The organism is Kordiimonas pumila (assembly GCF_015240255.1).
GTDB lineage: Bacteria > Pseudomonadota > Alphaproteobacteria > Sphingomonadales > Kordiimonadaceae > Kordiimonas > Kordiimonas pumila.
This window is the reverse complement of the sequence record NZ_CP061205.1, coordinates 3,941,593-3,998,206: the sequence shown is the minus strand read 5'-3', so window position 1 is coordinate 3,998,206 and position 56,614 is coordinate 3,941,593. Positions and strand designations below refer to the sequence as shown.

Sequence of the window (56,614 nt, the reverse complement as noted above, 5' to 3'; positions counted from 1 at the left end):
TAAGCCTTTCAGAAGTGTTGTTATTGCCTGCAGGGCACTGCTGTCACTTAAGGGGTTCATCTGGTATTGTTCAGGTTGCAGAAATTAGTGGATCTATCTTTAAAGACGTAAAGAATATTAGGGTGTTGCGGGCATCAAACTTGATCAAATCCTTAATTACGGAAGTGGTCGGGGTTGGTGATAGCCCGCTGGATGTCTCGTACGAAAATGCGATCATTTCCATGCTGAACCACAATCTAACGCAGCGTAATGTTGTATCAGACCAAATTCCATTAACAATGCCCAAGGATCGGCGCCTTTTGCGTGTATGTGAGGAGCTTTTATTGGAGCCGTCTTTGCCGGAAAGAATGGGGGAATGGTGTTTGAAGGCTGCCATGAGCCGGCGCAGTTTTACGCGTACATTCAAGCAAGAAACAGGCATGACTTTTGGCGCATGGCGGCGAGAGGTTCGCCTTGTAATGGCGATTCCCAGAATTGTGCGCGGTGAGCAGGTTTCTTCCGTGGCCTATGATGTGGGGTATGGCAATGTCAGTGCCTTTACGGTTGCCTTCAAACGCAGGTTTGGTGTGCCACCCTGCCATTATAAACCAAAAGCAGGTAAGTCCTTGCTGCTGAAAATTCATTCTGGTTTCAAGGCTGATACGTTCCATAGGGCACTTCAATAGATCGGGTTACCCTGCTGCAAGGGGGCCTCATTTGGCGAATAAGGGAACAGGTTTTAGATAGAGTATGTGTGTTTTTTCAAGGGCCACATAGGTATCTGCCAAAATTGACTATGGCCCAATTCGCCAAAAATATGAGCGCAAAAGGCCGCTTAATCTATTCAATTCTTAAAAGGATACATACATGGGTAAAGATACTTCAGGCAAGGAAGCACATGTGATCAATATTGCGTCAATGATTGATGCTCTTCCTGTTAGCGCCTATCAGATTTATATCGTCATCCTTTGTGGTTTTGTTGTAGCCCTTGATGGGTTTGATACACAAGCAATGGCCATTGCGGCTCCAGAACTGGCGGCTATATGGGGCGTACCACTTGCGAATTTTGGGAGTGTTTTATCAGCTAGTCTTGTGGGGCTTATGGTAGGGGCACTTTTATTGGGACCTATGGGTGATAAGCTAGGCCGAAAGAACATGATGCTTCTCTCCTTCGCGGCCGTTGGTTTGTTTAGTTTGGCAACAGCTTTTTCGGAATCTCTTTTAGAATTGTGGATATATAGGTTTTTGACCGGTGTTGGGCTAGGTGGGACGCTGCCAAATGCTCTGGCTCTTACCGCAGAGTATGTACCCTCTAAGCATCGCACTGCCTTTGTAACTATCATGCTGTGTGGGTTTCCTGCAGGTGCTGCAATTGGCGGGTTTATATCTGACCATGTTATTGAAGTTTATTCATGGAAAGCTATTTTCTGGATCGGAGGTGCTCTACCCATAATCGTAAGTGGCCTCTTATGCTTTTTGCTTCCCGAATCTGTTTATTTCTTGGTGAGAAAGAAACGGGACCTCTCTGTCATTAGTAAAATCTTACAACGTATTGCAGGTGCTGAAACTCTACCCGAACACAAGGGCTTTTGTATCGATACGGAAGGCGCAGTGCAGGAAAAAGTATCGATTTGGGCTCTGTTAAAAGAGGGTAGGCTTATTGGAACATTACTCATTTGGAGTTTGTTCTTTTTAAACCTCCTTATACTTTATTTTATGCTGAGCTGGCTTCCTGGCTTGTTATCAGAGTTCGGCCTCTCCAGGAATGCTGCCTTTAAGATTGTCGGTGTATTTAATATGGGCGGCGTTATTGGGGGAATTACACTTAGTTTTGCATGTGACAAGTGGGGCGTGATACCTATTTTAAAAGTGGTTTTAAGTGTTGCTGCAATTGCAATGGTCGTGATTGCGCACTTTTTTACGAACCCAACCATTTTATATATTTCTGTATTCTTTGCAGGGGCGGGTATTTTAGGAGCTCAATTTTTCCTTGCTGTGGTTGCCGCTATATATTACCCAACGGCCATTCGTTCTACCGGGCTTGGTGGTGCTCTTGGTGTTGGGCGGATTGGCGCAATTGTAGCCCCACTTCTTGGCAGTTTATTAATCAATTTAGGCTGGTCAGCGCAAAGCATTTTCATGTTGCTGGGAGCTGTGGCCCTGATGTGTGTCTGGGTGCTGGTTTATCTGCAAAAAAGGGTGGAAAAATAGCTTTTTATCGAATTGCCGGTAAAGCGTAAGTTTATAAGCTTGGGCGTTGTCAGGCAAAAGCCAACTAATCTCAGGTATTGCTAGATTAAGCAGACTTCAAGCTATGGGTCTTTGCCATTCCGGAAGGGCTTCAGGGTGGAAATGAGCTGATGTTATATCAGCTCATAGCCTGATTAAATTGTGGTGCAAATTTTCTTCTGACAACACCCCTCGTTTCATAATTTATTTTGCTGATTCTCGCTTCAATGTCCTGACGATCAGGGCAAGGCCTGCGGCTAGAAGCAAGAACACGACATCAGCTATAATAACAGCATGGGAGCCTGTGGAAAGAAGGGCGGAGATGCCGTCCCCGTACACTAGATAATTCAGGACGGGTAACCCGGCAAGAATAAGAGCAGTTAAGGCCAAAAGACCACGTAGCGCCGCAGCTGTTTTTTTCATCAGGAACGAAAACATCATAGCGCTTACCCAAATACTAAACACGGACGTACCAATGGCAAATGCGCGTTCAGCGGGTGCTACGGTGATAAATTGCTCAATGTACAGGGTGGTGACGACAGCTAGAGGAAAGCCTGCACAAACACCAACTGATAGTTTGCTCATAACATTTAACAGGCGTTCATCCTTTTTCGCCCCGTCCAAAGCATTGGCTCGTTCTAACCACATCATGACGCCTGTAATGATAATTAAACTGAGTGATGTTGCGAGTACGCCGTAAACCACTTTTAACCAAATACCCCCGTAGGAAGCTGTATGGAGCGGAAGAACTGAGGCATATGTTCTGGCTGCAAAATTGGCAGGGGCTTCACCTTGGCTCAATATCACACCGTTGCTTGCTTGAATGTCAATGACCCCAAAGCGTACCATGTTTTTCTCAACTTCATGATAAACACGGTAGATACCGCTATCCTTGCCATAGTTAATAGCGATAAGAATTGCAGGGGTAACGCCTGTCGCTTCTTTAACAATATGACTAACTTCATCGGGTGTTATGGAAGGGGATACCACGCCTTGTGCTTCAAATTCAGGAAGCGGGAATGGCTCTAGTTCAGCATGGTTTCCGTCGCTATATGCAAGGACCGTAAAAATGGCACCTACCAGGGAAGATAAACCAAGTACGGCACCAGTAAAAGCTGTTACAAAGTGAAATAAAAGCCCCCAAAGACCAAGTGAGCTATGGCTATCAAGAAGCAGGGTCATTAGGTTTTTGTTAGGCCGCCACTTAAAGCTATCCTTTATTGGTTGTCTGTGCATAAAAAAACCTGTGACAACAATAAGAAGCAATAATATGCCAGTAATGCCAACGATTGACCGTCCAAACGGGTAAGGCAACCACAGGTCTGTGTGAAAAAAGGCTAGCCATTCTGGCAAAGTGTTTCCGTGCATGTCTAGGGTACTTGCGTCACTTCCAGACCAGCGGCCTTTCATTTGCTTTGGTGGTCCACTTGCTGCGGCAAGGGCCATCATGTCATAATAAGGTGTATTTTCTGTCGGGAAGTTCAAAACAATTAACGGAAACTCAGCACCTTCTGGGGCATCTTTTAAAAAGCCGGTAAACCTTTCATCAAGGGATGGCAGGTTTTCCGACAGCTTTATGCGAACATCGCCGTCTACCCAGCGAGCTAGTTCATGCGAAAATAGGGAAAAAGTTCCTGAAAAACACACAACAAAAAGGAAAAACGCAATAAAAACACCAACAAGCGAATGAAGTCTCAAAAGGCGGTTTCTTTGTTCTCTAAACTTACTAGCCATTATATATTCTCTTTATATGCTTGTCGTTATAAGGAAGCAGTGAAAAGCAGAACCAAGGCGGATGCGCCCGCTAGCCCGGTGAAACACTTCAGCATTCCACTAAAAGGCCAGCCTTTAAACACGCCTACAATAATAGTGGTGCTTATTACAGGGAACAGGAACCCAGCAATAAGCAGGTTACTCATTTCACTGAAAGGTAATATTTTTAACAGAGCTGCTGCCGTAAGAGTGGATGTGATAAGGCCGCCGAACAAAGCAATGATGGTTTGGGCTTTACTCATCATAGCAGGTCTCCCAGTGTAGAAAGCACACCTGCTATCAAAGCCAGAGCAGCCATAAGTTTAATAGACTGCTCCCATTTATCTTTCAGAAAATATTCTAGCAACAATGCAGCGGGGCCCGTAAGTGACACAGTCATAAGAAATGCCGGTATACCTCTTTCCAGACCCATTGATGCAATGACGCCAATAAAAGCCCATGCCAAGAGAGCGTATCCGAGCCAGACTGACAGTTGCCCCGGCATAACAAGACTAGTAGAGACCCGCTTATAGTACAGGCTTGCAGTCACATAGCCGCCAAGCAGTGTAAAAAGATACCACATAAAATTATCCCCTTTTGACCCTATACGGATAGCTTAAGAGGATTCCTTTAAAAAAAATAATATAATTTCGAAATTATTGTGATTTTTTGTATTTATGTGACATAAAATCTATGATTTTTTCTTATAATTTATAATATTTAGCTTAATTCGTGCAGGGCAGTGAAGTGTAAAAGGTGCTTTCTGAAAAGCATGGGCGCAGATCAAAAACAAGATGCAGGGGAGGTTAGTTCAATTTATAAGAGAGGGTCGTCCGACGTGCCCGTTGGCTTTTCAGAGACACGAGAGCCAGAGTTTTCTGCGAATTTTTTTAACACCAAGTCTGGCCCGGCTAAGATCATCAAACCAAGTTGTTTTGACCCCTGCCATTTTATTTCCGCGGCAAATTCGCCGAGACCGTCAATTTCTAGCAAAATACGGTCACCCAGTTCAAGAGGGGCTTCACAGCTTATCAAGGTGCCCGCCAGAGATATATCCCGTACTTCACAAGAATAAGCTTGGTCATTCTCCGTGGTTAGCGTACCTCGCCATAAAACTGGCAGTCGATCATCTTGGCGCTTATTGGGCATGAGTGTTTCAACTTTCCGTCTTTGTTTGATATGCTATATGTAAAGGTATCCGATTTTTTCCTTGAGTTAAAGCTACTTAAAATGGCACTTGGCATAAGTGTGTTACTATTAACCTGTTATTGTTTTCTAAGGCTGAACTATGATGCGCTGGCTTGACCCCATAAGATCTGTTTTTTTTAATATAGTCTTTTATAGCTTCACCATTCTTTTTTTGGGGCTGGCTGTATTACCGTTATGCTATTTTAAGTCCGAAAAACGTGTACGCCGTATGGTGGGTGTTTATTGCAGTTCATCGCTTTGGATTGCCCGTTGGATTATGGGCATTAAAGCAGAATACCGCGGTTTGGAAAACTACCCTAAAGAGGGCGGGTTTATTCTGGCAGCTGCCCATCAGAGTAATGCAGATGCAATTATGACCTTCTGTCTTCGAAGTGATGTAACAGCACTCGCTAAAAAAGAACTATTCTCAACCCCTATCGTTGGCCGTATTCTTGCAAAAATGCAGGTTATACGTATCGACCGGGAAGCTCGCCATGCACATAAAGGCATGACAGAAGTGGGTAACAGCGTTGTAGAAATGGGTAGGCCTTTGATCGTATACCCGCAAGCAACCCGTATTCGGATTGGTCAGCAGGCGAAAAAGCTAAAAAGTGGCGCTTATTTTTTACAGCAGGAAACGGGCTTGCGTGTTGTGCCTGTTGCCACCAACACCGGGCTTTTTTGGCGTAAAAGCTTTTGGCACCGGTCTGGTACCATGGTTTTTGATATTGGGGCGCCTATACCGGAAGGCCTTGATAAAGACGCTTTTATGGCCCAACTTGAGACATGGATTGTAGACCGTAGTAATATGCTTGTTATTGAGCAGGGTTTTGGGCACTTGTTAGAAGCAAAACATGAACAGGCGGAAGAATAGCTTTTGTCGCGGTACGATGAAGAAATTCTCGTCTAACGAGGGCTTGTAGATATTCCCTCGGCTTATAATGTAAATGGATATATAATCAGGGCCGGTTAGCGGAGAGCGAGATGAAAAAAGTACCTGAGATATCGGTTAGCGCAAATACAATTGCTGCTCAACTTAGAAAGCATCATGAAAAATATGGTGATCTTTCAGGGCTGTCTTTGAAGAAAATTGGCGACGTGCTTAAAAAAACAATGTCTGTTATGTTTCCGCATTATGCGGTGGCGTCTGACGAAAGCTTGTCTCTTGAGGAGCATATCAAGCTTTTGGAAGAAGCTTTTTATGGTATCGTTGAGCCACTATGCAGAGACAAAGATGTTGGATGCTCGCGGCTGCTGGTTCAACGCTTTTTGTCAGACTTGCCTGAAATTGCAGACAAGTGCCACATGGATGCAGCCGCCCTTGTAGAAGGTGACCCAGCAGCGACTTCAGTGGAAGAGGTTATCCTGTGTTATCCCGGTTTTTATGCTGTAGCAGCCTATAGGGTTGCAAACCGCTTGTACCAGAGAGGTGTGCCATTACTGCCGCGTATGATTACCGAATATGCACACCAGAAAACCGGTATTGATATTCACCCCGGCGCGACCATTGGGCATTCGATGTTTATTGATCACGGCACAGGTGTTGTGATTGGTGAAACGGCGGTCATTGGTAATAATGTCAAAATTTACCAAGGTGTTACACTTGGCGCTCTGCGTGTTGACAGAGAAGCGCGGAAAAAGAAAAGGCACCCAACCATTGAAGATAATGTTGTGATTTATTCGGGCGCTACCATTCTTGGGGGCAGTACAGTTGTTGGCAAAAACTCTGTCATTGGCGGTAATGTCTGGATAACACGCTCTGTGCCTGAGGCATCACGGGTTATGTTCAAGCCCACTGACAACGATGAAATTGTTTCAATACAGGCTCGCACAGGGTCTGCCAGTAAAAGTAATTAAGGGGACGATAATGAAAGCTGCAACAATACTTGAAACAATAGGCAAGACGCCGCACGTCAGAGTATTGCGGCTGTTTCCTGATCATGAAGTTTGGCTAAAACTTGAGCGGGCAAACCCGGGTGCGTCTATTAAGGACAGGATTGCCCTTGCCATGATAGAGGCAGCTGAAAAAGCTGGCACCTTAAAGGCTGGTGGTACAATTATTGAGCCGACATCCGGTAATACAGGCATTGGCCTTGCTATGGTGGCAGCGGTTAAAGGTTACCGCCTTATTCTGGTCATGCCTGAATCTATGTCTATTGAGCGGCGGCGCATAATGCTGGCATACGGTGCAGAATTTGTGCTTACCCCCAAAGAAAAGGGTATGAAAGGCGCGATCGCAAAAGCGACTGAGCTTCTTGCTGAAACAGAAGGTGCATGGATGCCGCAACAGTTTATGAACCCTGCTAATGTGGAGGTGCATAAACAAACGACGGCCCTTGAAATATTTGACGATTTTGACGCGACCGGCGGCCTTGATTATATGATAACAGGTGTTGGTACTGGTGGGCACATAACGGGGTGTGCTGAGGTACTAAAAGACAAGTGGCCATCACTTGCTGTTTACGCAGTGGAGCCAACTTTATCACCGGTTTTATCGGGTGGGGCCCCGGGGCCACACTCTATTCAGGGTATTGGGGCAGGTTTTGTGCCCGATGTTTTAAATACCGATATTCTGGACGGTGTACTTCAGGTTGAACCGGAAAAAGCCAAAGAAATGGCCCGGCGCGCGGCTCGGGAAGAAGGTATCCTTATGGGTATTTCCTCTGGTGCGACCCTTGCTGCGATTGCGCAAAAACTTGAAGAAATACCAAAAGGATCAAAAGTACTGGGGTTCTGTTACGATTCTGGCGAAAGGTACTTTTCAGTGCCGGATTTTCTGCCGGAATAAAGTTCACCTGAAGGTGTTTCCTATGAAAGGCGGCGGGGTTTACTCGTCGCCTTCATCAATTTCAGGGCTAGCAGCACCCGTTTCCAGCCTAACAATAAGAGCAATGTGGTTCCCTCTGATCGCAAGCTCTTTGTAAGAACCTCGGGGCAAGGGAATGCCCTGTTCAATACAGTGGTTAAGGACCGCAGCGCCAACTTCGCGGCTGCTAAAGTCAACTGGGTCTTTATCAGTGATAGTAACAGTGACAGAAACTTCGCCGTCAGTGTCAAGTTTGTTATCAACACCTGTGACATTGTTATCAGCTACAAGCCCCCTGCTTTCTATAAGCGGGCGAAGTGCTAATACCAATTCTTCATCGGAAAAGATAATGCTACGAGATTCGAGTATCATAAAGTGACTGGCCTTGTCATTTGCACGATTGTCCTATTGTAGGCAGAAATCGGGTCTTTTGAAAAGTTTTTTGCATTAAGCTGCCGTAGAATTCCGAATATGTTCGGTTCGTTCACGCCAAGCCCTGATGATGGCATTGGCGACTGTTGCAAGAGGGATGGCAAAAAACACCCCCCATAGCCCCCAAATTCCGCCAAAAACCAGAATGGCAATGATAATAGCATTAGGGTGTAGCTTCACAACTTCAGAGAATAAAAGCGGCGCGAGTAAATTGCCATCAAGAGCCTGCAAGATCAGGTATGCAATGATCGCTCCCAATGTTTCACCGCTCATCCCCCACTGAAAATATGCAACAAGCGCAACAGGGAAGGTGACTGCTGCTGCACCAAAATACGGAATAACAACGCTAAGCCCTGTCGCAACTGCAAGGAGGGTAGCATAGCGCAGGCCAATGAATTGGTATGTGATGAAGGCAACAACAGCAACGATCAGAATTTCATACACTTTGCCTCGGGCATAATCACCAGCGCGCTCGTTAATTTCTCGCCACACTTGCTCAAGCAGGGGCTTGTCTGACGGGAAAAATGTCCCCATCCAGTTTAAAATCTGGCGTTTGTCCTTTAGGAAAAAGAACACCATAACAGGGACAAGAACCATATAAACCACGAAAGCCACAACACCTGTTAGCCCAGTGAGAGAATATTGCAAAAGACGCGGGCCAAGATTAGTCATTTCATTACCAATCTGCGATAGCCATGTATCTACCTGGTGGTCAGAAACAATGTTGGGGAAATGCTGGTGCAGTGTAATGAAAGCCTCTCTAAGGCTCGCCACCATCGCAGGGCTGTCTTTTATGAATTGCCCAACCTGCTTTATCAATGGTGGTATAACAGCAAGAAGCGTGACCAGAGCAAGCAGGATAAAGCCCAAAAACACCACGGTTAAGGCAACAGATGGTCTTGCGCCCCTTCGTTTTAGCCATTCAATTGGACCGTCCAGCAAAAAGGCAAGAACAATAGCTGCAATAGCAGGCGCCAGCATATTTGCAAAAAGAGATACCAGAAGAAGCGTGATTAAAATCACAAGAACCAGCATTACAACTTGGCTGTCTGCAAAAGTTTTGCGGAACCAAGCGCTAACCATGTTCATTTTGGATGTCTCCTGTGCGGCGGGCCTAGCTAGTGCTAGCGGCCATTCATACTCGCTGATTATTATGGCAGGTTCAAGGCGACCTGTATGGGGTGTGTCTAACCGCTTGATACGCCGCCGTCTACAACAATATTTGCGCCTGTTGTATAGCCAGCCTCAGAACTTGCGAGATACAGGATTGTCTGCGCAACTTCTTCAGGCTTTGCCGGTCCACTTTTTGGGAAGCCACCCGCATATTTGCTCATGTCGCCGCCGATATCTTCTATTGCACGGTCCAGCATGGGTGTTTGCATCGGACCGGGCGATACAGCATTGATACGAATACCGTTCGCTACATAATCGAGGGCGGCACTTTTGGTAAGGCCAATCACAGCATGTTTGCTGGCACCATAAGCGGCCATCCATTCTGCCCCAGATTTTGAAAGGATAGAGGCGATGTTAATAATTGCACCGCTGTTTGCAGCCTTCATGGCGAGAATCTCATGGCGCATAGCAAACCATACACCCATAAGATTTGTTTGCATGACATCTGCCACAATACTGGTGTCCTGGTCAGCAAAACGGGCGGCCGGGTGGCTAATGCCGGCATTGTTAACTGCAATGTCAAGCTTGCCAGTTTTCTTTACGACAGCGGCAACCATTTCTTTCATATGGCTCTCGATACGCACATCAGCGTTATAATATGTTGCACTGCCTGCAAGCGTTTGTGTGCTTTGTTCTACTCGTTCGCCTTCTTGGTCAATTAGGCCGCAAAAATGCACAGAAGCCCCTTCACAAGCAAAGGCTTTCACCACTGCCTCACCAAGGCCAGATGTACCACCTGTTACAATGACTGTTTTACCTTGGAAACGCATAGTTTGGGCCTTTAGTGGCTGTGATTGTGCTTATGGGTATTGATACTGGGCATCAATACCGAGAAAAAGTTTCTGGCACCGCTATGCACCAAAATGCAACACATAATCCCAAGCCAAAGATAAAAAGCAACCATGCCGCCGCCGATAATGGGAAATTCATACATCGGGAAAAGAGCCATTTTAATGGTAAAGGCTAGCCAGATAACAAGTGTCCACGGCGTTGCGCGCTGAAGGGAGGCGTAAAGGTCCTCAGTTTTTTTCGCCCGTAGTCGCTGATAAAGCAGATACGTTATCAAAAACAGTAAATTTAGCGGTGCAGCAATGAGTGCAGCTCTGCCCAAATAGCCCATTTCATGATGTAGGCGCATGGTTTCTGTTTCTGCAATAATGGTGGCACTTTCATGCAAATGCTGGAGATAGTAAGACCCAACTAGCAAAAACACAAAAACGACACCAAGCGCAGTGCCCAGCCTGTGTGCCTGCGTCACAGGCTTACCCGTGTGGCTGTGTTCGTGGCCTGCAATAGGATGCATCACAATATGAAACAGCGACCCAGCGGCAAACGCCTGCCAATAGCCTACAAGGGGCAAGTTGTACCAGTCCTGTGCAAAGAGAACGATATAATAGCCAATAATGGTCATGGCTGCGAGCGCGGCCAGAATTGCAAGGCCTGACCGTACAGAAAAAATTGGTCGCAGTAACCACCATATGGTGATGGCTTCGCCCATCCTGTGCAAAAGAACGCCTGTCGCGATAAACGAGCCACTATTAGCACTGTGGGCAAACGCAAGAATAGCACCGTCACTGGCAGCATGAACCACAACAGCAAGTACAGAGATAAGAATAATAACCCGGTGGGTCATTTCCTCTGATTTATGAAATATAATCTCGGCAAGATACGGCAGAATAAAACCCGTTACAGCGATCAAAAAACTTGGAATACCGCCATATTGCAAAGCTTCAGGCAACAGGTTCAGAGTAATAAGGCCAATAACGGCGACCAGCACAAAACCATCCAGCCCACTTTTAATGCGCTGGCTGTCTTTAAAAAAACGGCTCAGCACAGGGGCTGTTAGAATAATTAAAACCGAAACTATAAGTACAATATCCAAACTAAATATCCAGTCTGTGTGCGCAGAAATGTATAGTTATAATATTACACTTTGGAACGCCAGACAAAACAGAGAAAGATTCAGGGATTTATTTAAATATAGGTGCCCGCCAAGCTTGTAGGGGCTGTGCCTAGGCCCAGCTTGAAACGTGCAATACCGGCAAGGTCTGCAGTATTCAGGCCACCAAGATCGAGAAAACTAATATTTGCTTCTTTCAAGGCACAAATGCCTTCCCACAGTACGCGGTTCTGGGCATTTTTTTGCCGGCCTTCTTCCCCAACCCAGCCTATGTGGTATGTAGCGCTATTCCCGTGCAGCAGGAAAACCGCTCCGGCGATTTTATTTCTGTCTGACAGAGCCGTAACAGAAAGAATGCCTGCCCTGTTTTTTGCTGTTCCTGCCTCGCTGTAGGCCGTTACCAGACCAACAGGCACACCTTGGTACTGCCTTTCTCTGCGCTGGAGTGCTTCTTTTTCCAAGAGCCAGCTATATTGGTGGGGTTTTTTGCCGCCGATGCTGATGTCGATGGTGTTTTTTTCGGCAGTCTTCAATTGGTTGCGCCATTTACCTTTTAGCGCTTTTCTAAGCGTGGCAACAGGCGGGCGGATATCCATCCAAACTGTTGAAAACCCTGTTACAACCTGTCGGTACCCAATAGACCGCATAGACGATTTAAAGGAATCGCTTGCTGGTTCCTCAGGCATAACAGACAGGAAGTTCCAGCGAAATGGATTAAATTGGCTTTTTAGTGCCTTCAGGACGGCCAGTTTTTTCTCTGGGGCTAGGGTATGGTCGCACCATGCAGGCCCTCTAAAAATGGACGAAAAATCTATCATTCTTAAGAAGCGTCGCTGCATCACAAGGGCACGGCCAATGAGGGCCTCATTTTCATATATATTTAGTTGTAGGGGATTTGCGCCGTATTTTTTTAAGGCGAGCCCATAGCAGGGGTGTTGTTGCAAAGGGAAGGGGGATTCAGAAGATATATCTGTCCATTCCACCGGGTTTAGGACACCAATCTTAAAGGTGATGTGGCTATTTACCATTTTCATTCATGTCAGTGCCTGTTACCATTTCCTCATGTTTACACGAGGTCACAAAGCTAACACTATAATGGGATGGCGTCTTACGCCACCCCGATTGACCGCTTGGGCCTTTTTTATTGCCATGAAATATGTTGGTGTACCGTTTTTATTGGCACTCGCCTTTCTGGATCTGGTTTTATATTTCTTTTTTACAGAAGTGTTAGGCCGCTGTTACGGCCTTTTATGTCTTCTGTAAGGCTTAACCGCCGATTGAAATAAGCTCGACTGTAAAGATAAGTGTCGCAAAGGGCGGAATGCTGCGTCCAGAACCGCGTTCCCCATAACCGAGCGTGTATGGGATAAAGAATTCATACTTATCGCCCTCATGCATCAATTGCAGGCCTTCTGTCCAGCCGGGGATAACACCGTCAAGTGGGAAACTTGCTGGTTCGCCGCGCTTGTAGCTGCTGTCGAACTCTGTACCGTCTATTAGCTTGCCAGCATAATGAACAGTAACCATAGAAGTTGATTCTGGTGACACGGTACCTGTGCCTTGTTCAATAACCCGGTATTGAAGGCCGGAGTCGGTTACTTTTACATTGTCGTTTTTCGCGTTTTCTTCAAGAAATTCGCGCTCTGGTGCTTTCATGGCGTCTATAATTTGCTCTTCTGTTTGCACATTAAGAAGCTCAACATCAAACACCAGTGTTGCATTGCCGGGGATAACGCCGCCAGCGCCATTTTCGCCGTAAGCAAGTTCAGATGGGATAGTAAGCTGCCATTTATCGCCAACACTCATCATGGTTAGGGCTTCTGTCCAGCCTTTGATCAAACGACCAGCAGGGAATGTTGCCGGTTCGCCGCGCTTATAGCTGCTATCAAATTCAGTGCCGTCAATCAGGCGGCCAGCATAATGTACAGTTACGAAGTCAGTGGCTGTAGGCGTAGCGCCATCGCCTTTTTCAATAACTTTATACTGAAGGCCGGATTCCGTAATCTGAACGCCTTCTTTTGCTTTATTATCGTTGAGGTAGGCTAGGTTGTCTTCCATGAAGGTATCTTCACTCATATCTGAGGGTGCTTCCTGTGTGTCTGGGTGAGTGGCAGTTGTTTCTGTAGGGTCAGCATCCTGATTATCTTTCTTTTCAGGGGCTTCACTGCTACAGGCTGCAAGAGCAGCTGCCAAAAGAAGGGCTGTCGTATTGGCGAGTAAACGCATTTGCACTATCCTTATTGTCAATTTTGGGCGGGACACTAGCCGTTTAGCGTCAGCAGGTAAAAGAAAAAAGCGCCCAAGCGGTTAATAATTGGGCCAAAAGGATATTATAAACATGGCAATTTCTAGTCAGGCAATACGCGATGAAATTATTGCACAGATCGAAAAGAACAAATCCGTAGCCCCCAGAGATATAGCTCAGGCCTTGGTACAGGACGGGGAATGGCAGAAAATTTTGCCTTATATTAAGCAGGAAGCACTTGCGCTTCATAAGGCGGGGCAGCTCGATTTTATCCGGAAAAAGAAAATTGTTTCCCCTGAGGGGTTGAAGGGGGTTTATCGCTTTGCAAAGCCTGTTGCATGCGAATCAGTATAGGTAGATGAGGTATCAGCAGTTTGATTCTAGGCCAAAGACGCATACTATCGTTACTGAGGGGAATATAGATGGCAGATATACCCAAAAAAATTGCGGTCGTGGATACTACGGCAATAGAGCGTTTACGCATTGATATTGGTCAGGAGGCGACCGAACGGCTTCTTGAAAGTTTGCGGTTGGAAATTCTGAACAGTCATATAAAAATTCAAGCCTATAGGGCTGAGGGTAATATGCGACTGCTCGAGAATCAGGGCCATGCGCTTAAAAGTGCGGCTCGCAGTTTTGGGGCACTTTATCTTGGTGAAGTTTGCCGCCAGCTAGAGCTGGCCGCGCGCAGCGAGGCTTCGGAAGAAACCTTACATCTTCTGATGCAATCACTGGATACCTGTATTGCAGAAACACTCAAGGCTTACAGCGAAAAAGGGCTGATGAAAAATTAATAGCGAGTTAGCTGTACAATCTCGGTACGGGCATCCTGTATACCCCAGCCTTTTTCGCTGCTGGTTGCAAGCACGACAGGGTGACACGCAATGAATTTTTTGGCGTCATCTTGGGTTTTTTTCAGAATTTTTTCGCGGTCTTCCACCTTCAACTTGTCAAGCTTGGTAAGTACGATTTGGTAGTTTACTGCTGCTTCATCCAGCATGGTCATAATTTCGCGGTCATTTTCCTTGATACCGTGGCGGCTATCGATCAGCAGCATAATGCGTCTTAAATTGGGTCGCCCGCGTAGGTAGTCTTTTACAAGGCGGGTCCATGCATGCACTTTTTTACGTTCAATTTTAGCATAGCCATAGCCGGGCAGGTCAACCAGATAGGCTGGTTGCTGCATCTCGTTGCCTAGGGTAAAAAAGTTTAATTCTTGTGTGCGTCCGGGGGTGTTGGAGGTACGTGCCAGTGTTTTTCTGCCGGTGAGCGCGTTCACAAGGCTGGATTTACCAACGTTGGAGCGGCCAGCAAAGGCAACCTCAGGCCTATCAGCTGTGGGCAGGGTATCGAGCGATACAGCCCCCATAACAAAGTCTACAGGGCCGGCAAATAATAGCCGGCCTGTTTCGATATCTTCTTCTGTGTACGGGGTTTCCAGCATGATTATTTATTACGCGCTTCTTCGCGGCGCATAATCACCCACTGCTGTGTAATCGACAGAATGTTATTCCATGTCCAGTAAAGTACAAGGCCGGAACTAAACCCTGCCATCACAAAGGTGAAAATGATGGGCAGCATGCTCATGATTTTTTGCTGGGCTGGGTCCATTGATGTTTGGGGGTTCAGTTTTTGCTGTAACCACATGGAAATGCCCATAAGAATAGGCAGAATACCTACTGCAATCATCGTTGGCGGGTCCCATGGGATGAGGCCAAACAAATTCAGCGGTGTTAAATGGTCAGGCGCTGAGAGATCCTGAATCCAGCCAAAGAAAGGCTGATGCCGCATTTCAATGGTGACATATAGAGTTTTATAAAGCGCAAAGAAAATAAACATCTGCGGAATCATGGGCAGGCAACCTGCCATAGGGTTGATCTTCTCTTTTTTATAGAGCGCCATCATTTCCTGCTGCATGCGCTGCTTGTCGTCTTTGTAGCGTTCCTGCAAAGCCTTGATTTTTGGTTGCGCTTTTTTCATATGGCTCATAGAGACATAAGATTTGTTGGCGAGCGGGAACAAAATCAGCTTCAGGATAACGGTCATCAATAGAATAGCGATACCGTAGTTACCTGTTAGCTTAAAGAGCAAGTGCAGGCCTTTGAAAATAGGCTGTGTCAGAAACCAGAACCAGCCCCAATCAATAGCACGGTTAAACAACGTAATATTATATTGTTCTTCATACTTGTCGATTGTTTCCACGATCTTGGCACCAGCATAAAAACGATTTGTTGTCTCCAGTGTGCCGCCGGGCTGAATAATTTGCCAGTTCTGCATATAGTCTGCGCCGTATGCTTCCTGACCACCAGCGTCTGAGTGTGAAAGGCGTGCGCGCAGTAACGGAGTTTTAGAGTCTGGTACCAGTGTTGTCATCCAAAATTTGTCTGTAATCCCAAACCAGCCGCCTGTCGTTGGCTTTTCAAAATCACCGTCTTCCTTGAGGTCTTTGTATTTCTTTTCTTCCAGAATGCCATCAAACACGCCGATCAGGCCTTCATGCAAGATATATAGGCCCGCAGTTTCAGGCTTACCACTACGGCGGATATAACCGTAAGGTGCTACTGTGATGGTGTGATCAGACGAGTTCAGTACGCTTTGTGTCACTGTGAACATGAACTTTTCGTCAACAGCAACCTGTATCATATAGCGCATACCTGCACCGTTATCCCATGACAGGGTTACAGGTTTCTCTGGTGTTAATGTATCGGCATCGGCAGACCATGCGGTTTCTGCCGTTGGGGCGTTGTCGGCTTGTTGTGCAAACCAGTTAAAGTTCACAAAATAGGCATGTTCGCTACCATAAGGGACCAAAAGTTGAATATTTTCACCGTTCGGGCCTTTTTCGGTTTTATGATGCTTAAGCGACAGGTTATCAAACCGTGCGCCGCGAAGAGAAATAGACCCTTCCAGTTCAGGGGTGTTAATTTTGACCTGTCCGGCATCCTGTAAGGCGAGCGGTGTACCGGTGCTTTCTGGGCGGGACATTGTTTCTTGTAAAGGCGCTGCTGTGGCGGGTGTTATATCCGCGCTTGCCTTTTCCCGTTCAATCTGCTGCTGGTATTCTTGAATGGCAGCTTCTTTTTTTGGCCCTGCCACAAGGAAGTTATATCCAAATAAAATCGCCATTGCGATAACCGCGAACAGGATAAAGTTTTTGTTTTCGCCCATCAGACTTTACACCCAAACTATCACCGGCTGTGCCGGGAGTGATCTACATTATTCACTAAATTTTCAGTTGCACATGTGCCGGTGTGCCGACCATGTGCATTTGTGCTGCCGCTTTGTGGCACAGGATCATATCCAAATCCACCCCAAGGATGACACTTTCCAATTCGTCGCAGGCCCAGCCAGCCGCCTTTAAAGGCACCGTGTAAGCGAATCGCTTCAAGAGTATAGGCGCTGCATGTTGGCTGAAACCGGCAGCGTGGGCCAATTAGGGGGGATATGAAAAGCTGGTAAAACCGGACAAAGGCCAGAAAAACATAAGCAAGAATCGAGGGGTTTTCCCTTGAGGATTCTGTCGGTTTATTCATCGTTGGCCTTTGTTCATTTGGGGCTTGTCTGCGGTTTTGGCCGCATTTGCCTTTTGTAAGTCGGCATTTGAAGCAAGTTTTGCAAGGGCCCATTTGATATCGGCCTTCATTTTTTCAAACGGATAATCAAAAGCGGCTTGTCTGCCAACAAAAACATATTCCCAGCCCGGTTGGCCGTTTGCAGCCATAATAGTGCGGCTTGCCTCTTTCAGGCGCCTGCGTGCTTTGCTACGAATAACGGCATTTCCCACCTTTTTAGATACAGTATAGCCGGTTCTTGGCTGCGAATCGGATGCTGCGGGTTTAGCTTGTAGGATAAACGAAGGTGTAACCCACTTGCGGCGTGTTGCTGCAACAGCCAAATATTCAGGCCGTTTTGTTAGGCGCGTGAGTGTTTTATCCTTCTGGACCATGGGAAATCTTAAGGTGCCTTATAAACCCGAAAAGCCGACCGGATAACTTCACGGTCGGCTTTTCTGAGGTGTGTGGTTGGCGCTATTAGCGCCGCAGCCTTACGCTGACAGACGCTTACGGCCTCTGGCACGACGAGCGTTTATCACTTTACGCCCACCAACAGTTGCCATCCGTGAACGGAAACCATGACGACGCTTACGTACGAGCACACTTGGTTGGAATGTACGTTTCACTTCATTTACTCCAGCTATGCGTCAGGCTCTAGGCCTAGCGCTTGAATTTCGAGCGGGCTATATAGCGGCGCAAGAAGCCCAAGTCAACTGCTTGTGCCACCAAACAACCGCAAAATATTAGGTATAAGATCGCAATCATGCCTGATTTATGCTGTAAATGATATAATCAGGCCGGTAATAATGACCAAATACACATAGTGCTTCATACAAAATTTTCTATAGAATAGCTATTAATACGTTTGTTTGCTTGCATTTCGTCGGTGGATGGGATTCAAAACAGTTTATGCCAGAACACTATAGACCGATAACATCTAGCCTCAGGTCACGCCTGCTTGTTCTCACCTTCCTGTTTGTGATGGTGGTCTCTAGCTTTGTGTACCTTCCGTCGATTGCCACATTTCGGCAGGATTTCCTCGAAAAACGGCTCGAAAATGCCCAAATAGCAACGATTGCGCTAGAGGCAGCCCCTAATAATTCTGTCAGCCCCGATCATGAACATAGGCTTTTGGAAACGTCCGGTGTTATTTCGGTGATTATGCGGCGTGAAGATAAAAGCTATTTGCTGGGTCTTGATACCATGCCGGAAGAGGTGCAAGCGGTTTATGACATGCGTGAACCATCGCTCGGCATGTTGATTAAAGGCGCTTTTGATACACTTGAGGCAGGCGGTAATAGGGTGATTCGGGTGGTGGGTGACCCTATGGTACCTGGCACCAGGCTTTTTGAAGTGACGCTGGATGAAGAAGCTCTCTATAAAGCGCTCACGAATTACTCGAATAATATTCTGGTGTTATCAGCCATTATTTCGCTGTTTACCGGCATTTTGGTTTATCTGGCTCTGCACTGGATGCTGGTGCGGCCCATGCGGCGAGTGAAAGCCAGCATTGTATCTTTCCGCCGTCACCCGGAAGCTGCCCAAAAACTGAAAGCCAGCTCAAGACGCCCAGATGAAATTGGCCTTGTGGAGCGAGAACTGTGCCGCATGCAGGACGAACTGCGCCAAAGCCTCAAGCAGAAAAACAGGCTTGCGGCGCTTGGCGAAGCTGTCGCGAAGATCAACCACGATCTAAGAAATATCTTGGCAACAGCGCAGTTAGCCTCAGATGCGCTGCAAAATGTGCAAGACCCCCATGTGAAAAAAGTATCCAACCGGCTTATGTCTGCTGTTAGCCGTGCGATTGCACTTTGTGAAAGCACAATGCGCCACGGTAAGGTAACGGAACCTGAGCCTGAACAGAAACAGTTAAACCTGAAAGATATTCTGGTTGATGTCGGTGCATCTCTTGGGCTTTTGAATGCGCCGGACTTTTCTTTCGAGATGGAATTTGAGGAAACGTTTTGTATTTATGCTGATCCGGACCAGATCCACCGTGTCTTTTTAAACCTTTGTCGCAATGCATATGAAGTGCAGGGGGTGGACGGCCGAATCACCATCACCGCAGTAGCTGATACAGATACCACAGCGCATATAAAGATAGCGGATTGCGGCCCCGGTATTCCTGATGAAGCACGACCAACGCTTTTTAAGGCTTTCATGTCAACGCGCGCGGGTGGTACTGGCCTTGGTCTCGCCACAGCGCGTGATATAATTCTTGCGCACGGTGGGCGCATTGATCTGATCGAGTCCACACCACAAGGTACAATCTTTGGTATTTGCCTGCCGGGGGAGGAAACCAGTGGTGCAGATTAAGGCCGTTCTGGGCAAGCATGATAGCTTTACGGATGTTGCTGGCCTCTGTGTTGGGCAAGCGCATGATACAACGATCCTAACCGGTACAACAGTTATTATACCGGACGCCCCTATTACAATGGGTGTGGATGTGCGCGGTGGTGGCCCCGGTACACGTGATACAGAGGCGCTTGACCCAACTTGTCTTGTTGAGAAGGTACACGGATTGGTGCTTTCCGGTGGTAGTGTGTTTGGGTTAGCTGCGGCAGATGCTGTTACGGCAGAGCTTTCAGAAAAAGGCATTGGCCTACCCTTTGGGCCGCGAGCGGTGCCTGTGGTGCCCTCTGCCATATTGTTTGACCTGATGAACGGCGGCAATAAGGATTGGGGCACCGAGCCCCCATACAGGCGGCTGGGCACAGAAGCCCATGCGGCTTTATCTACCACGGTAGACGAAGGCGCTTTTGGTGCTGGCTACGGCGCCCGTGCAGGCGGTGTGCGCGGCGGTATAGCGGGCGCAAGCCTTGTATCACATGAGGGCTGGATAGTAAGCGCGCTGGTGGCTGTAAATTCATTTGGTAGTGTGTATAGAGGTAGCCCCACCCACGGTGTAATAGACCTGCCAAAGGTGGGCTTTGTGGGCACCAACACCACAATTGGGGCAGTGGCAACCAATGTTAAGCTTGATAAAGCGGGGTGTACGCGGCTTGCCATAATGGCACAGGACGGCCTTGCCCGAAGTATTCGCCCAATTCATACACCGTTTGACGGCGATACGTTGTTTGCCATGTCAACGGGCCATATGGAGGTGGATAGCAACCTTGCTTTAACGTTGACCATACTAGGCGGTCTAGCGGCAGACTGTGTTGCCCATGCGGTGCAAAAAGCAGTTAAGGCTTCATAGAGGCCAGTTTTTGCCGCTCATCTGCAATATAGGCTTCTTGCTCGCTGTAAAGCGTAGCAGCATTGTCCCGTACCGGTTTCCCCTTTAATTGAGCGGAGTAAATAATCGCATCTAATTTATTCAGGGTGGTACTGAGGCGGGTGAGCATAAGCTGTGCTTCACGCCATGCTATTTCTTTGTCTTCAGCGGGTGCTGCGGTAGCAATCGCGCTGCGGGCAGATTGGTATGTTGTATCGGCTTTAGCGAGGTCAGCCCGTATGGCAGTGAGCTGTTTTATCGCTGTTGAAACGGTTAAGGGTGTCTCTGTTTCCATGCCTATAGGCTCCACCGGGGTTGAAGGGGCAGCCGATTCGTGCGCGCGTACTTCGCCGTTTGTATTTTCGCTGGCACCGGGTATGGGGTCAGACAAGCTTGGCCAGTTGCCGCTATAACTGCTGCACCCATAAAGGATAAGGCAGGCAACAAGGGTTGTAAAACCGCAAAAGTGTTTGATCATAGACGGAACCAGTGCTGGATATTCAAGGTTAAACAGGGGCGCTTTTTTACTAACTTAGCTGTGAATTTTCCCGCGAACAAGAAAAAGAGAATTCCTGCTTGCATTTCGAAAACATTCTTATTAGGTTCCGCCGCACATCGAATCGTTATGCGGTCGATTTTGTTTTGAGTATCTTTGCACCGGTAGCTCAGCTGGATAGAGCACCAGACTACGAATCTGGGGGCCGAGGGTTCGAATCCTTCCCGGTGCACCACTTTCCCCCCCAGATACAAGCCATTCTTTGACTTTTGACAATCTAAAAACTACTCTTACACAGTCTTTACACATTTTCAGACTTTTGGGGTATTATGGCTAAACACACCATCATGGGCGGAAAAGTCCATCTTTATAAGCGAGAAAACAGTTCTGTTTGGCAGTGCTCAGCTTATGTAAAAGGTAAGAATCGGCGTGTTACTACCAAAGAAGAAAGCTTGTCTGTTGCAAAAGATTTTGCGGAAGACTGGTATCTTGATTTGCGCGGTAAAAACAAACGCGGTGAACTGAGCAGCGAAAAAACTTTCAAACAGGCATCAGATCAATTTGTCCGTGAATATGAAGTTTTAACTGAAGGTCAGCGCAGTGCAAAATATGTGGAGGGGCACCATATTAGACTGCGGGTCCACCTTCTTCCATATTTTGGGCATATGGAGCTTTCCAAAATTACTTCTGGTGTCGTTCAGGAATATCGCATTCACCGCTTGAGTGGTGATAGTGGTCACAAGATACCAGCTCGTAGCACCTTGTATCATGAAACTGTCACTTTGCGGCAGGTTCTTAAAACTGCGGTACGTCATGGCTGGCTTTCTCATGTTCCGGATATTGCCCAACCTTACAGGTCTTCCAGTAAAGTTTCTCATAGAGCATGGTTTTCAGCAGATGATTACAAAACACTTTATGAAACTACCCGTAAAAAAGCTAGAGAAGCAAAGGGTAAACATTGGCAATGGGCTGCCGAGCAGTTGCATGATTATGTTTTGTTTATGGCAAACACCGGACTTCGCCCTGATGAAGCTAACTGCCTTGAATACCGAGATGTTACAATTGTGGACGACGAATCCACTAGTGAACGCATCCTTGAAATTGAAGTGCGCGGTAAACGTGGTGTTGGCTATTGCAAAAGCACTATTGGTGCAGTGAAACCGTTTGAGCGCTTGGTTGTACGAAACAATCCTGCAAAAACGGATTTACTTTTCCCAGCAAACCACAAAAAGCAATTTAATAAAATTCTGGAAGAACAGGATTTGAAGTTTGACCGTGAAGGTAATAGACGCACCGCCTATAGCTTGCGGCATACCTATATTTGTCTACGTTTGTTAGAAGGTGCTGATATTTACCAAATCGCCAAGAATTGTAGGACTTCTGTTGAAATGATCGAGAAGCACTATGCTACTCACATTAAAAACAGGCTGGATGCTGCGGCAATTAATATCCGCCGAGAAAGACCGAAAAAACTGAGCCTCATAGGCGCATAGACAGTTTTTAAGGAATAACTTCACCTGCTCCATGAGCAAATAAGGTGAGGTTGTTATTGTAAATTTGTACTGGTGACCATCGGTTAATAAAAATATGGTAAATGCCCCTAAGAAAGAATGTTACTGAATAAGTGTTATCCACTTTGCAGCCAGCTCGTATTTGGTGGATTTCTTGGCGGTTCCATGAAGCACCAGAAAACCATCTTCCACCCATTGTTTGCAGAGGTTCAGGGCGGTACGCCTGTGCAGCTTTAAAGCTTCAGCAATTTCAAGGGTGGTTATAAACCTGCTTTCCCTGAATAGTGCCAGGATAAGCTTTTGTCGTGTTTCCAGTTCGCGCAGCAAATAACTTTGATCTGTTTGTGATGTTTCCTTCGCCGCTTCTGCCGTTTTAAGACGCACAGCAGCAAATGCTTCTGCCATGCCACGGCAAAAATAAGCAACCCATGCGGTAATATCGCTGGTTTCTCTGCCCATATAGTAATTGTGACTTGGACCTACGGTCAGTGCTTCATAATAGCTTTGCAGGTCTTTGGCATAATATTCTTCCAGTGAATAAATACCCTTCAGACCATAACCGCTTTTGTGCAGAATAAGGTTGGTGAGCAACCGTGCGGTTCTGCCATTACCATCATAATATGGGTGTATTGTTGCAAACTGATAATGTGCTATGCCTGCAATAACAGGGGCGGGCAGTTCTGACTGTTGCATCTGGTCATTCACCCAGATAACAAGTTCCTGCATCAGGACTGTTACATCGCTAGCTTCAGGCGGCATATACACAATGTCACCGCTAGAGCTGTTACGAATAACATTTTGCCCGTCACGATATTTTGTTGGCCGCTCCCGGCCATCCATTACAAGCCCATGAATGGTTTTAAGGTTCTGTTCTGATAATACAGTCTCAGTATTTTCAATCAGGGTGTCTACATAAGCCAGTGCCTTATAGTAGTTTTTAACTTCGCTTTCATCACGCTTGCGATTGGGAAAGCTATTGCCTTTAATAACATCTGCAACCTGTTCTTGCGTCAAGCGGTTGCCTTCAATCTGGGTGGAATAGTGCGTTGATGTCAGCCGCGCAGATTCACGCAGTGAATTTAATACGGCAAGCGTAACAGGCATGCCAGAAACAGCCTGCCTGCTGGCTTCTATATCCATCAAACAATTGGTGATTTCAGCGGTAATTTTATACTTTGGAGCAAACATTTACAGGTTTTCTTGTTTATTATCATCAGATAAATACTAACAAAATTCCAAGAAACTTCCAATAAAATTCCAATAAACGACCATATAGTTTATATTTGTATTGGTTTTTGTACTGTGAGTATGAATAGGCAGATAAAAATAAACTAAGACCTATTTCCACATCCGACTAACCAAAACCCGTCTTTCGTCGCCAACAGCATCAACATAGATAGATGTGGTGGACATGTTGGCGTGTCCGAGTAGGGCTTGCACCACGTTTAGGGGTACGTTGTGGGTTACGGCGTGAATGCCGAAGGAATGGCGCAGTCCTTTGCAGGTTCCGTAAGGCATTTTGGTGTTAATGCCCGCTTTATTCATTGTATCTTTAATCAGCCGCCATGCTTGTGAGCGTGACCAGTCCCACAGCAATGTGCTTTCATCGCTGTTTAAGGCATGTACAGCCGCCAACTCGCTAATAAAGGTTCTAGGAACCGGTATGGGGCGGAAGTGCGGTGTAGTACTGCGTTTCTTCAGGGATTGGATAATAATCTCGCCTGCTGCCGTATCTACTCGGTCAGCAGTTAAATTCAGCGCCTCGCTAATTCGGCAGCCGGTATAATATAAAAGCTCGCAAAGCGTTCTTACTTTAGCGGGTTGGTGTTTGGCAGCTTTTAAGAAAGCCTTACGTTCGTCAAGGGTAAGGTAAAGCCGTTTACCCTGAGCACTGTATAGTGAATATGTGTTTATCATAATTCATTCTTGCTGCTCCCATCTGTGATGTACAGAAACCTGCATCAAAAACAGTTACTTAACCCCCAAATTCACCACACCCCTATGGGGCGACAATGCAACACTTTTGTACATAGTGTTGCATGAGGTTTGTCCTCATGTGTCTCAAATGCTTGCTCACAGGTGGTTTCATGGATTTCAAAACACTTATTAAATTTTTGCCGTTAATGGGCATTATTGTTGGTTTGCTTATTGGCGACCAAACCCGTCCAGCAGTCTTCTTTGCCAAGATACCCTTTTTCGAATTGTTCCAAGGCTTTTCAAGCGAACTCATCTCCGAACAGAGAATTGCCAAAGACCAACTTATGCATGTTGGCATTTATGGCGTGGTTGGTGGGGTGCTTGGCTTCGTTCTGCAAGTTGTTCTTCAAAAGAAAACCTCAAAGGAAAACTGATGAAAGCTATTAACTTTGTGCCAGCATTGTTGCTGGTTTTTCTTACTGCCTGTCAAACCACAGGCTTGGGAACCACAGTTTTTAACCCGCTTAAATTTCGCCCTGCTGTCGCAGAAGAAGAAAGTGTTCTCATAGAAACCGTTCTGCGCAGCAAAAGCGAGTTTATGGTTGATAAGCGTGGGGAAACAACCACTGTTAAAGGGCAGGCTCTTAAGGCTGGTTATAACGATTATTACGGCAAAGTGGTTGTTTATATTGGCTATGATTATGACGTTGCTACTTTGCAGGGGTCTATCTTTAGTGGGGTAAAACCAGCCCAAAGCCGTGAAGCTGCTGATAGATATTTTAGGCGTGGTGGTGTTGCCTGTGTGTTGAACAACAAGAACCATGAAAAGCTGGCGTTAAAGCTACCCTATGGTGAACGTATGTCTGTTAAAGGCAAGGTTTATGAGTTGAAAAACGGCTGGATTTACATGGATGAATGCCGCTTCACAGATGGCAAAGCCTCACCTGAGTTTAAAAATCCACCTAACTTGGATTTTATTGCAGGTCGCTGGTGCGCACTTTCCACAGGTTTTATGAATCGCAATGTGCAGTGGAAAGTTGATTACAGAAAAGTTGAAGATAACAAGTTTCAGGCAAATTATTTGTATGCCGCAACATACGGGGATGGCTGGCAAAATAAAGGTATCGAGACTTTTGAGCGTGATGGCAAAACTCTAACTCGCACAAATGATGCTGGCTTTGCGGGGCGGTTTACCATTAACGACAAAACCAGTATGTCTTATTATCCAAACGCTGAGGATAACGAGAACTACCATATGTTCTTAAAGTGTCAATAATATCAATTGCTTATATCAATGCAACACTATGTACAATACTGTTGCATTGGGGTCAAGGTTAGGCTTGCTAGATTGGCAAGGTTTTATGTGAAAAGAAGTTCTTTAAGTTGCTTAACTTGTGCAGCGTGTTTTTTCGGTTGTTGCCTTTTGAACTTTTCCAAGTTTTGTAGCTTCCACCTTATAGAAGGGTACTTCTCAAAAACAGCAAACTCACCCCACTCAGGTGTGCAGTCAGTAAAGCTGACTAACAGTTTTCTGTCTTCGTCAGTTAAAATATCTAAAATATTGTTGCAGATTTTTTCTCTGGTCTGTTCATAGTCTGCATAGGTGAATGGCTCTGATGTCATGCCAGCAAACTTTCTGGTAAAAGCATCTTCCTGATTTTGTCTAGACGGTGACAATACTTCATGGAATGGGCGATCATGCCCCATCAGCATAAACATGAAGCCCTTACGTGAAACTTCCAATTTATTGCCCATTGCAAAATACTTGAACATATCAAACAGATCACGAGGGTGCTGCCTATCAAGTGCGGCACATATTTTGCCTCCCCATAGCTCATCTTCAGGCACAACAGGCATGGCAGCAAACATGCCAAATTCTTCCTGTACGGCGTCTGTAACGGGAAGTATGGAAGGCTGGCTGAGAACGCCACGTTTAATAGTGTTTACTTCAATTTTCACATTTGCGGTACCATCATCGCAGATCAGTTTCACATCTGCATTTTCCTGAACCTTGCTTGATATTTTAATGCCTGGAACATTAGCTTCCAACTTTGCTTTGATGGCAAGCAGAGCATCATTGATACCCTGCAAGGATTGTTCACGGTTTTGCAAAGGAAGATATGTTAGGTCTATATCCACTGACAGACGCGGCATATCCAAAACAAACAAGTTAATTGCTGTGCCACCATGCAAGGCAAAACACTTTTGTTCAGCAACAGCAGGGATAATTTTAAGCAATAGCTGGACTTGGTTTTTATACTCTTGTGTTATCACAGTTCAGCTAATTCCTTTGGAATGGTTATTTTAAAATCAGATATAAAAACACCGCCTGTACTAAGGCTTCTATTGCCTGTACCAAGGTCTATATTGTCAGTGTTTATAAAGTCTGCCCATTGATGTCCTGCTTTTTTCGCCATAAATAAAAACAGGCGTTTTACTTTTATGGACGTACATTCCTCCAACAGTTTTTCCAACAGTTTTGGGCGCAGATTGGCAAGTCCCTCTAAGGTTTGGTAGACCTCTACCATATCCAGTTGCTTTGGAGTCAAATATATAGCTTCCAATATGGCTCTTTCTGGAGAAGAGACAGTAACGTCAAACCCATTTTGATTATGCTCTAAAAAGCTGTTTTTGTGCTCTGACAAAAGGGAAGAATGATACAATATGGGCTTTCCTTCATCCCATTTATAGTTAGTGAACCATCTTGGTAAATTTATGCCATTGGGCGAGAAAAGCTGGAGATTTTCTCTTGACCTTAAATAATGGGCGAAACCTTGCAGGCGTAATGCTGTCATACCGCCTATATGGATGGGCCTTTGAGCTTGCTTTTGTACTGCATAAACACCCCCAAGCCAGCTTATTTTTTCACCTTTACGTTTGAACGCCCCAGTGCCAACCTTTTCCAACCAACCACTTTTTACATACCTCTGTTGAAGGTCATGTGATATGTTTTGGTCAGCCAACCATGATGCTAGCCAAACCGTGTTATGCGGAGCTGACTGCAATAATTTGTTTATTTTTATCTCTTTATTCGTACTCATAGTACTAATATTGACATAAAAATAAACTTTTGCCAAAGAAATAACATCAACGGTGGTTACTGTTTAATCATCATACGGATCACGCTCCACAATATCACGCTCATATTTATTATCGCGCTCTTTTGCTTTTTTCAGGTCTTGTTCGGCGTACCATGCGGCGAACAGGCGCTTTTTCTCTTTCCATGAAACATCAGCGTTCATGATTGCTTCTTTAGGAATGTTCTTCACCAGATTATTACGGCATTCCTTCAGGTGCTTTCTGGTGGCAATATTATGGTCATGGGCTTGCACGCTTCGGCGCATTTTGGCGTGAGCTGCACTAACTTCCAGTTCGCGTGTTGTTACACGGCTTTTGGCTTCAGCCATTTTTTGCATGCGGTAAAACATCTTGCGTTCAAGCTTTTCTTTGTTCTTGGCTTTCATCTTTTTTGCCATTTGCTCTTTATGGCGTTTAGCTTTCCTGTGAGCTGCCTGTATCTTCTGTTTTCGCCACTTCAAGACTTTGATCAAACGCTCCATCTTTGGGGTTTTGTGGCGGCGTTTGTTCATGTCCTTCAGGGCATCATTTATTTTCTCAGTAGTGTTTAGCCCTTTGTCAGGCTCAGGCTTTTTGTAGGAAGCAAAAATAAGATCGTAGGCTGCCTGCTGGTGGTGTTTAAGCAGGTCTTCAGCTCGTTCCAAATAATTTTGCTGCTGCTTTACCTTCTTGGTAGCTGTCATCATAGCAGCCGCTGACTTTTTCTCATTCCAGCCGTTATCAAACCTTTCGATGCTATCTAGTAGGGCAGATAGCTCTATAACACGCCTGTCAGTGGTGCTAGGGCGGTCATTACCCGTTTGAAGCCGTTCCTGCCTTTCCCATCTATCAACTTTATCCTTCAACTCTGTTTCAATTCTGTCCGGTATTTCGTCCAGATTAGAGTGTGGGCTGTGTTCATGAACAAGAGCAAGTGGGTTGTGGTTTTGTTGCTGTGCGAACTTTTCACCAAACTTTTCTTCCAGCTTATCCATGCGAACCTGCTTGCCCATTTTGGAAAGTTGGGTGTAATTGCTGCCATCGGTGATAATATAACCTTGCCCCTTAGTTCGCAGCTCATAACCTGCATCACTTAAAGTGCTGGTCAGCTCCTGCCAGCTTTCAGCGTGGTAAAAGGCGTTGCCAATCTCGGCTTTGATGTCGGGTATCTTTTCTTTTGCCCAGGGTTTTAATTGCTCTGAAGTAGCCCGTTCGCTGCGGCTGGAGTTTGCGGTGCGTTCTTTATCAGGGGTATAGTCCATTTCATTGTGTTTGCCGGGAACCTGCAAGAAGTCCATTTCTTTGGCAACTTCATGGGTGGCTCGTTCAAGCCTCTCTTTGGACTTCCAAACATCCCATGCAATGCCGGTGTGTTCATGCACCCTGTTTACAACAACATGCATGTGGGGGTGGTTAGCATCAACGTGCCAAAAATACAGCGCCTGATGCTCTGACAGACCAATCTTTTCCAGCACCTTATCGGCAGCTTCAATACATTTTTCCTGATTTAAAAAGCGTTCTTCGGAACGATCCCAGTCTATGGAAAAATGATAAGAAGGCTTTGGCGTTTTACTGTTTGATGCCGTGGCTTCCATAATATTACCGGCAGCATCTAAGTCGCTGGTGAACATGTTTTTGGACACATGCCAGGCGCATTTATGAGGGTTAGGCTCAGCCTTATTGCCATAGAGGTTATAATGGATATTGGCTTGGAAGCTCTCACCAAAGGCTATGTGGTTCGCAATCATCGCCGGAGAGCCTCCGGGGGCATTATTAAAGGCGCTTGTTTGGTTGGTAGCGGTTGATGTGTACTCTGGAATAACTGTTTATACATGGCACACCCTAAGCTTCCTTAATCGCATCGGTTATCTGGTTGACCGTTCCTTGCAGCTCACTTAAGGCATCTTCAAAGAATATTCGCTCCGGGTCGTACCCGGCCATGTTGGCAGCATGGGCAAGCTGGTTGATGTTGTTACCAACTCGGTTCAGGTCAGCACCTAACTTGCTCAAGGTTTGAATAAGCTCTTTGCTCTGGCGACTTTTAGCGGGGCGTATCTGCTGAGCAAGGGCAAGCTGACGCAGGTAAACTGAGATGCGTAAACCGGTCATATCTGCGGCTTCCTGAACCTGTTTTAGTTCGTCATCGGTAAAATAAACATAAAGCCTGTTCGGGCGCGGCTGCGCCTGAATCTTACCCGGTCGTGCCATTACTCAGTCCCCCAACTGTCGTACATGCCTTTGAAGACTTTATCTTTATAGTAGATGACACGATTTACAAGGAATGGTCGTGTTCCTGATACAAAAAGCAGAGTTTTACTTTCAGGAAGGCATAGTATCTCGTCAGGCGTTAGAAGTTTGCGGGTACGCTGATTGCGGTTGTCGCTATAGCTTCGGTTTGCTGCAAACAGGTGTTTTTGCGAGCGGGTTTCGCTGTAAGTTGTGACCATCGTATCGCCAAGCGTGTGCGAGATATGGTTGGCTGTCTTAAAGTCAGCGGCAGCAATAGACCATACTTGTGTTACAGCACAATTGGACAGAATGGCATCCGCCTGCTTGCCATAGATAGCCTGCAACTGCCCAATGCTCTGTGTAAACACCCACAAGGAAACGCCGTACCCTGCAAGGTAAGCAAAACCATTCACTGGCATTTTGCCAAGGGCTGGGAACTCATCCAAGAGGAACAATACCGGCTTAACAGGTTTAGTATCGCTTCTGGTCATAGCAGCCTGTGCAAGACCTACCATCAGGCGGAGGTACGGGCGGTAAACTGCAATTTGATGGGGCGGTATGTTTAAATACACGCTCATCACGTCACGTTTCATATCTTCCAGTTTGAAGTCACTGCGGTTGGTAATGGCAACCAGACGCTCGCTATCAAACACTTTGGTATGGCTTTGAGCGGTTGAGATAACTGCACTGCGTTCTTTCTCTGCCTTTTGGCTAAAGGCAGTGGCAGCACGTTTGATCCACTCATGCGGCGAGTGCATCATCACATCGAGCACTTCATCCAGATCGGCTTCACCAAGGGTTAGCAGACGGCGTACTTCTGCTAAGTTACGTCTGTCTTTTGGTTTGTGGCGTACAACGTAGAGGATCAGACCAGTGATAAGGGCGCGTGCTTCCTTATCCCAAAAGCTGTCTATGGATACGTCACCCGGAACTACAATCAGACTTGCAATTAAGGATGCATCGTCAATTTCATCAGCGCCAAGGCGAATGAAATCCAGCGGGTTATAGCTGTGTGATTTATGCTCAAACGGCGCAAGGTTGATAATATGGCTAAACTGGGCACGGTGTCTGGCGGTTATGGCAAAGTTTTCGCCCTTGATGTCCACACAGAACACCGAACCTTTATGATCCAGCAGGTTCGGTATCACGCTGCTAACACCTTTGCCGCCGCGTGTTTTTGAAATGGTGATTAGGTGGCCCGGCTTATTAAAGCGCACCAGTTTGCTGCCAGCTTTGGCAACAATCAGACCGTGCTTGCTGTTTAAGCCGCTTTGGTTCAACTCACTTGCTTTGCCAAAACGAGCGGTCGCCAAGGTGCCTGCACGGAACTTTTCAACAAAACGTTTCACTTCATAGCAAAAGGCAGTGGCGAGGCTTCCCATAATGGCAGCACAGGCAAACCAGATGATGAGATGCAGGGTTGGGAACGCCAGGGCGCTCAGATTGGTGATGAGCAAAGTGGTGCCAGCCGCACTACTGAGCCAAAACAGGGTTATAAATAACTTCATGGGTTTTTTCTCCGTCGCGCTTCATTGCGCTCTGAAGGATTATGAAGTTGCGGAAAAACGCAGATTTTAGGATCAGCTTTTTGGGCCTAAAATTACGAAATAAGCCAAATCGCATTTTGATGGTGGTTTGAGATGAATTTAACTAAGCAAACCGCCACGTTGCACTAACATCACAGTTTTGAAATGCGTGCCTAAAGCATAGGCAGAAAACCGCATGAAAAAACCTTGCTACGGAAATGCTCCGTATAAGCAGAATTTATTCATCGCAGTGTTTTGTAAGCTTCTGAAATATTAGAGAAAAATAAATTTATGAATGGTCGGGGAGATAGGATTCGAACGGCTGTTGTATACTTTTTCGTTTCTTACCTTTTATAAAAAACATCAATATTTTCAAACTGATATAACTGACACCCTTACCGTATTCTTGTATACAGTACCGCTTAAATGTACTCGTTTTTGAGTGGCGTTCCGTATGGATTCCGCACAGGATAGAAACATAGGATAGTTTCCTATCACTCCCCGTACGGTGATTAATGAACTATCTCATAAAATGGTAAATTTAACAAATGGAGGATGCCATGAATGGCACATATAAGAAAATATTATACGTCAAAAGGAGATGTGCGTTATAGCGCTGAAATACGTATTAAGGGTTCAAAGCCGTACTCAAAAACATTTCACCGTATGACAGACGCTAAATTATGGGCCCAACAATCGACAGAAAAAACACAAAGGCAAACAGCGGGGATATCAACCACTCGACAATACACACTCACTGAGGCAATAGAACGCTACCGTATTGAATACCTGCCAACCATAAAGCGTGCTGCTGTAAAATATGTTCTTAATTGGTGGGAAAGGGAGCTTGGAGAAGTTTACCTCAGTACCATTACACCAGCCGATTTAATCAAGTTCCGAACAAAACTTTTAAACCAGCCCAAGCTTGGCAGGTGTAAAAAGACAGGTCATGCCACGGTGCCATTATATAATGCAGATGGCACCCCCATTTTGCGCAAGCCTAAAACTGTTCAGAACTATTTGGATGTTTTATCGGTTCTTTACAATAAGGCTATTCTGGAATGGGAATGGGTGGACCGTAACCCGGTACAAAGGGTTAAAAAGCTAAAAATCAATGATGAAAGAACTCGTTTTTTATCAGACCATAACCATTTGTGGCCTGGAGAAGAAAAGCCGCGCCACTGGGATAGCCTTCCCACGCAGTTGAAAGCAGAAGCTGTTAAAAAGTTTCCGCGAGCTTATGAACTGCCAAGGCTTATTGATGCGCTGAAATCTCAGCAGAGTTTGGAAAAGGTGCAAAACAACAAACCTCTTTGGGCGTATTACTTGTTTGTAGTTCAACTCGGTTTGGGGCTGCGTCTTTCTGAAGCTACACATATGGTCTGGGAAGAAAACGATGTCATCGAACACCCTGTTGTTATTGTGGATATGAAGCGCAGTGTGTTGCTCTTGAAGAGCACAAAGCAGGACACGTCGCCGCGCTTAAAGCCCCTCTGTGATGAGGTGATGACGGTGCTGAACATCTTATATGCAGAACGCCGATATGATTGCCCTCTGGTGTTCCATAGTGCTGTCCCGCATAAGCCACTGAGGTTTGATAGACGGCTCCAAAGAGCCGTGAGGGAAGCTGGGCTTCAGGATTTTCGCTGGCACGACTTACGCCATACTACAGCAAGCTATCTGAGCATGCTGGGGGCAGGGCAGAGGGAAGTAATGGAAGCTTTGCACCACAGGTCCATGAAGTCCTCTCAGCGGTACCAGCATTTAACGTGCGATCACCTTCGTGGGTTGATGAACCGTTTAACCAATACAGTCTTGGAGGAAAAGGAATCTCCCTCTCGTTTTGAGCATACGTCATAACTCCAATTTGAGCGCCCCTACATAATAATAGGTACAACCTATAATTGGTGGAGGCGTATGACGAAAAAAGTAGACTTTAGTAGCCTGATAAGTGTGGATGACCTTGTCAGTCAGGCGCCAGCCCTTAAGTTGGGTACGGTGCGCGAGTGGCTGTTTCACCGTAAGTCCAACATGCTGTCCAGCGCCGTTCTTAAAATTGATGATAATGTCTGGCTAGACATTGATCGTTTCAACATCTGGCTCTCTCTCGACAAAGACGAAGTTTCTGATTTTCGTAATCTGCGGACTAAAGAGCAACTGCTGAAATCCTGCCATATCAAAGCCAGCAAACTTGAAGACTGGCTGCGTAAACGCCATTGGAACGGCCTGGAAGAGGCTGTTATCAAAAAAGGTGAACGCAAAATCTACATAGACATTCACAAATTTAATCACTGGTTATGGGAGCAGAATTCAAATCCTGATTTTGGTGCTGCAATAGCCTAAGTCATGGCTATGCGGCGTGATGTAAGCATTGTTGCTTCCCCCGTGTTTTATTCAAGCCCTTTTAACGGCTACAGGACAGCAATCAACTGATCTTCCGCTCCTAGAGGCGCTTCGCTTCCGTGAAGACAGTTGCTGGCTGTTTCCCGGTAAACCGGCCTTAGTAGCCAAAAGTTCTTCTTGCAAACAAAACAAGGAGAAAGACAATGACTAACGTATATCACGCAACCCCATATGACCTGCATACCATAGGCTTTTACTTCAGCACATATGATGAGTATTTGGAAAAATCTGCTACCCATACCAACGAATTTGGTCAGCATATAGAAGAATATGAAATCCAGTTCATTGATGGTGATAACGCGGCACTTTTCAAAGCAATAGGCGTTAATCAGGCGAACCTAGAACAGTGGTTTGATGACTTTGAGGGTATGAACCCTGAGGATGCTGTTAAAGCAATCTACCTTATTGATTATAACGGCTGCGTATCTGACGACATCCTAAGTCAGTTGGAAGATGTTTGCTTGTTTGAAGGCTCAGCCCTTGAATATACAGAACAGTATATTGAAGACACCGGCATGCTGGATGAAATGCCAGAAAACCTACGCTATTACTTTGATACAGGAGCTTTCGCTCGTGACCTTGTGATCAGCGGCGATATTTCAGAAGTTGAAATTGGCGGCACCAACTATATTGTCTGGGGGTGCTAATCATGGAAAATTTCACACAGATTATTCATTGGCAAGGCTATGAAATTGAGCTTAGTTATAATGCAAGAAGTTATAATCTAAGTCACATATCAGGCCCAAACATGGTTCACATCGAACTTAGAACCGTCAAGCCTGAAAGAGCGCCACTACCTGTTACAGAAAGTGGCTACCGCTCACACTTTGAACATGCACAAGCGGTGGCTGAGTATGAGAACCCAGTTGAATATGTGATGGCATGGCTTGACCACGCCGCCAAAAATAGCAACTGGCAGCAAGTTGAAAATAATGCTCGGCAGTTCAGTTTGTTTTAGAAACAACTTACGACTGCTTATCTCTGCACTATTTGGCCAGCCAGTAACGAGTGCCTTTCAAGTTGCCAGTTTTTATAAACGCTTGTTTTGTTACCAGGTCTTGTAAGTCACGTGTGGCGGTGGCGCGGGAAGTGCCTGTGATCTTGATATATTTATCTGTACTCATGCCGCCCGTAAAACCATTTGGCCCTTCACGGAATATTCGTTTCAAAGCTTTTGTCTGACGAATGTTTAACTGTCCTGCTAAACGGTCAAACAGTTTGGTTTTGGCAAGAATGAAGTTCAGTAACGTATCCGCATTATTTTGTGCGTCGAGTATTGCGCCTGCAAAATACGTCAGCCAGTTTGTAATCTCACAGCTTTTATTATTTGCTTCCAGCGCATCATAGTAAACCTTCTTATGCGTTTGTATTGTTTGCGACAGGGCAATAAGCGAAGGTTGGCCTGTAGATTGCGCTAAAGCCTTTTGTGTTAAAGCACGGGCAATACGGCCATTGCCATCTTCATACGGGTGAATGCACACAAAATACAAATGGGCAATGCTAGCTCGTGCAAGGGCAGGCATAGGCTTTTTGCCATTTGGCGCTGTGTCATTAAACCAGGCAATAAAGGCATCCATTTCTCGAGGCATAGTATCTGACGGCGGTGCTTCAAAATGCACGGAAGGCATGTGAACATAGCCGGATACCACCTGCATAGGTTCCGCATGGGTGCGGTATCTGCCGATGTTTGTAATATCCCTACGATCAGCCATTAACATTGTGTGCCATGTGTGCAGCGTTTCATGTGTAAGCGGATCAGCAAAATGCTCATAGGCATCCATCATCATATCAGCAATACCTTGTTCCGCAGGCGGTACATGCGCTGATGTTGGCTGAAGGCCAAAATGCTTTTTAATGGATGACTGGATACTGTCGCGACTTAAATACTCGCCTTCAATCTCGGATGTTTTTACCGCTTCTTCGCTAATGATATCAATCAGCAGGCCTTGCTTTTCATCATCGGTGATGTGCTTATACGCACCACAAAACATGCCAGAGTTTTGTAAAAACTGTGTTTCAAGTGGCGTTAGTTCTTCAGTGCTGAAGCTAAATTCAGGCCATTCCTTTTGCTGCCAGTTCCATTTCATGAGTTATATCTTTCTTATTTATAACTCATATTATATGGTATTTTGAGGTATATTGCTAGTTTTTATAACTCATTGTTTTATCGAATAGCTATAAAGTAGCCGTAAAACAGCCGATTATCGTGGTGGTTTTAAAAACTGCTGGCTCTCAGCCAACCGGAGGCGCCTTTCAATTCATTGTCTATTATTGATTTTAACTTAGGATCATCAATGGAGTTTCTGATTGTACCGATTTCAGCAATGGCTTCATTAACGGCGATTGAAGCAGCAGAGACACAGTCTTTCAACCAATTCTGTATCCCTGTTTGTATGCGTACATCAGACTGACCACTAACATATACACTACTACTTGGATGTTCTTTGAGAGTTGAATTCCCGCCATTGTAAACAATAGACATCTTGAGATGTTGGAAGTTATTGTCGGCCATCACACCGAGTGCCCATAAGAAGCTGCTTAGCTTTAAAATGCCTATTTCCCGTTCACTCAGATCGGCTATTGTCCGAATAATCATATGCCTTGTGTCGAATTTCATCTTCTGGATTTGTTTTCTTCGATCAAAACCAGCAACTAAATTGTGACCTAGGGCTTGGGATATTGAATTTGAACTCGCGCCATATTGCTTTCTTTCCACAATCATATTGGCAAGATACTTCTCAGCTTGGACATCATTAATACAGCGGGCATAAGGCGTTAAATCGTATGACACAACATTAAAGTCATCATCTAAAAGCTTTAACAATTCATCATGGGCTATTTTGCGGTATTTAACATCTTCTTCCGCTTGCCGCTGCCTCTCAATTTCCTGTTCAATGCGTCTTTGTTCTGCTTCTTCAGCCGCAATTCTTTCAGCCTGCCGTTTAAGAACCGCCTGCCGTTTGGCTTTTCGTTTATAGGCGGCAATACCTTCTTTGCTTTTTTCATAGGTCCAGGCTGAGGCAATTTTACTGCCTTTCCATGCTACTTTTGAAGCCTTGAGGGTTATCTCGCTAGCTTTCGCTAATGTCTCTTTTTTATCCATACTATCCTCCCATCAAGCTTTTGGCGTTCCCATGCGCCCCATTAGGTATGGGTACTCATAGGCAAATTGTTTGAATAATTTGATCGGTGTTTTGCCACGCGCAAAAGTCAGGATGGTGTTGGCATATGCCTCACTCATTAGCTCTTGTGGCTCGGCGATGCGTTGTTTTTTGCCGCGTAGCAGGCTGTCATTAGAGCCTAGCCGGTCTGATAGTCGTTTAGCCGTATCAAACTCTGGGTTCATGTATGACTGGATGTAACACATCTCCATCAATCCATCGGCATCGGGGTAAGCCTTGCGAAGCTGGCCTAAGCTTTGTGCAAACATCCATGTACGCAGCCCGTAGCTGCGTCCTACTTCGATGGAATATTGAATAGGCTGCATATAGCCAAGTTGTGGCATTTCATCGATTAGAAGCAGTGCAGGTGGAATGTCTTTTTTGGTGCGTTCTTCTCGCGTGGGGGCATTTGCTATCAGGCCATCAATATGCTGCCCGATCAGCACTCTAAGCACAGAGGCGTAAGCGCTAACCTGACCAACAGGGATGCAAATGTAGAGTGTTGGGTATGGTGGCTTCCAAAAGTCCTCTGGAAGCCAGTCTGTAGAGCTTGTGATATTTTCAACACGTTCCGATTGCCAAATGTCCACATGGCGGCGGGCGCTATCTAAAATGCCCTCTCTTTGCTTTTCTGGCATGGTGGAAAGGATGTTGCCGGTTCGCTTTAAGGCCCGAATGGGTGAGTTTTGCATTTCCATTGCAATAAGCTTCAGGTCGCTCTCGGTTGGATAAAGCATATCCAGCACCGTTTGCATGTTCTGCTCTTTAGCAGGGTAGTTTAGTTTGACTTGCGCAATGATTGCGGCAAGCAGGTCTTGCGCACGGCCCTCCCAAAAATCAGGCTTGCCGGTTTGAACTGTAAGCATGGTTGCAATTAACCGCGCACCGTCCCAAATTTTAACCGGGTCTTTATGGTCTAAGAAATCTAAAGGGTTGTAGTTGTGACTGCCTTTTTCAAAAGGTGCAAACTTGTAAACTGGCCCAACGTTGTCTCTTCGCCACTCATGGGTAAGGTCGTAGTTTTCGCCTTTGATATCCAGCACGATTGCTGGGCCATCATACACAAGCAAATTGGGAATGATGAGAGCCTGTCCTTTACCGGCCCCCGGTGGTGCTATGGTGACGAGAGAGCCTTCTCCTGTAAACCAGATTGGCTCTAACAGAGTTTCGGTATTATCGGGCTCAGCGCAGCCAATATAGACACCAGCTTCTGTCTGCTCACTGTAATCCCTGTTACGAACAAGCATCTATTTCCCCCAAAAAATAGCTCGTTACATATTGTTACATGCATACTAACTACAGGCTGGGTAGAATTGCAATTATATATAGTTGTGCAAATACAATTGATGTTTGTGTAATGTCTAAGGTTACTTAGGCATGCAAGCAGGTGGTTAGGGTGTTTAAACTGACACCGACAAAGGCGGTTGTCAGCCACCCTAACCATACTTGACCATTCGCCCACAAGGGGCTCAAGGTGGATAGATATGACATGATACTTCAAAATCCTTCACTTGGCTGCTATCTTAACCATATTGAGTATTTTCTCGCGCACATTGTCGTTTGCGGCATTATTGAAGTATTTGATTAGTTTTTCAGTCTCAGCTTTTTTGAGAAGCTCCTCAAAAGGTAAAGCTGACTCGCCTTCTTGTTCCAGTCCTTCAAAAAAGTAAGAAGGGTCCACTCTGAAAAATACAGCCAGTGCGTACAGGCGATTTGCTCTAATGTGATTGGTACCATTTTCATATTTTTGTAGTTGCTGGAAACTGACACCGATGGCTTCAGCGACATGCTTTTGCCGTAAGCCTCTGCTTATACGCATCAGGCGTATTTTCTTGCCCAGATAGATGTCTATTTTTGCTGTTTCATCTATTGCACTCATGGTCATAAATTCCCTTATCGTTTTTTATTTATGTTGGGAATATCGGCATATCATATGCCGGACGCCGTCAAGACCCCACCGTAGCAAGGTGCACGGGTTTTAGGTTCGCACCCTGGACATAACCACACCGTCCGGCTCAACATTTGTTGGCCGTATACGGTGTTATGGGCTGACGGTTCCCACGGTTCGATTTTGCGAACCGTGTCAATATGTTACGGGTATAAACTGTATACTGCAAGGGCTGAGGGCCGCTATTTTTAGGAAATTGTAAGTTCGTAGGGAAGTGTAGAAAGAGCGCTTATAATTCTTTGAGAGACATATTATACGGATACCAAGTACCCTACCAATGGATAAGTGGTAGTAACTTGGGGCTAAGGTCAAGACTCATTATTATAAAATTATTTTTTGCCCCACAAGGCAATGATTTGTTTCACTTTTGCCTGATCTTCTTGGGAAAGGTCTTTAAAATCTCTATATAGAGCATCTTTTAGGGTTGAATCATCTAAAGTAGCAGTATCATCCAATAAATAGGTAGATGTCACACCAAGTACTTGAGAAATCTTCGAGACCTTTTCAGCTGATGGATTCATCTTTTTCTTCGGTTGTGGATTTTCGATAGACCATATGTAGCTTTTACTGGAGCCTGTTAGCTCAGCTAATTTGTCGAGCGAGTATCCTTTGGCTATTCTGAGCTCTTTTACTTTTTGCCCAAGATGTGAGGACACAACAAACCTCCAGAAGGTGTGGCTATCTTCCTTTAAGGCTGTAATGGACAAATACATGCTTGACAATAGAGACGCACACCGTATTCTGTATAAAGAACTTATATGTTTTTTATACAGAATATTTTAACTTAGTTGAGCGCTTAATACACTGAACGAGTGGTTAGACGGCACTATAGTGACAATAATGGTATAGGGATTGTGACACAGAAACGTTTTCTAAATCAGATGGAGCTAGCGACTTATTGGAAGATATCCCATCGTACTTTGGAGCGTTGGCGTTGGTTAGGTAAGGGCCCAATTTTTATGAAACTTGGGGGAAGGATTTTATACTCAATTCAGGAGGTAGAGGCCTTTGAACAAGCTCAGCGCCGACAAAGCACCTCAGGAAAAGAGTAAATAGCCTTAATTACTTGACGACCTTTTAAAATGGTCTGATTCGACAGCGTAATATTGGCTTATAGTCGAAACTGTATTACGCAGTTTTTCGCTCCAGCAATTTTGTTTGCGCAGAAATATGATAACCCACTGATATATATTGATAAAGCTTATTTCTTTGATAGCTGTTAGGCATTCAAGTCAAACAATTCTCCAGTGTGAGAATAGTGAAGAATTAAAGCTTATGAAAAACACTATAGCCCCTCATGGAGATGCGCCTGCACATCCCCTTAAAGCTGCACAATATGTGCGCATGTCAACAGAACACCAACAATATTCCACGCAAAATCAGTCCAAGAAAATACAAGAATATGCGGCACAGCGTCATATAGAAATCGTTAAAACCTATGCTGATGAAGGTAAAAGTGGCCTTTCAATTGGTGGCAGAGCTGCTTTGCAACGCCTTATAAGTGATGTTGAGGCTGGAGACGTTGGCTTCAATATTATTCTGGTTTACGACATTAGCCGCTGGGGGCGTTTTCAGGATGCGGACGAGTCAGCATACTATGAATATATCTGCCGCAGGTCAGGTATTCAGGTGACTTACTGCGCCGAGCAGTTTGAAAATGACGGTTCTCCGGTGTCGACAATTGTCAAAGGTGTTAAGCGGGCCATGGCTGGTGAATATAGCCGTGAGCTGTCCGCCAAGGTATTTGCCGGTCAATGCAGGTTAATTGAACTTGGATATAGACAGGGTGGTCCTGCTGGTTTTGGTTTACGCCGTGTGCTTGTAGATCAGAGCGGTAAAGAAAAAGGCGAATTGGCTCCGGGGGAACATAAAAGCTTACAGACTGACCGTGTGATCTTGGTACCTGGGCCAAGCGAGGAAGTCGAGGTTGTCAACAAAATGTTCCAGTGGCTCCTTACTAGGGGCGTCTCTATTACAGAAATAGCAAACCGTCTGAACGAACGGGGCATTAAGACAAATCAGGGAAAAAACTGGACGTATGCAACTGTTCGCCAAGTACTCACGAATGAAAAATATATAGGGAATAATGTTTTCAATCGTAGGTCCTTTAAGCTCAAGCAAAAGCATGTCAATAACCCGTCAGATATGTGGATACGTAAAGAGGGAGCCTTTGAAGCAATCGTGCCTCGGGATATTTTTCAAGAGGCGCAAGAAGTGCTTCAGTCTCGAAGCAGGCGTTATTCAGATGAAGAATTACTGGATAATTTAAGGACATTATACAGCAAGATAGGGACACTGTCCGCAGCGATAATCAACGCAGTACCAGATATGCCAGGTGCAGCAACCTACCATAGTCGTTTTGGCGGGTTAGTGCGCGCGTATAGTCTTGTGGGCTATAGGGCAGTACAATACTATCATATTACAGATATCCGCAGGTTAAACAAATCCCTGAGGCCGCAAATAATTGAGCAAGTACAGTCTGAAATAGAAAACAAGGGTGGCCTTGTTTTTTATGATCAGGAGGTGGATTTGCTGCATGTAAATCAAGAGCTTCTCATCAATTTAGTTCTGGCCCGCTGTCACGTTACAGATGCGGGCCTATATAGATGGTTTACCAGGGTAAATAGTGAGCAATTACGGGCCGATATAACGGTAGCAGTGCGATTGGACCCTGCTAACCAGGCTGAGTTGGATTATTTTCTGCTTCCACGGTGTAAACACGGGCGGGAAATATATATTCATAACCGAAATGTGGCAGTTTTTGATCGCTTTCGCTTTGACTCTCTTGCAGCTCTGTATGAGCTCGTCGAACGCGCTTCCGTGACAGAATAATGTTTAATCTCCCCTGAACATATAAGGAAATTTATATGATTAATGATATGCCTGATAGCGTTAGCTTGGTTCCTATTGATCAAATCGAGGTTTTAAATCCAAGGGACCGTAATCCTTCAATATTTGAAGAGATTGTAGAGAATATCAGAAAAATAGGCCTCAAAAAGCCTATCACTGTTTCTGAATGCACTGACGAGGGTCATGATTTTTCTTTTAAACTGGTGTGTGGCGAGGGGCGGCTTAATGCGTTTCGTATATTAGGTGAAACACATATCCCGGCCTTGATTATTAATGTGAGTGATGAAGACGCACTTATTATGAGTCTGGCTGAAAATATTGCCCGCCGAGGCCATAGGCCACTGGAGATATTAGCTGATATAAAAGGGTTGCGGAAAGCAGGGTATACTGCCGATGAGATAGTCGAAAAAACGGGACTATCCAGCAAGTATGTGACCGATATAGTGTTCTTGCTTGAGCAAGGAGAAGAACGACTGATTGAAGGTGTTCAGCGTGGATCGATTCCCTTGACGATTGCGCTGGAAATTGCACGTACAAAAGTAGGTGACCATAATTTGGGAGATATGCTTCAAGAAGCCTATGAAAGAGGACAACTCAAAGGGAAGCAGTTCATTGAGGCTAAAAGGCTTGTTGAAAAAAGAGCCCAGCATGGCCCGGGCTCTCCGCATAGTGACCGTATTGAGCCACCGACTACAAGTTACAGCTTGGTTCGTACTTATCAGAAAGAGGTGGATCGGCAACATAAAATGGTGTTGCAGGCTGAGCATGTTAGTCGACAACTTCTGCTGATGGTTGAAGGGTTGAGGAAGCTCTTTGCAGATGAAAATTTTATAACCCTTCTAAGAGCGGAAAATCTGGTGACTTTGCCCAAATATTTGTCTGCGCGGATAGGTAGTGGTCAACAGGGAGAAACATCATGCCAAAAGACAATAAAGTAGCCCCAATGTATCCAGGAATTTATCCGATTCATGAAGAAGGTGAGGGGAAGCTTGAATATCCAACGGCACCGCTGAATACTATGCTTGGTTTTGATTTGGATACCTATCAGATACCCCTAGGGAAATTGATGCAAAGTAAGCGTATGCCGGATGGTATTATGACAACACGTAAATATAGGCAGATAGTGTCCTCCATTCATGAAATTGGGCTGATAGAACCCTTGTCTGTGATCAGATCTGAAGTTGAAACATCAGATTTTATGATACTTGATGGCCATTTGCGTGTGTTGGCTTTGAAAGAGCTAAATTATCAAGAAGCGCCTTGCTTATTAGCAAAAGATGATGAGACTTATACATATAATCATCGGATCAATCGTTTATCGACTATCCAAGAACATTATATGATCCGTAGGGCGCTTGACCGGGGGGTTAGTAAAGAGCGACTTGCACGTGCGTTCAATGTCAATTTGAGTTCAATCCATAAACGTATAAGTTTGTTGGATGGTATTGCCCCTAAAGCCATAGACCTCCTGAAGGATCAACAGTTTACACCAGAAGTTTCGCGTATACTGCGTAATATGAAATCTGCGAGGCAAGTGGAGGCGGTAGAGCTTATGGTTTCCAGCAATTCTATCACAGTAGCGCATGCTGATGCCCTGCTGAAAGCGACACCACCTGAAAAAAGGACGGATGTTAAAAAAAGGCAGGCTGTTCCTAAAAAAGCACCTGTTGAACAGTTGATAAGGCTAGAAAAGGAAATGAGTCAGGTTCAGGACAGATATAAAGATGCTGAACAGAATTATGGTTCTACCCTTCTTAATTTGATTGGGGCGAAAGGCTACCTTGTAAAGCTCATGGATAATGCGGCTATTCGAGATTATATAGAGCGCAATGAACCTGAGATTTCTGAACACTTTAAAATGATTGTCAGTGCAGGTGATGTACAAGGTTGCGAATTGGGTGAAGATGAATGACAATTCAAATTAGGAAAGGGGTTATCAGTTCGGCCTCTGTACTGACCACGATTTAATAAATTGCTTTTTAAGTGTTGATGTATATATAATGTTCATTATTGAACAATTAGAGTTTCTCAGATTATTTTATGTTGAGTGGCAGTTACTCGGGCTATGAAGTAGCTAAAGGCGGTTGTTTAGTGACTAGTCAGCGGAGTAGAATGCAAGAGGAGGTGCATTTTCGTATCCTTCACTTGCTCAATGAAAACCCTGAAATGTCTCAGCGTGATTTAGCAGACGCTGTTGGGGTTAGCGTTGGCGGCGCGCATTACGTCCTGAATGCCTTAGTTAAGAAAGGTTTTGTAAAACTGGGAAACTTTAGCTCAACTCAAGATAAAAGGCGCTATTCCTATATTTTAACACCGAAAGGTCTTGCTGAGAAAGCGGCCATTACGCAACACTTTCTTGAACGAAAGCTAGAGGAGTATCACGCTCTCAAAGTGGAGATTGATGAGCTGCGCCATGAAATTTCACAAGAGGTAGGCTATGCAAGTCACTCGAATGCGGTTTCAAAGGGAAGTTCACATGGGTAGTGGTTGGTCAGTAGGTGGCTGTGACAAGGTATTGGCACCACCTCTTGGAAGTCGCATGTTATTGCTCTATCGGTTTGCCTCTTGTGCGCGTCCTGCCACTTTTGATGAAGGTATGCGGGCGGGCCGATGGTTGCATATGCCGGACAAAACAGAATGTGGAATACACCTTGGTTTGGATGGATGCTTTGTCTGGAATGGCAACAAGTAAGAGACGAAATGATATGGTGAACTGGCTAATTACGGGAGGGTGCGGCTTCATTGGACGGGCTCTGCTCTCAAGATTGTTGTCAGAAGGTGGGCACAATATCCGCGTACTGGACAATTTATGTGTGGGAACGCGAAATGACCTGCGCCAAGTAACAACTTATCGTGAGCTTTCTTTGATCGCTGATTCAAAATCATGGACTAATGATGTTCAACTTATTGAAGGTGATATTCTTGATAAGGATACTACAGTTCAAGCCGCTCAGGATGCTGATGTCGTTGTCCATTTGGCGGCCAATACGGGTGTTGGACCTTCAGTTGATGATCCGGTGAGTGATTGCCGCACGAATGTGATGGGAACGCTCAATATGCTTGAGGCATGCCGAAAAGTAGGCGTAGGGCGCTTTGTATTCGCATCTTCAGGTGCACCGTTGGGCGTTCAGGTACCGCCTCTGCATGAAGAGATGGCCCCGCATCCGGCATCTCCTTATGGTGCTTCTAAGCTGGCAGGTGAAGGGTATTGCTCAGCATATTTTCACTGCTTTGGTATTGAGACTGCGATTTTGCGGTTTGGAAATGTTTACGGTGAAGGCTCGGGGCATAAACAGTCTGTTATTGCGAAGTTTATCAAAAAAGCGCTGGCAGGTGAAACTTTGGAGATATACGGCGACGGCACCCAAACTCGGGATTTTATACACATCTCGGATCTCGTTGATGCTGTCGTTCTGGCCGGCCTCATACCGGAGGTGGGGGGCGAGACGTTCCAGATTGCGACCGCGCAGGAAACTATGCTTTCAGAAATGGTGGAAAAACTGTTTGCGGCGATGCAGCAGGAAAATATAATAGTGCCCTCGACGTATTTTGGACCCAAGCGGGACGGCGATGTTACACGCAATTTTTCGGATACTGAAAAAGCATATAAGCGCTTGGGGTGGAAGGCACAGGTTTCGCTTGAGGAAGGCTTGCGCCGGACGATCCGCTATTTTCTTGCACTTGAGGCGAATTAATTAGTGAGATTTTAATCAGGGAAACAAAGATATGAAAGTATTGATACTTGGGGGGGACGGTTATCTGGGCTGGCCAACCTCTATGGATTTTGCCGCGGCAGGCTATAATGTGACCGTTGTAGATAACTATTTACGTCGAAATATTGCGGAGGCGACCGAGAGCGACGCACTTCTCGTCGCCCCGAACTTAAGGGAAAGAGCCTCGATTTTCGAAGGCGTAACCGGAAAAAAAATTAATGTATGCATTGGTGACCTGGCCGATCCAGACTTTATGTTCGAGGTGGTTCGGGATACGGCCCCTGATACTATTGTACATTATGCAGAACAACCCTCTGCACCCTATTCGATGCGGGGATTTCGTGAGGCTAGGCAGACTTTTCAAAACAACTTGGATGTTACCTTCAACTGCATTTGGGCAGTGAAGGAACTGGCGCCCGATGCTCACATTGTAAAGCTGGGAACAATGGGCGAGTATGGCACCCCCAATATCGATATTGAGGAGGGCTGGATCGATATTGAGCATAAAGGACGAAAAGACAAGTTCCTCTTCCCGAGGGCAGCGGGTTCACTGTATCATACCACCAAAGTGTTGGATACAGACCTCTTGTGGTTCTATGTACGCACTTATGGTCTTAGGGTTACAGACTTGATGCAGGGGCCAGTGTATGGCATCTCAACCAGCGCGGCCGACCTAGATCCAAGGCTTTGCCCTAATTTTCATTATGATGATATTTTTGGAACTGTGGTAAACCGATTTTTGGTTCAGGCTGTGGCTGGTGTTCCTTTGACTGTTTATGGCGGCGGCGGCCAGACGCGCGGCTATCTCAACCTGCGCGATACGTTGCAGTGCGTTCGTTTGGCAGCAGAGAAGCCCGCTGAAGAAGGTGAGCTTCGTATATTCAACCAGTTGACCGAGACATTCACGGTGACGGAGCTTGCAGAGCGTGTGAGGGCCGCAGGTAATCAGATGGGGTTGAATGTTGAAATAAAGTCGATTCCCAACCCGCGCAAGGAAAAGGAAGAACATTATTATAACCCTGCTCATTCCGGCCTTATGGAACTGGGCCTGCAGCCTCATTACATGACTGAGGCTGTCTTAGGCTCAATGCTGGAACGCATTATTGAGAACCGTGATCGTATCGTCGAGAGCCGTATTATGCCGCGCGTGCGTTGGAGTTAGGTTTGATGGAAAAGTTTAAGGATAAAACAGTACTCGTGACCGGCTCTTGTGGTACAGTAGGTGCGGAACTGGTGCGTCAGCTGGTTGACAGTTCTGCAGCACATGTTGTGTGCCTAGATAATAATGAAACCGAGCTATTTTTTCAGATAGAGCAGTACCGTGGGAGAGACAAGGTGTCTGGCCACTTGGCAGATGTTCGAGACCGGGAAGCGCTGAAGCTGCGTATGCGGGGCGTGGATATTGTGCTTCATGCTGCTGCGCTTAAGCATGTTGTCCTCTGTGAGGACAGCCCGGCGCAAGCAATTGCCACAAACATTCTGGGTACGCAGAATGTTATTGATGCCGCTCAGGCCAATGGTGTAGAGCGGGTGATTTTCACCTCCTCCGACAAGGCGGTGAACCCGACCAATGTGATGGGCACATCGAAATTGATGGGCGAACGGCTGATGACAGCGGCGGCGGAGACTACGGCAAAGGGGCTCGAAATCCAGGCGCGCAACAGCGGTACTATCTTTGCGTCAACGAGATTTGGGAATGTGCTTGGCTCGCGCGGGTCGGTGGTGCCTCTATTTCGCCGTCAGATCGAGGGTGGCGGCCCGATCACCCTGACTGACAGGCAGATGACCCGCTTTATCATGACGCTTGAAGAAGCTGCAGCGTTGGTGCTTGAATCTGTTTGGTTGGCCAAGGGTGGTGAGGTGATGGTGACCAAAATGCCGGTTGCTCGCATTGAGGATATCGCCCATGTGATGCGAGACCACCTTGCGAGTGACCAGAATATTGAAATTATCGAGATCGGCGCAAAGCCCGGAGAAAAAATGTATGAGGAGCTAATGAATGACGAAGAAGTTAGGCGTACCTATGAGTATGACGATTTCTTCATGACCCTGTCTGCCTTTTCTGACACCTCCACACCAAAGTACAGCGGTGTGACCTGTCAACCGCAACCAGACCGGCCCTACAATTCAGCCCATGAGGCATCAATGAATAAAGATGAGTTGGCGAGATATTTGGTGGAACGTGGAGTTTTGAATTAACTAAACTATAATTCGCTCTTATTTGAACAGCTGATTGTGTATCAAGTTTGGGCTAATTATTGATATGGGTTCTGTTGTTTTAGTCGAATATTGAAGCTAGAAAGAAAGAAGAATGGAATTTAATCCTGCGGATAATATGGTTGGTAGCTTTACCAAGAATGATGGAACAATTGACTTTTATTTACGAGTTAACTCGTTGCTTGATAGCAGCTATACGGTTTTGGACTTAGGAGCAGGCAGGGCAGCATGGTATGAGGACGATATATGTGAAACTCGTCGATCTGTTCGCTTAATAAAGGGGAAAGTGCATAAAGTAATAGCTGCCGATATTGATGAGGTTGTTCTCAATAACCGTGCAAGTGATGAACAAATACTTATAAAAGGTGGTGAACTTGCTATTCCCCCTAATTCGATAGATATAATAATAACGGATTACGTTCTAGAGCATATTGACGACAGAAACTCTTTTTCAAAACAAATAGATCTATGTTTGAAAAGTGGTGGTTGGTTCTGTGCAAGAACACCTCATAAATACTCATATGTTGCGATCTGTGCATCCCTAATCAAAAATAAATTCCATACTGCTTTTCTCAGTAGAGTTCAGCCCAATAGGAAGGAGATTGATGTCTTCCCAACCAAATACAAGATGAACACCTTGACCGATATACATAATACTTTCGCCGATTGGGAGAGTAGATCGTTTATTTTCAGAAGCGATCCTGCGTATTATTTTGGTAGCAAGATTATTTATATAGCCCTATCTGCCATTCACAGGTTCTTGCCAGCGTTTGTGAGTGGAAATTTGTTTGTTTTTATAAAAAAGCCATAGCTTAAACGCTTGTTATTTCTAATCTTTACCTGACTGCTAAGCTTTGTAGGCAAGAAAAGCGATCTATTTATATGATACTTGTTATGTACACATTGTTATATTTTTTTTTATTGCTGCTACCGAGCTGTCTTAAAATTTTCCTTTTGCGGTTACTGGGGCATAAAATAGGCAGGCGCTGTCGAATAGGGTTTTCATTAGTGTGTGTAGATAATCTTGTAATGGAAGATGATGTTTATATAGGGCATTTTAATCTTATTTGGCGTTTAAAGAAAATAGAATTAAAATCAGGTTCTCGGATAAGTGCACTAAACTGGATCACTGGCGCTCAACATGGGACATTTCGCCTTGGCAGCAATAGTTCAATTAGTGTGCTCCATTTTTTTGAAGCCTCAGGAAACATCGCAATTGGTGCTAACTCAATTATAGCGGGTCGGTCCTCACAGTTTTTCACACATGGAATTACACCAGAAAACCTAAATGATATAAGCTCTATTATTATAGAGGATTGGTGCTACATAGGTTCAGCATCAAGGTTTGTACCCGGCGCTTATATATCAAATCATACGTTTGTGGGGATGGGGGCTGTGGTTACGAAAAGATTCTCAGAAAGGTATGTTCTTATTGGGGGTGTTCCTGCAACGATTATTAAAAAATTGCCAAGGAACGCTGCTTATTTTGAGCGGTTGTATCTTCCGCAGTCGCATCAGCCCCCTGAATACAACGGTAAACCATGAATACAGACTTAGTAAAACGTTTACTTAACTATGATGCTGGGCAAGTTGTACGTTTGATCATAACCTTTGCTACGCGTGTCATTGCTGCCCTTGGGAGCTCAGTACTTACATTTTTAATTGCCCATACTAGCAGTCCTTCAGTATTAGGTCAATTTGCACTTTTTATCAGTCTGCTGGGGGCGTTTTCAATAGTGTCAAGGCGAGGCCTTGACTTTGTGCTTATTCGAGTAATTGCGCAGAACATTACTAGTGGAAGCCATATCTGCACCCTTAGTTACCTTCAATTTGCACTTAGAAAGTGTCTCTGGCCAACTTTAATATTGTCAATTATTGGTTCTTTGCTATTAACCACGACTTTATTTGGGGAGGCCTTGCCTGGTAGTGGTGTCGCCTTTGCCGTAGCATTGCCAATGTTTACTTGGCTTGCATTAGTTTCCGGCTACTTTAAAGGCTTGGGGTTACCTTGGGTGTCACCGTTCTTTGAAATTGGAGGTGTCTCGGCCGCGGCAGGTATTATTATTGCCAGCTTGCTAATTTTAGATTGGATGAATTCTAGTGTTAACATATTGGTATGTTTTATTGCTGCACTAGGGTTTGTTTCGATAGTGGCCAAATTATTACTCACTAACAGAACTGTTCCTGAAGCCAATAAGCGAGTAGCAAATAAAGCTTCGTGGAGCGGTGACTTGGATCTTATGCTTGTGGCGTTGTCAACTTTCTTGTTACAGAGCGGGGCTTTTGTAATAGCGGCTCCTTTCATTGACAATACACAGTTAGGTCTTCTTCGTGCAGCAGAGCGACTTGCAGTAATTGTAAGTTTTCCCGGAGTGGTAATAAATTCTTTTATTGGGGCTCAAATTGTTCATCAGATTACTAAAGCTGATTTTCTAGCTTTAAGAAAGACAATGAGGCTATCTATGCTTTTGGGTGGCCTTATAGCTTTTCCTCCTCTTATGGTTTTTACTTTTTTCCCTGAGATTAGTTTAACCTTTTTAGGTGATGGCTACATTGAGTCAGCGCCCTATCTTAGACTTATGGCAATAGCAAATTTCGTCGTGGTAATTTTCTTTCCATACTGCATGTTGATAAGTTTAGGGGGCTTAGAGAGATCGGCAATGAAAATCAATTTAGCTTTTCTTGGGCTTGGCTTAATTCTTTTTCCACTTTTTGCAATGTTATTTGGAGCTATCGGGTTCACAATCGTTTATGCGATAATTTCTGTAACACGCATATTCACAATTTTTGCACGTGCAAGTCATCTAGGTGAGTAATTAGATGAACAGTTTGATATACGAAGTTGCTGTTTGGGGCCAAAAAGTGGTAGGCTATCAAGCTTTAACTGTGTTGCCTATATTGTTTTTTACTTGGATTATAATTCGTCAGTTATTATATTTCAGGCTGGACCTTGTGGGTGTAGCACTCGGTTTAGCTGCATTTCCTATGTTAACGCCATGGCTATCAAGCTTATTGGGCTTCGATTACTTTACGATGTTAAATTATGACCTTCAAGCTAGACCTGTACTAAAGGTCGCTGCAGTTATTTTAATAAGTATTTTTTGTTCTGCTTTTTATATAGGCTCTCACTTTGCAAGCGCACTTGTTAAAATAGGTAATCAGCAAAAGATCAAGTTTACCTTAACTAGCACTACGGTACTTTTCATTATAATTTTCTCTCTTTTATTCAAATTTCTAGAGGCTCACACCATACTTTTTAATGATTACGGCACAATTAAGAGTGAAGATCAGCTTTTCAGCTCAACAGTGCATCAAATTTTTAACATCTTTGCCGCTGTATTTTTGAATTATGTACGCGGGGATAAGCGCAGACGGGCAATTTTGATAATGTATCTTCTGATCATTGCATTATCATTTCTCATGTCAAGGCGAACGCTCACAATAAGTGTCATTATCATACTAGTGTACTCAATGGGCAATACACATTTTACTATACGCCAAATGCTTGGATTGGCGATAGCTGCTTTCCTTCTTTGGTTTGTCGGCATTTCTCGTACAGTTGGAGTTTTTAACTATTTATCTAATGGGGGCATCGATAACATAAATACTTTCTTCTCTTTACCGGGAGGGGCTTCTAATGTTTTCGTTGGATCCATGGGAGTAATTGACTTGATTAATAGTGGTGATTTAAATAACTTGGATAAGGTTCCGATTGTATGGTGGTTAGATGGTCGCTATGAGAGTGAAATCTATCAAGACTACGGCTATCAGTATAATGGTGGGATGCATCTAGCAAATACATTATACTGGAACTTTGGTACTGTAGGGGTCATCTTGGGAGGGGTGATTTTGGGCTATATTTGTAAACGTTGTGATGCATACCTTCGGACTATTTCGGTGTCAGGTGGTACACTTGCTTCAATGCTTGCAGCTGGTTTTGTGTTAACTCTTTCCACGACTCTCTGGTATTCACCAATAGCTTTGATCAAATTGACCGTGACCATAATTATTCTTCACAGCATTATACGCGTTGCCTTCTTCCGCCAATATGCTGCTAAATAGGAGTTGTCCAGCATGCGCGTCGCGAATATCATTGAAGAAGGTAAGGTAGGTGGCCCGCAAATTCGAATGGTGCGTGTGGCTGCGGCAATTCGAGATATTGATACGCTCATCGTCATGCCAAAAGCAAACTCGGATGCCTTCAGCACACTTTGTGAGCAGCATAATATTTCCTATCGCCAACTTCCTCTTTCTAGGCTCACGAAAGAATTGTTTCCAGCTATTGGCTATCTGTTGCTATCTCCATTTGAGATTATACACCTAGCTTGGTTCTTGCAACGCAAGAAGGTTGATCTTGTGCATGCATCTGGCGGAAGTTGGCAGTATAAAGGGGTCATTGCCGCACGGCTTACTGGCACACCTGTTGTATGGCACCTGAATGACACCTTTGCCCCTGGCTTTGTCCGGTGGCTGTTTAGGTTTGCCTCAAGCCTGGCGAGCGGCTTTATTTTCGCCTCGCACCGATCGTATGACTATTACCGGGACTTATACCCTCAGGGTAAGCCTGGGCACATAATATCATCCCTTGTCGATCCGGAATACTTCTCTCCGTCCGCACAAATTGACACTACCGAAGATCAGGAATTTCTGGAAAGTCTGGGTAACGAGCTGGTCATCGGAACAATTGCAAACGTAAGCCCTGTAAAGGGGTTGGAAACCTTGATCCGCGCGGCCGCATTACTGCACAAGGCCTCAGCGACTAAAACAGTACGTTTCCTGGTCATCGGCCAAATAAGTAAGGGCCAGCAGGTCTACTTAGAACGTCTCAAGCGGTTAGCGGGCGAACTTGACGCCGGATCTATTCAGTTTTGTGGTGCCCGCGATGATGTTCGGGCTATCTTGCGGCGCTGCGACATATATGTTTGCAGCTCCAACGCAGAGTCATCCCCGGTGGCCGTATGGGAGGCGATGGCGATGGCTAAGCCCGTTGTGTCAACCAATGTAGGTGATGTTGCCCGCCATGTGCTGGACGGCAAGGCCGGTTTCATAATGCCGGTCGGAGATCATGAAACAATGGCGGAGAAAATTACACAGCTTGCAAGCGATGCCTACCTGCGCGAGAAGTGTGGTAAGCAAGCTCGTGAAATTGCAATAAGATCGTTTTCACCAGATAATATTGCCAAGGCGACCATGATAGCATATCAACAAGTTCTTGAAAGATACTAAGGGGTTATTATCGTACTACATAATGATAATCGTTCCGAATATGTCCTGTATGTATTTTTAATTTTAAAGGATATGAAATGTCAGCAATTCTAGGCCTTAATGCCTTCCACCCAGATTCTTCAGCGTGCCTTGTCATAGATGGTAAACTGCATGGGGCGGTGGCCGAAGAGCGGCTTGGTGCGCGTAACAAGCATACGATGGCGTTCCCTGAAAATGCAATCCGTTGGCTTTTGCAAGATGCAGGGATCAAATTGGCCGACATTACTCATATAGCCCTCGCACACGCGTCTGGGGCGAATATTAAGTCAAAAGTCGCTTATGCCTTGTCGAATCCCAAGGTAGGTGTTGAGGCCGCGGCACGTTTTTTAAACAGACAAAAAGAAACGGCAATTACGCTCAAAAGTTTGCCTTATATTTGCGATGAAGACCCGGCTAAGATGAAATACAAAATCTATAATGTAGAACATCACCTCGCTCATATTGCTAGTGCATATTACCTCTCAGGCTTTGATGGTTCAGCAGGCTTCTCTTATGACGGGTCCGGTGATTTTGCATCAGCAATGGCAGCTAGGTGCGAAGGCCCTGAAATTAAGATATTAGATCGTGTTCGTGTGCCGGACTCATTGGGGCACTTTTACTCGGCGATGTGCCAATTGATTGGGTTTGATTTGTTCGGCGAAGAATATAAGGTTATGGGCTTGGCCCCATATGGAGAAGACACTTTTGCTGAAGAAATGCATAAAATTGTGTCTATTGAAAATTTGGACTGGTTCAGGCTGGATCGTAGCTATTTCACGATTCATCGTGCTTTGAGTGAGGCGCAATTGGGAGATGATGGGCAGATGAAGCTTGGCCGCTTGTTCTCTGAAAAAGTGGTTAGGCTTTTAGGCGATCAAAGAGATAGGCAATTGGAAATTAGTCAACGTGAGAAGAATATTGCAAAATCAACCCAAGTGCATTTTGAACGCGCTGCATCTAACTGCCTAAAAACATTGGAGAAACATGTACCACTTAAAAACTTGTCAATGGCTGGAGGGTGTGCTCTTAATGGTGTTATGAATGCTCGCATGTATCGCGACTTTGATATTGATAAAATGTACTTGCAGTGTGCTGCTTCTGATGATGGTACCGCTATTGGTGCCGCTTATGCATGCTGGCATATGGGGCTTGGTCGTGCGGAGCGTTTCCACATGAAACATGGATTCTGGGGCCCTGAGTATTCGCAAGCACGGATATCCAAGGCAGCTGAAGCTTCAGGGTATCAGGTATATGAGTGTCAAAATGATGATGAGGCAATTAGTATTTCAGCGGATTATATTGCTAAAGGGGCAGTTTTGGGCTGGTACCAAGGTAGAAGTGAGTGGGGCCCTCGGGCGTTGGGAAATCGATCAATATTAGCGAACCCTGCTATTAAGGGTATGAAGGACACTATTAACAAGAAAATTAAGAAGCGTGAATCTTTTCGGCCTTTTGCCCCCTCTGTTCTTAGGGAAGAGGTTGGTCGTTTCTTTGAACAGGATATAGAAAGTCCATTTATGATGCACGTGGTAAAATTTAAGCCAGAGTGGCGTGAGCTGTTTCCTGCTGTAACTCATGTAGATGGCACAGGGCGGCTGCAAAGTGTCGATGAAGAAAACAATCCAAAATACTATAAGCTTATTAGGGCGTTGAAAGATAGGACTGGGTATGGAATCGTTTTAAATACAAGCTTTAATGAAAACGAACCAGTCGTAGATACCCCAGAACAAGCAATAGCATGCTTTGACCGCACAGATATGGATGTTCTAGTATTGGGGACGTCCATTCTATGGAAACCTACATATACTCGAGAAATACGTTAAGTTCGTTTGTTTGCCTATTAGCTTTGGTACTAATTATGTCTATTCAAATCTCCATCATAACGGCAGCTTTTAATCGAGTAAATACTATTGGTGAGGCGTTAGAGACGGTTCAGTCACAGACATATAATCATAGCATTGATCATGTTATCCAAGATGGTGGCTCAACGGATGGTACAATTGATATTATAAACGGCAAAGCAAACTCAAAAACGAATATTCAGAGTTGTTCTGATAAAGGCATTTATGATGCTATTAATAGAGGAATTAAACGTGCATCAGGGGATGTTATAGGACTTATGCATTCTGATGATATTTTTGCAGCTGATGATATTATTGAAGATGTTGCAAAAATATTAGGAAACCCAGACGTTGATGGTGTGTATGGCGACCTCCAGTATGTTGCTGCTGATAATACCAACCGAGTAATCCGGCACTGGACATCAGGACCTTACAATCCCCAAAGGCTCAGAAAGGGTTGGATGCCGCCCCATCCTACTGTTTATTTAAGACGTGAAGTGTTTGAAAAATTTGGTCTCTATGATACGTCTTATCGTATAGCGGCAGATTACGATGCGATGCTACGGTACATGGGGCATGGTGGAATACGCATGGCATATTTGCCCCGCGTTATGGTTAAAATGAGAGTTGGGGGGGTAAGTAATCGGTCCCTGAAGCACATTATCCAGAAAAGCCAGGAGGATTACCACGCTTTACGCTCTAATGGTATGGGGGGCACCGGGGCGTTGATAAGAAAGAACTTGTCCAAGCTTGGGCAATTTATAAACAAAGGTTAATGTGTTGTTATGAAAAAAGCTTTGATCACAGGGGTTACTGGTCAGGACGGGTCGTATCTGGCAGAGTTACTCCTTGCTAAAGGGTATGAAGTTCATGGTATCAAGCGTCGTGCTTCCCTGTTCAATACGCAGAGGATTGACCATATTTATCAAGACCCTCACACATCAAGCCAACAACTTAAACTGCACTATGGGGACTTAACAGACACTTCTAACCTCACCCGCATCATCAGTAAGGTAGAGCCTGACGAAGTGTATAATCTTGGGGCGCAGTCGCATGTGGCCGTGAGTTTTGAAGCCCCCGAGTACACCGCTGATACGGACGGTGTTGGTACTCTTCGTATGTTAGAGGCTATTCGCTTTCTGGGTTTGGAAAAGAAGACAAGATTTTATCAAGCATCAACTTCAGAGCTATATGGCCTTGTGCAGGAGACTCCGCAAACGGAGAAAACTCCCTTTCATCCTCGCTCGCCTTATGCAGTGGCAAAGCTGTATTCTTATTGGATTACAGTAAATTACCGAGAGGCATACGGAATGTATGCCTGTAACGGCATCCTCTTTAACCACGAAAGCCCCCGTCGTGGTGAAACATTTGTAACACGTAAAATTACACGTGGTCTTGCTAATATTGCTCAGGGGTTAGAAAGGTGCATCTTCATGGGTAATATCAATGCCTTGCGTGATTGGGGACATGCTAAAGATTATGTGCGTATGCAATGGATGATGCTCCAGCAAGAGGAAGCCGAGGATTTTGTAATTGCTACTGGTGTGCAGTATTCGGTTCGACAATTTATCATATGGACAGCTGCAGAGCTTGGAATAACATTAGTGTTTTCTGGTGAAGGTGTTGATGAGGTTGCAACTGTAACAGCAGTAGAAGGTGATAATGCACCAAAAGTTAAGTGTGGTGATGTGATTATGCGGATTGATCCTCTATATTTTCGCCCAGCAGAGGTTGAAACTCTGCTGGGAGACTCCACGAAAGCAAAGGCTAAGCTTGGCTGGGAAGCAGAAATTACTGCGCGCCAGATGTGCGCCGAGATGGTGGCTGACGACCTCAAAGCTGCCAAACGTTATGCCCTTCTGAAAGAGCATGGGCTTGAACTGCCTGTGCCTTTGGAGAATGGGTGATGAGGGTTTATGTCGCAGGCCATCATGGAATGGTCGGCGGGGCGATTCTACGACTGCTTGAAGCTCGTAAAAAAGCAGGAGAAGCTCTGGAGTTGATTACGCGGCCTTCTACGGAACTT

General features: G+C 45.3%; 61 protein-coding genes and 1 tRNA gene (2 of these 62 running past the window's edge). 34 read left to right on the top strand and 28 right to left on the bottom strand.

What is annotated here, in order from left to right:
• Positions 1-665 carry the 3' portion of a helix-turn-helix domain-containing protein gene (locus ICL80_RS17845; RefSeq protein ID WP_194214067.1) on the top strand. It extends 166 nt beyond the left edge of the window, so 665 of the gene's 831 nt are visible here — the last part of the coding sequence; its start codon lies off the left edge, out of view; it ends in the stop codon at positions 663-665.
• A 181-nt stretch (positions 666-846) separates the two neighbouring features.
• Positions 847-2,190, top strand: coding sequence for an MFS transporter (locus ICL80_RS17840; RefSeq protein WP_194214066.1), 1,344 nt, complete (start codon positions 847-849; stop codon positions 2,188-2,190).
• A 222-nt stretch (positions 2,191-2,412) separates the two neighbouring features.
• Here the strand turns inward: ICL80_RS17840 and ICL80_RS17835 are convergent, their stop codons facing one another.
• From ICL80_RS17835 to ICL80_RS17820, 4 genes are all read right to left on the bottom strand, one after another.
• Positions 2,413-3,942 carry a PepSY-associated TM helix domain-containing protein gene (locus ICL80_RS17835; RefSeq protein ID WP_194214065.1) on the bottom strand — a complete coding sequence of 510 codons (1,530 nt, stop codon included), beginning with the start codon at positions 3,940-3,942 and terminating at the stop codon, positions 2,413-2,415.
• A gap of 26 nt (positions 3,943-3,968) precedes the next feature.
• Positions 3,969-4,226 (bottom strand): hypothetical protein, encoded by a 258-nt coding sequence (locus tag ICL80_RS17830; protein ID WP_194214064.1) that lies wholly within the window; start codon positions 4,224-4,226, stop codon positions 3,969-3,971.
• On the bottom strand, positions 4,223-4,543 hold the full coding sequence (locus ICL80_RS17825; RefSeq protein ID WP_194214063.1) for a hypothetical protein: 321 nt from the start codon (positions 4,541-4,543) through the stop codon (positions 4,223-4,225). Before ICL80_RS17825 ends, ICL80_RS17830 begins: the two co-directional genes overlap by 4 nt.
• Positions 4,544-4,776: 233 nt before the next feature.
• The gene (locus tag ICL80_RS17820; protein WP_194214062.1) at positions 4,777-5,109 is read right to left on the bottom strand and encodes a PilZ domain-containing protein; all 333 of its coding nucleotides are present in this window, start codon (positions 5,107-5,109) and stop codon (positions 4,777-4,779) included.
• Positions 5,110-5,248: 139 nt separating this feature from the next.
• On the opposite strand from ICL80_RS17820, the gene ICL80_RS17815 reads away from it, so the two are divergent.
• From ICL80_RS17815 to cysK, 3 genes are all read left to right on the top strand, one after another.
• Positions 5,249-6,022 (top strand): lysophospholipid acyltransferase family protein, encoded by a 774-nt coding sequence (locus ICL80_RS17815; RefSeq protein ID WP_194214061.1) that lies wholly within the window; start codon positions 5,249-5,251, stop codon positions 6,020-6,022.
• A gap of 110 nt (positions 6,023-6,132) precedes the next feature.
• Complete coding sequence (gene epsC, locus ICL80_RS17810; protein WP_228073673.1) at positions 6,133-7,005, top strand: serine O-acetyltransferase EpsC; 873 nt, start codon at positions 6,133-6,135, stop codon at positions 7,003-7,005.
• A 10-nt stretch (positions 7,006-7,015) separates the two neighbouring features.
• Entirely contained in the window at positions 7,016-7,936 is a 921-nt protein-coding gene (cysK, locus tag ICL80_RS17805; protein ID WP_194214060.1) for a cysteine synthase A, read from the top strand.
• A gap of 39 nt (positions 7,937-7,975) precedes the next feature.
• Here cysK and ICL80_RS17800 read toward each other — a convergent pair whose 3' ends face one another.
• From ICL80_RS17800 to ICL80_RS18315, 6 genes are all read right to left on the bottom strand, one after another.
• The gene (locus tag ICL80_RS17800) at positions 7,976-8,326 is read right to left on the bottom strand and encodes a hypothetical protein (RefSeq protein ID WP_194214059.1); all 351 of its coding nucleotides are present in this window, start codon (positions 8,324-8,326) and stop codon (positions 7,976-7,978) included.
• A gap of 75 nt (positions 8,327-8,401) precedes the next feature.
• Entirely contained in the window at positions 8,402-9,475 is a 1,074-nt protein-coding gene (locus ICL80_RS17795) for an AI-2E family transporter (RefSeq protein WP_194214058.1), read from the bottom strand.
• Between the two features lie 98 nt (positions 9,476-9,573).
• Entirely contained in the window at positions 9,574-10,329 is a 756-nt protein-coding gene (locus tag ICL80_RS17790) for an SDR family NAD(P)-dependent oxidoreductase (protein WP_194214057.1), read from the bottom strand.
• Positions 10,330-10,340: 11 nt separating this feature from the next.
• Positions 10,341-11,441 carry a ZIP family metal transporter gene (locus tag ICL80_RS17785; protein ID WP_194214056.1) on the bottom strand — a complete coding sequence of 367 codons (1,101 nt, stop codon included), beginning with the start codon at positions 11,439-11,441 and terminating at the stop codon, positions 10,341-10,343.
• A 92-nt stretch (positions 11,442-11,533) separates the two neighbouring features.
• Positions 11,534-12,493, bottom strand: a complete 960-nt coding sequence (locus tag ICL80_RS17780) for a hypothetical protein (RefSeq protein WP_194214055.1) — start codon at positions 12,491-12,493, stop codon at positions 11,534-11,536.
• Between the two features lie 232 nt (positions 12,494-12,725).
• Positions 12,726-13,685 (bottom strand): FKBP-type peptidyl-prolyl cis-trans isomerase, encoded by a 960-nt coding sequence (locus ICL80_RS18315; protein ID WP_194214054.1) that lies wholly within the window; start codon positions 13,683-13,685, stop codon positions 12,726-12,728.
• 112 nt (positions 13,686-13,797) lie between these two features.
• Between ICL80_RS18315 and ICL80_RS17770 the strand changes: the two genes are divergently transcribed.
• Positions 13,798-14,058: a DUF3253 domain-containing protein gene (locus tag ICL80_RS17770; protein WP_194214053.1), complete on the top strand. Its 261-nt coding sequence runs from the start codon at positions 13,798-13,800 to the stop codon at positions 14,056-14,058.
• A 68-nt stretch (positions 14,059-14,126) separates the two neighbouring features.
• Positions 14,127-14,498, top strand: a complete 372-nt coding sequence (locus tag ICL80_RS17765) for an Hpt domain-containing protein (RefSeq protein WP_194214052.1) — start codon at positions 14,127-14,129, stop codon at positions 14,496-14,498.
• Here the strand turns inward: ICL80_RS17765 and yihA are convergent.
• From yihA to rpmH, 5 genes are all read right to left on the bottom strand, one after another.
• Positions 14,495-15,148: a ribosome biogenesis GTP-binding protein YihA/YsxC gene (gene yihA, locus ICL80_RS17760; protein ID WP_194214051.1), complete on the bottom strand. Its 654-nt coding sequence runs from the start codon at positions 15,146-15,148 to the stop codon at positions 14,495-14,497. The genes ICL80_RS17765 and yihA overlap by 4 nt on opposite strands.
• Before the next feature lie 2 nt (positions 15,149-15,150).
• The gene (gene yidC, locus ICL80_RS17755; RefSeq protein ID WP_194214050.1) at positions 15,151-16,872 is read right to left on the bottom strand and encodes a membrane protein insertase YidC; all 1,722 of its coding nucleotides are present in this window, start codon (positions 16,870-16,872) and stop codon (positions 15,151-15,153) included.
• A gap of 20 nt (positions 16,873-16,892) precedes the next feature.
• On the bottom strand, positions 16,893-17,237 hold the full coding sequence (gene yidD / locus ICL80_RS17750) for a membrane protein insertion efficiency factor YidD (RefSeq protein WP_194214049.1): 345 nt from the start codon (positions 17,235-17,237) through the stop codon (positions 16,893-16,895).
• Positions 17,234-17,650 (bottom strand): ribonuclease P protein component, encoded by a 417-nt coding sequence (gene rnpA / locus ICL80_RS17745; RefSeq protein ID WP_194214048.1) that lies wholly within the window; start codon positions 17,648-17,650, stop codon positions 17,234-17,236. The genes yidD and rnpA overlap by 4 nt, the downstream gene beginning before the upstream one ends.
• A gap of 99 nt (positions 17,651-17,749) precedes the next feature.
• Positions 17,750-17,884, bottom strand: coding sequence for a 50S ribosomal protein L34 (rpmH, locus tag ICL80_RS17740; RefSeq protein WP_194214047.1), 135 nt, complete (start codon positions 17,882-17,884; stop codon positions 17,750-17,752).
• 283 nt (positions 17,885-18,167) lie between these two features.
• Here rpmH and ICL80_RS17735 point away from each other — a divergent pair, with 283 nt between their 5' ends.
• Positions 18,168-19,574, top strand: a complete 1,407-nt coding sequence (locus ICL80_RS17735) for an ATP-binding protein (protein ID WP_194214046.1) — start codon at positions 18,168-18,170, stop codon at positions 19,572-19,574.
• Positions 19,564-20,457: a P1 family peptidase gene (locus ICL80_RS17730; RefSeq protein ID WP_228073672.1), complete on the top strand. Its 894-nt coding sequence runs from the start codon at positions 19,564-19,566 to the stop codon at positions 20,455-20,457. The genes ICL80_RS17735 and ICL80_RS17730 overlap by 11 nt, the downstream gene beginning before the upstream one ends.
• Here ICL80_RS17730 and ICL80_RS17725 read toward each other — a convergent pair.
• Positions 20,444-20,953, bottom strand: coding sequence for a hypothetical protein (locus tag ICL80_RS17725; RefSeq protein WP_194214044.1), 510 nt, complete (start codon positions 20,951-20,953; stop codon positions 20,444-20,446). The two genes, ICL80_RS17730 and ICL80_RS17725, sit on opposite strands and share 14 nt — an antisense overlap.
• 176 nt (positions 20,954-21,129) lie before the next feature.
• On the opposite strand from ICL80_RS17725, the gene ICL80_RS17720 reads away from it, so the two are divergent.
• Positions 21,130-21,206 (top strand) — tRNA-Arg (locus ICL80_RS17720).
• A gap of 94 nt (positions 21,207-21,300) precedes the next feature.
• Entirely contained in the window at positions 21,301-22,464 is a 1,164-nt protein-coding gene (locus ICL80_RS17715; RefSeq protein WP_194214043.1) for a tyrosine-type recombinase/integrase, read from the top strand.
• Between the two features lie 120 nt (positions 22,465-22,584).
• Here the strand turns inward: ICL80_RS17715 and ICL80_RS17710 are convergent, their stop codons facing one another.
• Both ICL80_RS17710 and ICL80_RS17705 read right to left on the bottom strand, forming a co-directional pair.
• On the bottom strand, positions 22,585-23,670 hold the full coding sequence (locus ICL80_RS17710; protein WP_194214042.1) for a Fic family protein: 1,086 nt from the start codon (positions 23,668-23,670) through the stop codon (positions 22,585-22,587).
• Positions 23,671-23,820: 150 nt separating this feature from the next.
• Positions 23,821-24,399 (bottom strand): tyrosine-type recombinase/integrase, encoded by a 579-nt coding sequence (locus ICL80_RS17705; RefSeq protein WP_194214041.1) that lies wholly within the window; start codon positions 24,397-24,399, stop codon positions 23,821-23,823.
• A 170-nt stretch (positions 24,400-24,569) separates the two neighbouring features.
• Here ICL80_RS17705 and ICL80_RS17700 point away from each other — a divergent pair, with 170 nt between their 5' ends.
• Together ICL80_RS17700 and ICL80_RS17695 are read left to right on the top strand one after the other, a co-directional pair.
• Positions 24,570-24,833, top strand: a complete 264-nt coding sequence (locus ICL80_RS17700) for a hypothetical protein (RefSeq protein WP_194214040.1) — start codon at positions 24,570-24,572, stop codon at positions 24,831-24,833.
• Entirely contained in the window at positions 24,833-25,675 is an 843-nt protein-coding gene (locus ICL80_RS17695; protein ID WP_194214039.1) for a hypothetical protein, read from the top strand. Before ICL80_RS17700 ends, ICL80_RS17695 begins: the two co-directional genes overlap by 1 nt.
• 83 nt (positions 25,676-25,758) lie before the next feature.
• On the opposite strand, the gene ICL80_RS17690 is transcribed toward ICL80_RS17695, so the two are convergent.
• The 5 genes from ICL80_RS17690 to ICL80_RS17670 form a co-directional block, all read right to left on the bottom strand.
• Positions 25,759-26,673 carry a nucleotidyl transferase AbiEii/AbiGii toxin family protein gene (locus ICL80_RS17690; protein ID WP_228073671.1) on the bottom strand — a complete coding sequence of 305 codons (915 nt, stop codon included), beginning with the start codon at positions 26,671-26,673 and terminating at the stop codon, positions 25,759-25,761.
• Positions 26,670-27,476: a type IV toxin-antitoxin system AbiEi family antitoxin gene (locus ICL80_RS17685; RefSeq protein ID WP_228073670.1), complete on the bottom strand. Its 807-nt coding sequence runs from the start codon at positions 27,474-27,476 to the stop codon at positions 26,670-26,672. The genes ICL80_RS17690 and ICL80_RS17685 overlap by 4 nt, the downstream gene beginning before the upstream one ends.
• A gap of 27 nt (positions 27,477-27,503) precedes the next feature.
• Positions 27,504-29,204, bottom strand: a complete 1,701-nt coding sequence (locus ICL80_RS17680; RefSeq protein WP_194214038.1) for a relaxase/mobilization nuclease domain-containing protein — start codon at positions 29,202-29,204, stop codon at positions 27,504-27,506.
• A 94-nt stretch (positions 29,205-29,298) separates the two neighbouring features.
• Entirely contained in the window at positions 29,299-29,664 is a 366-nt protein-coding gene (locus ICL80_RS17675; RefSeq protein ID WP_194214037.1) for a plasmid mobilization protein, read from the bottom strand.
• On the bottom strand, positions 29,664-31,193 hold the full coding sequence (locus ICL80_RS17670; RefSeq protein WP_194214036.1) for a type IV secretory system conjugative DNA transfer family protein: 1,530 nt from the start codon (positions 31,191-31,193) through the stop codon (positions 29,664-29,666). Before ICL80_RS17670 ends, ICL80_RS17675 begins: the two co-directional genes overlap by 1 nt.
• Positions 31,194-31,775: 582 nt before the next feature.
• Between ICL80_RS17670 and ICL80_RS17665 the strand changes: the two genes are divergently transcribed.
• From ICL80_RS17665 to ICL80_RS17650, 4 genes are all read left to right on the top strand, one after another.
• Positions 31,776-33,071, top strand: coding sequence for a tyrosine-type recombinase/integrase (locus tag ICL80_RS17665; RefSeq protein WP_194214035.1), 1,296 nt, complete (start codon positions 31,776-31,778; stop codon positions 33,069-33,071).
• 57 nt (positions 33,072-33,128) lie between these two features.
• On the top strand, positions 33,129-33,554 hold the full coding sequence (locus ICL80_RS17660) for a hypothetical protein (RefSeq protein ID WP_194214034.1): 426 nt from the start codon (positions 33,129-33,131) through the stop codon (positions 33,552-33,554).
• A 203-nt stretch (positions 33,555-33,757) separates the two neighbouring features.
• Complete coding sequence (locus ICL80_RS17655; protein ID WP_194214033.1) at positions 33,758-34,261, top strand: antirestriction protein ArdA; 504 nt, start codon at positions 33,758-33,760, stop codon at positions 34,259-34,261.
• Between the two features lie 2 nt (positions 34,262-34,263).
• Entirely contained in the window at positions 34,264-34,572 is a 309-nt protein-coding gene (locus ICL80_RS17650; protein WP_194214032.1) for a hypothetical protein, read from the top strand.
• A 28-nt stretch (positions 34,573-34,600) separates the two neighbouring features.
• On the opposite strand, the gene ICL80_RS17645 is transcribed toward ICL80_RS17650, so the two are convergent.
• From ICL80_RS17645 to ICL80_RS17625, 5 genes are all read right to left on the bottom strand, one after another.
• Positions 34,601-35,701, bottom strand: a complete 1,101-nt coding sequence (locus tag ICL80_RS17645; RefSeq protein ID WP_194214031.1) for a Fic family protein — start codon at positions 35,699-35,701, stop codon at positions 34,601-34,603.
• Positions 35,702-35,829: 128 nt separating this feature from the next.
• Positions 35,830-36,717 carry a hypothetical protein gene (locus tag ICL80_RS17640; protein ID WP_194214030.1) on the bottom strand — a complete coding sequence of 296 codons (888 nt, stop codon included), beginning with the start codon at positions 36,715-36,717 and terminating at the stop codon, positions 35,830-35,832.
• A gap of 12 nt (positions 36,718-36,729) precedes the next feature.
• Positions 36,730-38,022 carry a type IV secretory system conjugative DNA transfer family protein gene (locus tag ICL80_RS17635; RefSeq protein ID WP_194214029.1) on the bottom strand — a complete coding sequence of 431 codons (1,293 nt, stop codon included), beginning with the start codon at positions 38,020-38,022 and terminating at the stop codon, positions 36,730-36,732.
• A 260-nt stretch (positions 38,023-38,282) separates the two neighbouring features.
• On the bottom strand, positions 38,283-38,654 hold the full coding sequence (locus ICL80_RS17630; RefSeq protein ID WP_194214028.1) for a helix-turn-helix domain-containing protein: 372 nt from the start codon (positions 38,652-38,654) through the stop codon (positions 38,283-38,285).
• 398 nt (positions 38,655-39,052) lie between these two features.
• Positions 39,053-39,379 carry a helix-turn-helix domain-containing protein gene (locus ICL80_RS17625; protein ID WP_194214027.1) on the bottom strand — a complete coding sequence of 109 codons (327 nt, stop codon included), beginning with the start codon at positions 39,377-39,379 and terminating at the stop codon, positions 39,053-39,055.
• A 225-nt stretch (positions 39,380-39,604) separates the two neighbouring features.
• Here ICL80_RS17625 and ICL80_RS18225 point away from each other — a divergent pair, with 225 nt between their 5' ends.
• From ICL80_RS18225 to fcl, 17 genes are all read left to right on the top strand, one after another.
• Positions 39,605-39,775: a helix-turn-helix domain-containing protein gene (locus ICL80_RS18225; RefSeq protein ID WP_194215935.1), complete on the top strand. Its 171-nt coding sequence runs from the start codon at positions 39,605-39,607 to the stop codon at positions 39,773-39,775.
• 223 nt (positions 39,776-39,998) lie between these two features.
• On the top strand, positions 39,999-41,555 hold the full coding sequence (locus ICL80_RS17615) for a recombinase family protein (RefSeq protein WP_228073667.1): 1,557 nt from the start codon (positions 39,999-40,001) through the stop codon (positions 41,553-41,555).
• A gap of 35 nt (positions 41,556-41,590) precedes the next feature.
• Complete coding sequence (locus ICL80_RS17610) at positions 41,591-42,511, top strand: ParB N-terminal domain-containing protein (RefSeq protein WP_194214026.1); 921 nt, start codon at positions 41,591-41,593, stop codon at positions 42,509-42,511.
• Entirely contained in the window at positions 42,490-43,485 is a 996-nt protein-coding gene (locus ICL80_RS17605) for a plasmid partitioning protein RepB C-terminal domain-containing protein (protein ID WP_228073665.1), read from the top strand. The genes ICL80_RS17610 and ICL80_RS17605 overlap by 22 nt, the downstream gene beginning before the upstream one ends.
• Before the next feature lie 200 nt (positions 43,486-43,685).
• A complete protein-coding gene (locus ICL80_RS17600) occupies positions 43,686-44,057 on the top strand; it encodes a MarR family EPS-associated transcriptional regulator (protein WP_228073663.1) in 372 nt (123 codons plus the stop codon).
• Between the two features lie 194 nt (positions 44,058-44,251).
• The gene (locus ICL80_RS17595; protein ID WP_228073661.1) at positions 44,252-45,268 is read left to right on the top strand and encodes an NAD-dependent epimerase/dehydratase family protein; all 1,017 of its coding nucleotides are present in this window, start codon (positions 44,252-44,254) and stop codon (positions 45,266-45,268) included.
• Between the two features lie 31 nt (positions 45,269-45,299).
• Positions 45,300-46,448 carry an NAD-dependent epimerase/dehydratase family protein gene (locus ICL80_RS17590; RefSeq protein ID WP_194214025.1) on the top strand — a complete coding sequence of 383 codons (1,149 nt, stop codon included), beginning with the start codon at positions 45,300-45,302 and terminating at the stop codon, positions 46,446-46,448.
• A gap of 5 nt (positions 46,449-46,453) precedes the next feature.
• Positions 46,454-47,485: an SDR family NAD(P)-dependent oxidoreductase gene (locus tag ICL80_RS17585; RefSeq protein WP_194214024.1), complete on the top strand. Its 1,032-nt coding sequence runs from the start codon at positions 46,454-46,456 to the stop codon at positions 47,483-47,485.
• A gap of 112 nt (positions 47,486-47,597) precedes the next feature.
• Complete coding sequence (locus ICL80_RS17580; RefSeq protein ID WP_194214023.1) at positions 47,598-48,314, top strand: class I SAM-dependent methyltransferase; 717 nt, start codon at positions 47,598-47,600, stop codon at positions 48,312-48,314.
• A 218-nt stretch (positions 48,315-48,532) separates the two neighbouring features.
• The gene (locus tag ICL80_RS17575; protein WP_194214022.1) at positions 48,533-49,048 is read left to right on the top strand and encodes an acyltransferase; all 516 of its coding nucleotides are present in this window, start codon (positions 48,533-48,535) and stop codon (positions 49,046-49,048) included.
• Positions 49,045-50,319, top strand: coding sequence for a lipopolysaccharide biosynthesis protein (locus ICL80_RS17570; RefSeq protein ID WP_194214021.1), 1,275 nt, complete (start codon positions 49,045-49,047; stop codon positions 50,317-50,319). Before ICL80_RS17575 ends, ICL80_RS17570 begins: the two co-directional genes overlap by 4 nt.
• Before the next feature lie 4 nt (positions 50,320-50,323).
• Entirely contained in the window at positions 50,324-51,565 is a 1,242-nt protein-coding gene (locus ICL80_RS17565) for a hypothetical protein (RefSeq protein WP_194214020.1), read from the top strand.
• 12 nt (positions 51,566-51,577) lie between these two features.
• Positions 51,578-52,729: a glycosyltransferase family 4 protein gene (locus ICL80_RS17560; RefSeq protein WP_194214019.1), complete on the top strand. Its 1,152-nt coding sequence runs from the start codon at positions 51,578-51,580 to the stop codon at positions 52,727-52,729.
• A gap of 77 nt (positions 52,730-52,806) precedes the next feature.
• Entirely contained in the window at positions 52,807-54,570 is a 1,764-nt protein-coding gene (locus ICL80_RS17555; protein WP_194214018.1) for a carbamoyltransferase family protein, read from the top strand.
• A gap of 35 nt (positions 54,571-54,605) precedes the next feature.
• Positions 54,606-55,364, top strand: coding sequence for a glycosyltransferase family 2 protein (locus ICL80_RS17550; protein WP_228073659.1), 759 nt, complete (start codon positions 54,606-54,608; stop codon positions 55,362-55,364).
• A gap of 9 nt (positions 55,365-55,373) precedes the next feature.
• Entirely contained in the window at positions 55,374-56,495 is a 1,122-nt protein-coding gene (gene gmd, locus ICL80_RS17545) for a GDP-mannose 4,6-dehydratase (protein WP_194214017.1), read from the top strand.
• Positions 56,495-56,614 carry the start of a GDP-L-fucose synthase gene (gene fcl, locus ICL80_RS17540; RefSeq protein ID WP_194214016.1) on the top strand. Its footprint extends 855 nt past the window's final position, so only the first 120 of its 975 coding nucleotides appear in the window; its start codon is at positions 56,495-56,497; its stop codon lies off the right edge, out of view. The genes gmd and fcl overlap by 1 nt, the downstream gene beginning before the upstream one ends.

Excerpts from the sequence above, each read along its gene's own strand:
- ICL80_RS17735 (WP_194214046.1), top strand. The coding sequence starts at position 18,168 with ATGCCAGAACACTATAGACCGATAACATCTAGCCTCAGGTCACGCCTG.
- ICL80_RS18315 (WP_194214054.1), bottom strand. The coding sequence starts at position 13,685 with ATGCGTTTACTCGCCAATACGACAGCCCTTCTTTTGGCAGCTGCTCTT.
- ICL80_RS17630 (WP_194214028.1), bottom strand. The coding sequence starts at position 38,654 with ATGAGTGCAATAGATGAAACAGCAAAAATAGACATCTATCTGGGCAAG.
- ICL80_RS17650 (WP_194214032.1), top strand. The coding sequence starts at position 34,264 with ATGGAAAATTTCACACAGATTATTCATTGGCAAGGCTATGAAATTGAG.
- ICL80_RS17575 (WP_194214022.1), top strand. The coding sequence starts at position 48,533 with ATGGAAGATGATGTTTATATAGGGCATTTTAATCTTATTTGGCGTTTA.
- epsC (WP_228073673.1), top strand. The coding sequence starts at position 6,133 with ATGAAAAAAGTACCTGAGATATCGGTTAGCGCAAATACAATTGCTGCT.
- ICL80_RS17670 (WP_194214036.1), bottom strand. The coding sequence starts at position 31,193 with ATGAAGTTATTTATAACCCTGTTTTGGCTCAGTAGTGCGGCTGGCACC.
- ICL80_RS17695 (WP_194214039.1), top strand. The coding sequence starts at position 24,833 with ATGAAAGCTATTAACTTTGTGCCAGCATTGTTGCTGGTTTTTCTTACT.
- ICL80_RS17725 (WP_194214044.1), bottom strand. The coding sequence starts at position 20,953 with ATGATCAAACACTTTTGCGGTTTTACAACCCTTGTTGCCTGCCTTATC.
- ICL80_RS17770 (WP_194214053.1), top strand. The coding sequence starts at position 13,798 with ATGGCAATTTCTAGTCAGGCAATACGCGATGAAATTATTGCACAGATC.
- ICL80_RS17800 (WP_194214059.1), bottom strand. The coding sequence starts at position 8,326 with ATGATACTCGAATCTCGTAGCATTATCTTTTCCGATGAAGAATTGGTA.
- yidC (WP_194214050.1), bottom strand. The coding sequence starts at position 16,872 with ATGGGCGAAAACAAAAACTTTATCCTGTTCGCGGTTATCGCAATGGCG.
- ICL80_RS17710 (WP_194214042.1), bottom strand. The coding sequence starts at position 23,670 with ATGTTTGCTCCAAAGTATAAAATTACCGCTGAAATCACCAATTGTTTG.
- ICL80_RS17565 (WP_194214020.1), top strand. The coding sequence starts at position 50,324 with ATGAACAGTTTGATATACGAAGTTGCTGTTTGGGGCCAAAAAGTGGTA.
- ICL80_RS17765 (WP_194214052.1), top strand. The coding sequence starts at position 14,127 with ATGGCAGATATACCCAAAAAAATTGCGGTCGTGGATACTACGGCAATA.
- ICL80_RS17550 (WP_228073659.1), top strand. The coding sequence starts at position 54,606 with ATGTCTATTCAAATCTCCATCATAACGGCAGCTTTTAATCGAGTAAAT.
- ICL80_RS17705 (WP_194214041.1), bottom strand. The coding sequence starts at position 24,399 with ATGATAAACACATATTCACTATACAGTGCTCAGGGTAAACGGCTTTAC.
- ICL80_RS17615 (WP_228073667.1), top strand. The coding sequence starts at position 39,999 with ATGAAAAACACTATAGCCCCTCATGGAGATGCGCCTGCACATCCCCTT.
- rnpA (WP_194214048.1), bottom strand. The coding sequence starts at position 17,650 with ATGGTCCAGAAGGATAAAACACTCACGCGCCTAACAAAACGGCCTGAA.
- ICL80_RS17835 (WP_194214065.1), bottom strand. The coding sequence starts at position 3,942 with ATGGCTAGTAAGTTTAGAGAACAAAGAAACCGCCTTTTGAGACTTCAT.
- ICL80_RS17680 (WP_194214038.1), bottom strand. The coding sequence starts at position 29,204 with ATGATTGCGAACCACATAGCCTTTGGTGAGAGCTTCCAAGCCAATATC.
- ICL80_RS17610 (WP_194214026.1), top strand. The coding sequence starts at position 41,591 with ATGATTAATGATATGCCTGATAGCGTTAGCTTGGTTCCTATTGATCAA.
- ICL80_RS17660 (WP_194214034.1), top strand. The coding sequence starts at position 33,129 with ATGACGAAAAAAGTAGACTTTAGTAGCCTGATAAGTGTGGATGACCTT.
- yidD (WP_194214049.1), bottom strand. The coding sequence starts at position 17,237 with ATGAATAAACCGACAGAATCCTCAAGGGAAAACCCCTCGATTCTTGCT.
- ICL80_RS17645 (WP_194214031.1), bottom strand. The coding sequence starts at position 35,701 with ATGAAATGGAACTGGCAGCAAAAGGAATGGCCTGAATTTAGCTTCAGC.
- gmd (WP_194214017.1), top strand. The coding sequence starts at position 55,374 with ATGAAAAAAGCTTTGATCACAGGGGTTACTGGTCAGGACGGGTCGTAT.
- ICL80_RS17790 (WP_194214057.1), bottom strand. The coding sequence starts at position 10,329 with ATGCGTTTCCAAGGTAAAACAGTCATTGTAACAGGTGGTACATCTGGC.
- ICL80_RS17840 (WP_194214066.1), top strand. The coding sequence starts at position 847 with ATGGGTAAAGATACTTCAGGCAAGGAAGCACATGTGATCAATATTGCG.
- ICL80_RS17795 (WP_194214058.1), bottom strand. The coding sequence starts at position 9,475 with ATGAACATGGTTAGCGCTTGGTTCCGCAAAACTTTTGCAGACAGCCAA.
- ICL80_RS17815 (WP_194214061.1), top strand. The coding sequence starts at position 5,249 with ATGATGCGCTGGCTTGACCCCATAAGATCTGTTTTTTTTAATATAGTC.
- ICL80_RS17585 (WP_194214024.1), top strand. The coding sequence starts at position 46,454 with ATGGAAAAGTTTAAGGATAAAACAGTACTCGTGACCGGCTCTTGTGGT.
- ICL80_RS17825 (WP_194214063.1), bottom strand. The coding sequence starts at position 4,543 with ATGTGGTATCTTTTTACACTGCTTGGCGGCTATGTGACTGCAAGCCTG.
- ICL80_RS17635 (WP_194214029.1), bottom strand. The coding sequence starts at position 38,022 with ATGCTTGTTCGTAACAGGGATTACAGTGAGCAGACAGAAGCTGGTGTC.
- ICL80_RS17780 (WP_194214055.1), bottom strand. The coding sequence starts at position 12,493 with ATGAAAATGGTAAATAGCCACATCACCTTTAAGATTGGTGTCCTAAAC.
- ICL80_RS17560 (WP_194214019.1), top strand. The coding sequence starts at position 51,578 with ATGCGCGTCGCGAATATCATTGAAGAAGGTAAGGTAGGTGGCCCGCAA.
- yihA (WP_194214051.1), bottom strand. The coding sequence starts at position 15,148 with ATGCTGGAAACCCCGTACACAGAAGAAGATATCGAAACAGGCCGGCTA.
- ICL80_RS17715 (WP_194214043.1), top strand. The coding sequence starts at position 21,301 with ATGGCTAAACACACCATCATGGGCGGAAAAGTCCATCTTTATAAGCGA.
- ICL80_RS17590 (WP_194214025.1), top strand. The coding sequence starts at position 45,300 with ATGAAAGTATTGATACTTGGGGGGGACGGTTATCTGGGCTGGCCAACC.
- ICL80_RS17665 (WP_194214035.1), top strand. The coding sequence starts at position 31,776 with ATGGCACATATAAGAAAATATTATACGTCAAAAGGAGATGTGCGTTAT.
- ICL80_RS18225 (WP_194215935.1), top strand. The coding sequence starts at position 39,605 with ATGGAGCTAGCGACTTATTGGAAGATATCCCATCGTACTTTGGAGCGT.
- ICL80_RS17820 (WP_194214062.1), bottom strand. The coding sequence starts at position 5,109 with ATGCCCAATAAGCGCCAAGATGATCGACTGCCAGTTTTATGGCGAGGT.
- ICL80_RS17700 (WP_194214040.1), top strand. The coding sequence starts at position 24,570 with ATGGATTTCAAAACACTTATTAAATTTTTGCCGTTAATGGGCATTATT.
- ICL80_RS17555 (WP_194214018.1), top strand. The coding sequence starts at position 52,807 with ATGTCAGCAATTCTAGGCCTTAATGCCTTCCACCCAGATTCTTCAGCG.
- ICL80_RS17675 (WP_194214037.1), bottom strand. The coding sequence starts at position 29,664 with ATGGCACGACCGGGTAAGATTCAGGCGCAGCCGCGCCCGAACAGGCTT.
- ICL80_RS17595 (WP_228073661.1), top strand. The coding sequence starts at position 44,252 with ATGGCAACAAGTAAGAGACGAAATGATATGGTGAACTGGCTAATTACG.
- ICL80_RS17655 (WP_194214033.1), top strand. The coding sequence starts at position 33,758 with ATGACTAACGTATATCACGCAACCCCATATGACCTGCATACCATAGGC.
- ICL80_RS17640 (WP_194214030.1), bottom strand. The coding sequence starts at position 36,717 with ATGGATAAAAAAGAGACATTAGCGAAAGCTAGCGAGATAACCCTCAAG.
- ICL80_RS17605 (WP_228073665.1), top strand. The coding sequence starts at position 42,490 with ATGCCAAAAGACAATAAAGTAGCCCCAATGTATCCAGGAATTTATCCG.
- ICL80_RS17580 (WP_194214023.1), top strand. The coding sequence starts at position 47,598 with ATGGAATTTAATCCTGCGGATAATATGGTTGGTAGCTTTACCAAGAAT.
- cysK (WP_194214060.1), top strand. The coding sequence starts at position 7,016 with ATGAAAGCTGCAACAATACTTGAAACAATAGGCAAGACGCCGCACGTC.
- ICL80_RS17830 (WP_194214064.1), bottom strand. The coding sequence starts at position 4,226 with ATGATGAGTAAAGCCCAAACCATCATTGCTTTGTTCGGCGGCCTTATC.
- ICL80_RS17570 (WP_194214021.1), top strand. The coding sequence starts at position 49,045 with ATGAATACAGACTTAGTAAAACGTTTACTTAACTATGATGCTGGGCAA.
- ICL80_RS17600 (WP_228073663.1), top strand. The coding sequence starts at position 43,686 with ATGCAAGAGGAGGTGCATTTTCGTATCCTTCACTTGCTCAATGAAAAC.